This is a genomic window from Spirillospora sp. NPDC052269, assembly GCF_040679435.1.
Taxonomy (GTDB): domain Bacteria; phylum Actinomycetota; class Actinomycetes; order Streptosporangiales; family Streptosporangiaceae; genus Spirillospora.
The window spans coordinates 53,469-108,802 of record NZ_JBFAUU010000025.1; the positions used below are offsets into that span (position 1 = coordinate 53,469).

The window sequence follows — 55,334 nt, forward strand, 5'->3', positions numbered from 1 at the left end:
CTTTGCCCAACCACGTCGCGCCCTTCCGGCTGGAACGCAAGGCATCCCGGCTGAAGCCGCGGACCAAGTACGAGCGGCGGCGCAAGGGCATCCGTGCGATCGAGCACGTCGGCCGGAAACCGGTCCAGTGCATCTCGGTCGCCCACCCGGACCACCAGTACGTGACCGATGGTTGGACGGCCACACACAACACGATTGTCGCTTTGCGGGCGATGTTGCAGGTGGTGGACAACGGAGGCCAGGCGGCTCTGCTCGCGCCCACGGAGGTGCTGGCTCAGCAGCACTACCGGTCGATCACGAAGATGCTGGGGGAGCTCGGGCAGGCCGGGCGGATCGGCGGGGCCGACGACGCGACGCGGGTGACGCTGGTCACCGGGTCGCAGGGGGCCAAGGTCCGGCGCGCGTCGCTGCTGGAGGCGGCGTCCGGGGACGCGGGGATCGTGGTCGGGACGCACGCGCTGCTCGAGGACCACGTCCAGTTCGCCGATCTCGGGCTCGTGGTCGTGGACGAGCAGCACCGGTTCGGCGTCGAGCAGCGGGACGCGCTGCGCGAGAAGGTGTCCGGCGGACGGCCGCACGTGCTGGTCATGACGGCGACGCCGATCCCGCGGACGGTCGCGATGACGGTGTTCGGCGATCTGGAGACGTCCGTGCTGGGGCAGCTCCCGGCCGGACGGTCGACGATCGGCACGCACGTCGTGCCGCCGGAGAAGCCGGCGTTCCTGGCCCGCACCTGGGAGCGGATCAGGGAGGAGGCCGGGAAGGGGCGGCAGGTCTACATCGTCTGCCCGCGCATCGGCGAGCAGGAGGGCGACGAGGGGGACGTGCCCGCGCCCGACGAGGAGGGCCGCCGGTCCCCGCTCGGGATCATGGAACTGCTGCCGATGCTGGAGGGCGAGCTGCTCGCCGGGCTGCGGATCGGCGTCCTGCACGGCAAGCTCCACCCGGACGAGAAGGACGCGGTCATGCGCCGGTTCACGGCGGGGGAGCTGGACGTCCTGCTCGCCACCACCGTGATCGAGGTCGGCGTGGACGTGCCGAACGCGACCGGCATGGTGATCATGGACGCGGACCGGTTCGGGGTCTCCCAGCTGCACCAGCTTCGCGGGCGGGTCGGGCGCGGCACGCTGCCCGGGCTGTGCCTGCTGGTCACCGACGCCGAGCCGGGGTCCAAGGCGCGCGAGCGGCTGGACGCGGTGGCCTCGACGACCGACGGGTTCGCGCTGTCCCGGCTGGACCTGGAGCAGCGCCGGGAGGGCGACGTGCTCGGCGCGGCGCAGGCCGGACGGGCGTCCAGCCTGCGGCTGCTGACGCTCCAGCGGGACGAGGACGTGATCCGCCTCGCCCGCGAGGAGGCGACCGCCCTGGTCGAGGACGACCCGGAGCTGGAGCGGCATCCCGGGCTGGCGACGGAACTGGCGTCCCTGCTCGACGAGGAGCGCGCGGAGTACCTCGAGAAGACCTGATCAGAGGCTTGTCCGGCGGGCTCGGCCCCCCGGCTCGGCCCGCCCTTCGACCCCCGGCCCGCGGTGACGCGGACCGGGGGTCGTCGCATGTGTGACCCAGGTCATGATTCATACCCCCTGGGGGTGTGTTAGGTTTCTCCGCGTCGGACCAAGTAATACCCCTACCCCCTAGCTGTATCGGAGCCGGAAATGTCCAAGCATCACTCGAGGCGGTGGTGGGCCCTCCTGGTGCTCGCCACGGCCCAGTTCATGGTCATCATGGACACCTCGATCATCGGGGTCGCGCTGCCCGACATGCAGCACGACCTCGGGTTCTCTCCCGGCAGCCTGCAGTGGGTGTTCAACGCCTACGTGGTCGTGTTCGGCGGCCTGCTGCTCCTCGGCGGACGGCTCGCCGACCTGCTCGGCGCCCGCCGGGTCTTCTCGGCCGGATGGGTCGTCCTGATCGGCGGCTCGGTGGTTGCCGCGGCGGCCCAGACCGCCTGGGTCGAGCTGCTCGGCCGCGGCATCCAGGGGGTCGGCGGCGCGCTGATCACCCCGGCCGCGATGGCGCTGCTCATGGCCAGCTTCGGCCACAGCCCGCGTGAGCTGGGCAAGGCGATGGCGCTGTACGGCGCGGCGGCCCCCGCGGGCGGCACCGCCGGCGTGTTCCTCGGCGGCGTGCTCACCCAGTGGCTGAGCTGGCCGTGGGTGTTCGTGATCTACATCCCGATCGGTCTGGCGACCCTCGCCGCGATCCCGGCCGTCCTGCCCTCCATCCGCGGCCACCGCGGCTCGGTGGACGTGCTCGGCGCGATCTCGGTCACCGGTGGTCTCGCCCTCGCCGTGCTGGCGGTCGTCCGCGGGCCGGAGCAGGGCTGGGGCTCGGCCTCGACGCTGCTGGAGTTCGCCGGCGCCGTCGTCCTGCTGGTCCTGTTCGCGATCATCCAGAAGGTCGTCAAGGCCCCGCTGGCCCCGCCGTCCATCTGGAAGGTGCCCGGCCTCGCCGCGGCCAACATCGCCTTCGCGCTGCTCGGCGCGGCCTGGATCCCGGCCTGGTACTTCCTGAACCTCTACCTGCAGCAGGTGCTCGGCTTCGGCGCCTTCGCCAGCGGCGCGGCGCTGCTGCCGATGACCGTCACGATCATGATCCTGATGGTCGGCGTCACCGGCAGGCTCATGGCCCGCTTCGGGATGAAGCCGCTCGCGGTCACCGGTCTGCTGGTGCTGGCCCTCGGCCTGGCCGGGATGACCTTCGTCCGCCCCGACGGCAGCTTCGCCGCCGACGTGCTCGCCGCGTCCCTGGTGGCGGCGCTCGGGATGTCGCTCGCCTTCATCCCGACCATGATGTCCGCCCTCGTCGGCGCCCCGCAGGAGCAGGCGGGCCTCGCGTCCGGCATCGTCAACACGTCCTACCAGGTCGGTTCGGCCCTGGGGCTGGCCGGCGCCACCGCCTTCGCGGCCTCGCACGGCGCCGATGCCCTCGGCGACGTCGTCCGGCTCACCGACGGGTTCCGGGCGGCCTTCACGGTCGCGGCGGTGCTCGCCGCGGTCGGCGGGGTGGCCGCCCTGGTCCTGCTGCGCAAGCCGCGTCCCGCCGGGACGGAGGCTGCCGCGGCTCCGGACCTGGAGAAGGTCGCATGACCGACTGTACGAAGAGGGGACGCGCACCCTGGCGCGTCCCCTCTTCCCCGCCGCAATTCCCTACTTTTCATGTTGACTATAGGGAAAATCTGGGTCACGATGGTCCCGTGACCGAACGAACCTCCTTCGTCGCACGCCGCCACGTCGATCTGAGACGCCAGGCGAGCGCGCTGTGTAACTGCCGCTGATCCGCATCCCGGGACGCGCCGCGCCCTGGACGATCCGCAAGGCATCACGGAGGCATGTCATGTCCCTCACATCAACACCATCCGCGACACCCTCGACGACACCCGGAAAGCCCTCGTCGACATCCGGACGGCCCTCGTCGACCGGACGGATCGGGCGCGTTCTCGAGCTCCAGCGGCTTGACCGCCCGACGTTCGCCGACCTCGATCCCTACCTGCGCGACCCCGAGCCGGCGGTTCGGGAGGCGGCCGTCCACGTGCTCGGACGGCTGCTGCACACCGGTGACGGTTCGCGTGGGGCCGCCGACACCCTCGCCTGGACGCTCGCCGACCCCGACGTCCGCGTCCGGGAGGCCGCCGCCCGCGCCCTGGACGACCTGCCCGAGGCCGTCGTCGGCACGGACGGCGTGGAGGCGCTGCTGCTCGCCGCCGCGCCGGGCCGCGACGTCCGCGTCCGGAGCACCGCGACCGCGCTGCTGGACGCCCTCGTCCGCGCCGCGACCGAGCTGTACGCGCAGGGCCTGCAGGAGGACGAGCCGCACCTCCGGGTCCAGGCCGTGCTCGGCCTGGTCACCCTGCGCGCGGCGGCCGAGGTCGCCGAGGCGGCCGACGACCCGGCCCGCGAGGTCCGCGTCGCCGTCGCCGGGGGACTGGCCCGGCTCGCCGGGGACCCCGCGCCGCTCGACCCGGTGCTCCCCGAGCCCGCGCCGTCCGCGCTGGATCATCTGCTCGGCGACCACGACCCGGTCGTCCGGATGGCGGCCATCGACGCGGTCGGCGAGCTCGGGGCGCCCGAACCCCTCGTCGGACGCGTCGTCACCGCCACCGCCCACGCGAGCTGGCAGGTCCGCCGCCGCGCGGCCCTCACGCTCGCCTTCGCGGACCCGGACGTCGCCGTCCAGCCCCTCCTGCGCGCGCTCCGCGACCGCATCGTGGACGTCCGCCGCGCCGCCGTCCAGTCCCTCGAGCAGTGGGCCCCGACACATCCCGAGGTCCTGACCGCGCTCACCGAGGCCCTTTCGGATTCCGACCCCGGAGTCCGGACCCAGGCCCGCTGGGCGTTGTCCGACTAGAAACCGGTCCAGGCGCGCCGTCCGTGGGTCGCGGTACGGGCGGGGAATCTCGGGGTGGGGATTCCCTGTCCGTTCCGCGACCCACGGACGGTCATACTTTGTGCCGTGAGCAGGGTTATCGCGGGGAGTGCGGGCGGACGGCGGTTGGCGGTTCCGGCGGGACGGGACACGCGGCCCACCAGCGACCGGGCACGGGAGGGGCTGTTCTCGACCGTCCAGGCGCTGCTGGGGCCGCTGGACGGGCTGCGGGTGGCCGACCTGTTCGCCGGGTCGGGGGCGGTCGGGCTGGAGGCGCTGTCGCGGGGGGCCGCGCACGCGCTGCTGGTGGAGTCGCACCCGCGCGCGGTGAAGGTCGTCCGGCAGAACGTCGAGTCGCTGGGGCTGCCCGGCGCGCAGGTGGTCGCCGACAAGGTGGAGCGCGTCGTGAAGCGCCCGCCGGACGGGCCGTACGACCTGGTCTTCGCCGATCCGCCGTACGCGCTCGCGGACGAGGCCGTCACCGAGCTGCTCGAATCCCTCCGCGACAACGGGTGGCTGGCCGAGGACGCGCTGATCGCCTTCGAACGATCCGTCCGATCGCCTGCTTTGTCGTGGCCTACGGGGTATATGCCCGAACGTGACCGTCGTTACGGCGAGGCCGTGTTCTGGTACGGGCGCGCCACCGGCTGACCGCCGGAGCGGCGACTACTCTGAGTGATCGGGTGATCTCGAGGGGCGGGGGTTCGCGTGAGTTCCGGCGGCACGAACAAGGCGCTGCGCTGGACCTGGGTGATCACCCTGGTCATGGTCCTGGCGCTGATGGTGAACGTCACCTACGTCCAGGGCTTCCAGGCGCAGTCGCTGCGCGACGACCCGCTGAACACGCGCCAGTACACCGACCGCGACGCGATCGACCGGGGGCCGATCGTCGCGGGCGGTGAGCGGATCGCCTGGTCCGACGCCGTCGCCAAGGGCCGCTTCCAGCGCCACTACAAGGACAGCGTGACCTTCTCGCCGATCACCGGCTACTTCTCGAAGTTCTCGCAGACGCAGCTCGAGGGCTCCGAGAACCACATCCTGGACGGCACCGACCCGCGCCTGAGGACCACCAGCCTCATCGACCGCATCCTCGGCCGGAAGGTCCCGGGCGGGACGGTCGAGACCACGATCAACCCGGCCGCGCAGCGGGCCGCCTACCAGGCGCTCGCCGCCAGCGGGGCTCGCCGGGCCGCCGCCGTCGCTCTCGACCCGAAGACGGGCGCGATCCTGACGCTGGCGTCCTACCCGTCCTACGACGCGAACCAGGTCGCCGTCCCGGACGCCCAGAAGGCCCAGACCGTGTTCGACCGGCTCAACAGGGACCCGCTGAAGCCGCTGCTCAGCAAGGCCACCGGCGAGCTGTTCCCGCCCGGCTCGACGTTCAAGACCGTCGTCGCGTCGGCCGAACTCGCCGGCGGGTCGAGCAAGGACACCGCCGTCCGCGCCGGACGCAGCTACCAGGCGCGCGGCGCCGGGCAGCCGATCAACAATGACGCCGGGGACATCGGAGGCGCGTGCGACAACGCGTCCATCCCGCTGATCACGGCGTACGCGCAGTCCTGCAACACCACGTTCGCGTTCATGGGGGCCGAGTCGCCGGGCAACGCCGGAGTGTCCGACGAGGCCGCGAAGTACGGCTTCTACAAGAAGATCGAGTACGACAAGGGCCTGTCCAGCGCGGCGAGCTCGTTCCCCAAGACCGACCAGCCGTCGCTGAGCGCCCTCGGTTCGATCGGGCAGGGCAGCACGGTCGCGACGCCGCTGCAGATGGCCATGGTCGCCGCCGCGGTCGTCAACGGCGGCAAGGTCATGCGCCCCCACCTGGTGAACCGGCTGCGCGGCGCGGACGGATCGGTCGTCCAGGGCGCGACCCACCAGTCGCTCGGCCAGGCCCTGTCCGGCGACCAGGCGGGTGAGATGCGCGACATGATGCGGGAGGTCGTGCGGTCCGGCACGGGCAAGACCCTCCAGGGGACGTCGGTGGGCGGCGGCAAGACCGGCACCGCCGACATCGCGGGCGTCTCCTACAACGACCGCTGGTTCATCGGCTTCGGTCCGGGGACGAGCGCCAAGTACGCCGTCGCGGTCATGACCGAGGCGCCCGGCTACGGCATCGAGTCCGGTCCGATCGCCGCCAAGATCCTCGACGCGCTGGGCGGCTGACCCGTCGCCCCGGACGCCGGGTCCGACGGCCCGGACGTCGGGTCCGGCGGCCCGGGCGGTGAGCCCGAGCCCCGGTCGCGGGCGTGTTACGGGCGGTTTGGTACCGTCGCGCCGCAGGTCGTCCCCGCCCGAAGGATGGATCCGTCTCATGCGCCGTGTCGTCTGCCCCGGCTCGTTCGATCCCGTGACCAACGGCCATCTCGACATCATCAGCCGCGCGTCCCGCCTCTTCGACGAGGTGGTGGTCGCCGTCCTGATCAACAAGACCAAGCAGGGCCTGTTCGCCGTGGACGAGCGGATGGAGCTGCTCCGCGAGGTCACCGAGGAGTACGGCAACGTCCGGGTGGACTCCTGGCACGGGCTGCTCGTCGACTTCTGCAAGGTCAACGACATCCCGGTGATCGTCAAGGGCCTGCGCGCGGTCAGCGACTACGAGTACGAGCTCCAGATGGCCCAGATGAACCACCGGATGGCGGGCGTGGAGACCATGTTCATGTCCACCAACCCGCTCTACTCCTACCTGTCGTCCTCCCTCATGAAGGAGGTCGTCAAGTTCGGCGGGGACATCTCGGGCCTGGTGCCCGAGCTCGTCCACGACCGCCTCGCCGAGCGGCTCCGCTCCTCCTCCTGAGGACGGTTCCGGAGGGTGCGGGGGCGTCCCACCACGCCTTATGCACCCTCCGAGTTGGGTGATCGCCTCGGGTCGGATACCCTAGGACATCGGCCAGGAACGATGGTCGCGATTCGCCATGCCTCACGAAAGCAGGAAAACCCTGTCCCGCAACGAACCCGTGCAAGGCCCGCTCGTGCTCGACACCCGAGCCCTCAGCCGGCAGCCGGGGTCCGAGCGGCGGGAGCACCTCACCGTGCCGGCTCCGGAGAATTTCGGCATCGAGATGGTGCGAGTGCCCGAGGGCGCGCCGATGGAGCTGGACATCCGGCTCGAGGCGGTGCTCGAAGGCGTGCTCGTCACCGGAACGGCGCGGGTTCCCCTTGAAGGGGAGTGCGCGCGCTGCCTGGACCCGATCGCCTTGGAGTTCGAGGCGAACTTCCAGGAGCTCTTCGTTTATCCTGACACCCGCTCCGGTGGGAACGCAGGCGACGACGAGCTCCGCCTCGAGGACGACCTGCTCGACCTCGAGCCGGTGCTCCGGGACGCGGTGGTCCTCCAACTGCCGCTGTCGCCGCTGTGCCAGGACGACTGTCCTGGCCTGTGTCCGGAGTGCGGTGTAAGGCTGGCGGACGCCGGGCCCGACCACCACCACGACGCCGCCGACCCCCGGTGGGCGGCGCTCGGATCCATCGACCTACAACGAGGAAAGCAGGAGGGCTGAAGTGGCCGTCCCGAAGCGGAAGAAGTCGCGCAGCAACACGCGGCACCGTCGTTCGCAGTGGAAGACCGCTGCCCCGACCCTGGTCGAGTGCCCGACCTGCCGTGACACCAAGCTGCCGCACACCGCGTGCCAGACGTGCGGCACCTACGACCGGCGTCAGGTCATCGCGCCGTCGGCCTGACGACTGATCTCGTCGTAACCGGGGGGTGGTCGCGTGCTGCACGCGACCACCCCTCGCGGCTCTCCGGAGTCCGCGGCGGCGCCCGCCGCCGCGGCCCGGGGACCGGCCACCCGGCGCGCCGCGCCAGCGTGGTGACCGGCCGAGGCCAGCGCCCGGAGCCGTGGTGCACGCCGGGAACATTCCCACCGGCGCGCACCTCGCTTTCGCGGACACACCTCCGCCGCCCCATCGCCGCCGCACGCGCCGTCCACAGGCAGCCTCAGGAGGCTGCCACGCCAGGCGAGGAGGGCCTGTGAGCGGCAAGAAGGACCGTCCCATCCCGGACAGCGCCGAGTTGGTCTCGGCACTACAGGTCGAGGTCACGCCCGACCTGCTGGAGCGGGCGCTGACGCACCGTTCCTACGCCTACGAGAACGGCGGCCTGCCGACCAACGAGCGCCTGGAGTTCCTGGGCGACTCCGTGCTCGGCCTGGTCGTCACCGACACCCTGTTCCGCGGCCACCCGGACCTGCCCGAGGGGCAGCTCGCCAAACTCCGCGCCGCCGTGGTGAACATGCGCGCCCTCGCGGGCGTCGCGCGCGAGCTGGGCGTCGGCCGGCACATCCGGCTCGGCCGGGGCGAGGAGGGCACCGGCGGGCGGGACAAGTCGTCCATCCTCGCCGACACCCTGGAGGCGCTGATCGGCGCGGTCTACCTCGACCGCGGCCTGGACGAGGCGTCCGCGCTGGTGCACCGGCTGTTCGACGCGCTGATCACCCGCTCCGCGGGCCTCGGCGCGGGCCTGGACTGGAAGACCTCGCTCCAGGAGCTCACCGCCGTCGAGGAGCTCGGCGTCCCCGAGTACCACGTGGCCGAGTCCGGCCCCGACCACCAGAAGACGTTCCGCGCCTCGGTGCGGGTCGGCGGCACGGCCTACGGCTCCGGTGAGGGCCGCTCCAAGAAGGAGGCCGAGCAGCACGCCGCCGAGGCCGCCTGGCACGCCATCCGCGAGACGGTCGTCCAGCGCGAGGGCGGCGACGCCGCCAAGGGCGACGGCAAGGGCGACGCGGGCACGGGCTCGAAGGGCGGCTCCGGCAAGGGCCGGGACGGCGAGGACAAGGGCGGCGCCGCGGCGGCGGTCGCCGGTGCCTGAGCTTCCCGAGGTCGAGGTCGTCCGGCGCGGCCTGGACCGCTGGGTCACCGGGCGGACGGTCGCGTCCGCCGAGGTGCTGCACCCCCGTGCCGTCCGGCGGCACGAGGAGGGCCCGGCCGACTTCGCCGGACGCCTGGCCGGACGCGTCGTCACACAGCCGAAGCGACGCGGCAAGTACCTGTGGCTGCCCCTGCTCGCGGACGGCACGACGGACGAGCCGGGCGCCGAGCCCACCGAGGCGCTGCTCGCCCACCTGGGCATGAGCGGCCAGCTGCTGGTGGGGGAGCAGGACCGTGAGCGCCACAAGCACCTGCGCGTCCGGGTGACGTTCACCGACGACGGCTCCGACCTGCGGTTCGTCGACCAGCGCACCTTCGGGCACCTGCTGGTCGCCGATCTCGTCCAGGGAAGGGTGGGCGACCCGGTGCCCGAGCCGGTCGCGCACATCGCCCCGGACCCGCTGGAGGACGCCTTCGACGAGGAGGCGTTCGTCACGGCGCTGCGCCGCCGGCGCACCGGCGTCAAGCGGGCGCTGCTCGACCAGTCGCTGATCAGCGGCGTCGGCAACATCTACGCCGACGAGGCGCTGTGGCGGTCGCGGCTGCACTGGGCGCGTCCCACCGAGACCATGACCCGCGCGGAGGCCCTCCGGGTGCTGGAGGCCGCGCGCGAGGTGATGAGCGAGGCGCTCGCGGTCGGCGGGACGTCCTTCGACGCGCTGTACGTCGACGTCAACGGCGACAGCGGCTACTTCGAGCGGTCCCTGGACGCCTACGGCCGCCGGGACGAGCCGTGCCGCCGCTGCGGAACCCCGATCCGCCGCGACGAGTTCATGAACCGCTCGTCCTTCAGCTGCCCGAAGTGCCAGCCGCGCCCCCGCCGGGCGCGCTACTGACGGCCGCGCCGCCGAACCACCGGAGCCCGGTCGCGCGGACCGGGACCGAGACCGAGGACACGGGGGAGACGAGGATGTCGGACGAACCGGACGTGCGGCTGACCGCGTGGGTGCGCGGTCACGTGCAGGGGGTCGGGTTCCGCTGGTGGGTGCGGGCACGCGCGTTGGAGCTGGGGCTCGTGGGAAGCGCGTCGAACCTCCGGGACGGCCGCGTCGAGGTGAACGCGGAAGGATCGCGCACCGCCTGTGATCGGCTGCTGGCGCTGCTGCACCCCGAGGCCGGGCCCGAAAACGGGATTCCCGCGCGTCCGGGGCGCGTGACCGGCCTGGTGGAGCGCTGGAGCGAGCCGCGCGGCGGGGTCTCCGGTTTCGAGGAACGCTGACCGGGTAGGGAAATCCGGTTTGATCCTGCTAAACTAGGGACGACAGGTTGTTACCGGCCTGTGATGTCCGTCTTGACCAGGACTCGTGCCGGTGCGACTCTAGATGATACGCGCACCGAGTCCAGTTGCTTCCCGTGCGCGATTCCTGCTGGTTACTCAGCGTGGAGGACCCTTAGTCATGGCGAAGGCTCTACTCGGCCACGTCGGCGGTCCCGACCCCCGGATGGTCGCGGAGATGCGGCGCCTGCAGCAGCGTGTACGTGACCTGGAGGCCGAGCTCGTTCGGCTCCAGGAGGAGAACGACGCGCTCGCGACGGCGACCGATGGCGACATGGTGTCGCTCGGAGTAAAGGATCGCGAACCGGCGCTGACCTGATCGGCGCCGCTTTTTCACGTCAACGGAGGCAGGGACGCCGTTTCCCATGGCGTCCCTTGTTTCTTTCCCACCGCGCCGCCGACCTCCGCCCGGTCCGCTTGACCCGGTGTTGGTGATGCGTCCGCGGCTCTGACGGTTTCGTCGGCGAGTGCTTGAGCGTCCCTGACGGCTCGTTGGCGCTGCTCGCATTCGTGGGGCGTTATGCGGCCGATCGCGGCACATTGACGGAGAACGGCCGCGTGGATGCGGGGTCCCGGCGTCCTCTGCCGGTATCGTTCGACAGGCTCGCGGGCGTCCGCCCGGCGGGCCACGGGGGTGAGCGAGCCCGCCCGGCGCCGTCGGTGACGGCGTGCGACGGCGAGCCGCGCGCCGCCGGGCGCCTCGGCACGGTCCCGGGGCGACGGCCCGACGCGCGCACCGGCGCCGCTCCCCGACCGCGAACCCGGAGGAGGACGGCGAGCGCGTGTACCTGAAGACCCTGACGCTGCGCGGGTTCAAGTCGTTCGCGTCGTCCACCACGCTGAAGTTCGAGCCCGGGATCACCGCCGTCGTCGGCCCGAACGGGTCCGGCAAGTCCAACGTCGTGGACGCGCTCGCCTGGGTGATGGGCGAGCAGGGGGCCAAGTCGCTGCGCGGCGGCAAGATGGAGGACGTGATCTTCGCGGGCACCGCGAACCGTCCGCCGCTGGGCCGCGCCGAGGTCGTGCTGACCATCGACAACACCGACGGCGCCCTGCCGATCGACTACACCGAGGTCACGATCAGCCGGCTGATGTTCCGGTCCGGCCAGTCGGAGTACGCGATCAACGGCGACTCCTGCCGGCTGCTGGACATCCAGGAGCTGCTGTCGGACTCCGGCATCGGCCGCGAGATGCACGTGATCATCGGGCAGGGCCAGCTGGACCGGGTGCTGCACGCCGGGGCCGAGGGCCGCCGCGCGGTGATCGAGGAGGCGTCGGGCGTCCTGAAGCACCGCAAGCGCAAGGAGAAGGCGCTGCGGAAGCTGGACGCGATGCAGGCCAACCTCACCCGTGTCGAGGACCTGGTCGGCGAGCTGCGCCGCCAGTTGAAGCCGCTGGGACGGCAGGCCGAGATCGCCCGCCGCGCGGCCACGATCCAGGCCGACCTGCGCGACGCCCGGCTGCGGCTGCTGGCCGACGACCTGGTCACGCTGCGGACGAGGCTGGAGCGCGAGGCCGCCGACGAGGCGCAGATCCGCGAGCGGCGCGTCGAGACCGAGCGGGCCCTCGCCGAGGCGCAGGAGCGCGAGAGCGTGCTGGAGGCGGAGGAGGCCGAGCAGGCTCCGAAGCTCGCGCTCGTCCAGGACACCTGGTACCAGCTGTCGTCGCTGAAGGAGCGGCTGCGCGGCGTCGCCGACCTGGCCGCCGAGCGGCACCGGAACGCGGCGGAGGCGCGCGACGAGGAGCGCCGGGGCCGCGACCCCGAGGACATGGAGCGCGAGGCCGCCGAGATCCGCGAGCAGGAGGAGATGCTGCGCGAGGTTCTGGACCAGGCGCAGGACGGGCTGGACACGGCCGTTCAGGAGCGTTCCGCCGCCGAGGAGGGGTTGAACGCCGAGGAGCGCCGCCTGCAGTCCGCCGCGCGCGCCGCCGCCGACCGCCGCGAGGAACTGGCCCGGCTGCGCGGACGCGTCGAGGCGCTGCGGAGCAAGGCGCAGGCGGGGCAGTCGGAGATCGGCCGGCTGTCGGCCGCGCGCGACGACGCCGAGCAGCGCGCGGCGACCGCGCAGACCGAGTTCGAGGCGTTCGAGGCCGAGGTCGTGGAGGACCCGGTGCTCGCCGCCGAGCACGAGGCCGCCCAGGAACTGCTGGCCGCCGCGAAGGAGACCGCCGAGAGCGTGCGCGCCGGCGTGGACCTCCCGCGGCAGGAGCTGAAGGACGCGCGTGCCGCGGTGTCCGCCGCGCGGTCGGCGGACCAGGCGGCGCAGAAGCGCGTGACCGCGCTCCAGGCCCGTATCGAGGCGCTGAACCTGACGCTCGCGTCGGCCGCGGACGGCGGCGAGGCGCTGCTGGCGTCCGGGCTGGACGGCGTGCTCGGCACCGTCGCGTCGCTGCTGACCGTCCGTCCGGGGTACGAGACGGCCGTCGCCGCGGCGCTCGGCGACGTGACCCAGGCGATCGCGGTCGGCTCGCTCGACACCGCCGAGGCCGCGCTGACGCTGCTGCGCGCGAAGGACGCCGGACGCGCCGGGCTGCTGATCGGCGGCGCCGAAGCGGGCGGCGCGGTCGAGCGGATCCCGGGCGTCGACTACGCGATCGACGCGGTGACCGTCCCGGCCGGGGTGCGTCCCGCGATGGAGTTCCTGCTCAGGGACGTCGCGGTCGCCGACGACGTGACGTCCGCGGCCAAGCTCGTCCGGACGCATCCGTCGCTGCGCGTCGTCTCGAGTGACGGCGACCTCGTGGGCGCGCACTGGGCGCAGGGCGGCGGCGCGGGCGGCGGGCAGTCGATCCTGCAGATGCGCGCCACCCTGGACGAGGCGACCGCCGATCTCGAAGCCGCCGAGACCGCGGCCGAGCGTAGCGCGACCGATCTCACAGAGGCGACCGAGGCCGAGCAGGAGGCGCAGGTCTCCCTGGACGCGTCGCAGGCCGCCGTCGGGGAGGCCCAGGTCGGAGTCAACGCGGCTCAGGCCGAACTCGACCGCATCCGCGCGCGTGTGCGCGAGGTGGAGTCACAGGCAGCGCAGGAGGCCAAGCGCGCCGCGCGGCTGGAGGCGGACGTCCGGGCCGCGCGCGGCGAGGTCGAGCGGCTGGGCAAGTCGCTCGAGGCGGTGGCCGAGTCCCGCGAGGCCGACCTTCAGGCGGCCGACGAGCTGGCGATGCGGCTGGAGGAGGCCGAGGAGGCCGCCAACGTCGCCGACGAGGTCGGCGAGGACACCTCCGCCCGCGACGAGCTGTACGCGCAGGTCCAGGAGCTCCGCACGGGCGAGATGGAGGCGCGGCTGTCGGTCCGCACGGCCGAGGAGCGCGTCCAGGCCATCTCCGGACGCGCCGACGCCCTCGAACGCGGAGCCCGCCGCGAGCGCGAGGAGCGCGCCCGCGCCGCCCGCCGCCGCGCCCGCCGCGAGCAGCAGGCGAAGATCGCCGAGGCCGTGCACAAGGGCTCACTGGCCGCGCTGGCGCATATCGAGCACTCGCTCGCCGCGGCCGTCACGCAGCGCGAGGCGGCCGAGGAGGCGCGCGCCGCCCGCGAGTCCGAGCTGCGGGTGATCCGCACGCAGGTGCGCGAGCTGTCGTCCATGCTGGAGCGGCTGGTCAACGTCGTGCACGGCAACGAGGTCGCGCGCGCGGAGCAGCGCCTGCGGCTGGAGCAGCTGGAGCAGCGCGCGCTGGAGGAGTTCGGCCTGGAGGTCGACGCGCTGGTCGGCGAGTACGGGCCTGACCAGCCCGTTCCGCCCGGGCCGGAGGCGCCCGAGGACGCTCGGCCTGTTCCGTACGACCGTCCGACACAGGAGAAGCGGGCGAAGAAGGGCGAGCGCGAGCTGAACCAGCTCGGCAAGGTCAACCCGCTCGCGCTGGAGGAGTTCGCGGCGCTGGAGGAGCGGCACGCGTTCCTGACCTCGCAGCTGGAGGACCTCAAGAAGACCCGCCGTGACCTGCTGCTGGTCGTCAAGGAGGTGGACGACCGGGTGCAGCAGGTGTTCGCGTCCGCTTACGCCGACACCGAGCGCGAGTTCGAGAGGATCTTCGCACGGCTGTTCCCCGGCGGTGAGGGCAGCCTGTCGCTCACCGAACCCGACGACATGCTCACCACCGGCGTCGAGGTCTCGGCGCGTCCGCCGGGCAAGAAGGTCAAGCGGCTGTCGCTGCTGTCCGGCGGCGAGCGGTCACTCGTCGCAATCGCGTTCCTGGTCGCGGTCTTCAAGGCGCGCCCGTCCCCGTTCTACGTCCTGGACGAGGTGGAGGCGGCGCTCGACGACACCAACACGCAGCGGCTCATCAAGGTTTTCGAGGAGCTGCGCGAGTCGTCCCAGCTGATCGTCATCACCCACCAGAAGCGGACGATGGAGGGCGCGGACGCGCTCTACGGCGTGTCGATGCGCGGTGACGGCGTGACCCAGGTGGTCAGCCAGCGCATCGTCCGGGACGAGCCGGAACCCGCCGCCGCGTCCGTTTAGTTCCGCTCGTTCAGGTTGAAGAGGGTTGGGCGATCCGGTAAACATGTCCGCCGGTGTGCTCGTGCTCCCCCGCCTGGAGCGTCCCGCCCGGCGGCTCGGGCGCGCCCGAGAAAGGCGGACGACCCATGGACGTAGCACGCCTGAAAGAGAACTTCGCCCTGGTCGCAGGGCATGGACAGGACGTCGCGGAGTACTTCTACGCGGACCTGTTCGACCGTGACGCGCAGCTGCGCAAGCTGTTCTCCGGCTCCATGGCCAAGCAGCACGAGAAGCTGCTGGAGGCGCTCGCGCACATCGTCGCCCACGTCGACGACACCGACACGCTCGTCCCGTTCCTGCGCGACCTCGGCGTCCGGCACAACGGCTTCGGCGTCGCGGCGGAGTACTACCCGCAGGTCGGCGCGAGCCTGATCGCGACCCTGAAGTACTTCAGCGGCCCGGCCTGGTCGCCGGAGCTGGAGGCCGACTGGGCCGCCGCCTACGGCGTCGTCGCGCAGGTGATGACCGAGGCCGCGGAGGGTGAGCGGGCGAACGCGTGAGACCGGGAGCCCCCGACCACGGCCGCTACCTGGAGAACGAGTGGACGCCCAACGACTGAAGGAGAACTTCGCCCAGGTCGCCCAGCACGGCGACGGCGTGGCGCTGTTCTTCTACTCCGACCTGTTCCTGCGGAACCCGCACCTGCGGGACATGTTCCCGATCGGGATGAGCGGGCAGCGCGACAAGCTGCTGCGCGCCCTCGGGCACGTCGTCTCCAACGTCGACGACCTCGGCGAGCTGGTGCCGTTCCTGCAGGGACTCGGCCGGGACCACCGCAAGTTCGGGATCATCGCCGAGCACTACCCGCACGTCGGGGCGAGCCTGATCGCGACGCTGCGGCACTACTCCGGCGCGTCCTGGACGCCCGAGCTGGAAGCCGACTGGGCCGCCGCCTACGACGTGGTCTCGCACGTCATGCTGGAGGCGGCGGACCAGGACGGGATGTCCGCGCCCGCGTGGTGGAGCGGTGAGGTCGTCGCGGTGGAACGCCGCCGCTTCGACCTCGTCGTGCTGCGGGTGCGGCCCGACCAGGCGCTCCCGTACGCCCCGGGCCAGTCGGTCGCGGTGGAGCTGCCGCAGCGGCTGCGGCAGTGGCGGTACCTGTCGATGGCGAACGCCCCGCGCCCGGACAACACGCTGGACTTCCACGTCCGGCTGGTGGACGGCGGGGCGGTCAGCCCGGTGCTGGTCCGGGCCGTCCAGGCCGGGGACCGGCTGCGGATGGGCGCGCCCGTCGGCACGCTCGTGCTGGACGAGTCGTCCCACCGGGACGTGCTGATGGTCGCGGGCAGCACCGGCCTCGCGCCGCTCAAGGCGATCCTGGAGCAGCTGGCGCTGCGGCAGACGCCGCCGCGCACCACGCTGTTCTTCGGGGCGCGCACCCGCGACGCCCTGTACGACCTGCCGCACCTGGCCGAGCTCGCCGCCAGGAACCCCTGGCTGACGGTGGTGGCGGCCGTGTCGGACGAACCGGGCGGAAGCGGTTTCGGGATGTCGTTCGGCTCGCCGTTCGGCGCTCCGGAGGGCTTCGGCCCGCCCGCGGGGTTCGGCGCGCCGGTGTCCTTCGGGGCGTCCAGCTGGTTCGGCGGACAGCCTCCAGGCCAGGCGCCGGGTCCGCCTCCCGGCCAGGCGCCGGGTCAGGCACCCGGGCAGGCGGCCGCCGGAGACGCGGCGTCCGGGCACGCCGCCTTCGGCGACACGTTCGGATCCGCCGCCGCGCACGCGCCGTCCGCCGGTCCGCGGATCGAGCACGGCACGCTCGCGGAGGTGGTGGGGCGGTACGGCTCATGGCACGGCCACGACATCTACGTGTGCGGGCCGGACGCCATGGTCGAGAGCACGGCGGACCGGCTGCTCCGGGACGGCGTGCCCCGCGACCGCATCCGGCTGGAATCCTTCGCACAGAGGTGATCTCGTGAACCCAGCACACCAGCCCCTCGCCTCGGGCGGCCCCGGCTGACCCCGGGCGAGGTCCAGGCGTCGGCCTTCGCACGGGCGGCGCTCGGCCGCCGCGGGCTCGACGAGGACCAGGTCCGCGAGTTCCTCCAGCGGGTCGAGCACGAGCTGGTCCAGCTCCTGAACGAGCGCGCGGCGCTCGCCCAGGAGGTGGACCGCCTGCGCGCGGCGCCCCGGGAGGGCGGGCCCGACGACGCCAAGCCGGACGACGCGCACTTCCAGGCCGTCCGGATCCTGTCGCAGGCGCAGCAGACCGCCGACCTGTACGTCGCCGACGCCGAGCGGTACACCCGCGAGATGGCCCAGGAGGCGCGGCAGCATCGGGACGCGATCCTGACCGACGCGCAATCGCGGGCCGAGCGGATGATGGAGGAGGCGCACCACCGAGCCGCCACCATGGCCGACCAGGCCGCACGCTCGGCCGGAGCCCCGCCCGAGGCGTCCGCGGCCCCGGCGGACGCGTCCGCCGGAGTCTCCGATGGAGATGACCCGGGTGGACGGCGCGTCGCTCGACGGCGACGAGCGGCGCCGCATGGAGCGTGAGATCGCCTATCTGCGCACCTACAGCGACGTCTACCGGACGCACCTGCGCGCGTACCTCGAAGCGCTGCTGAGGAACGTGGACGAGTGGGAGAAGTCGGAGAAGGAGAAGCCGGATAATCCTCACTAAACGGTTCAAAAAGCCCAGTGATCTGGGCGGACTTTGCCTGCGGATGGCTTCCTTTCCCGAAAACGGAGGCATCGGGGGAGGTGCGATCTAAGCCGGTTTCCGTAGCGTCCGTAGGGTGTCCACGCGGCTCCGATCGCTGATCATCGCCGTCATCGTTTCGGCCGCGCTCCTCGCGCTGGCCGGAATGGTGCTCAACGGGACCACGCTCCGGGATGTCCGGGACGTGGCCGAGCGGCTCACGCTGCGCGACATGCGGCTCTTCCCGCTTCGGCCCGCAAGGCGCCATCACCCGCAGTGGGTTGCGGGCGGCGATCGTGTCCGCAGAGCGGAAAAAAGCCGTCCGGACGGCTCGTCCCCGTCCCTGGGAAAGGGGGCGAGCCGTTCGATGGGTGGGCAATCGCAGGGGAATTCGCGTCCGCCGCACGGCGCTCCGGCCACCGCCGCCAGGCGCTTTCGCTGGGGAAAGCCGATCGCATCCGAGGATTTCCGCTCGGAACACCTCGACCGTCGCGCCTGGGAGGTCTACGACGGCCCGGGCCAGGCCGGCAAGGGACGCCGCAGCCCGCGCGCGGTCAGCGTCCGGAAGGGCGTCCTCACGATCACCGGACGGCCCGACGGCACGACCGGCGGCGTGGCCTGGAGACGCGGTTCGCAGCGAACCGGCCGCTGGGAGGCACGCGTCCGGATGTCCCGCGCCAGCGCCTCGTACCACCCCGTCCTGCTGCTGTGGCCGACCCGCGGCGGCGGTGGAGTCGCCCCCCGAGGCGGCGGCGGTGAGGTGGACTGGCTGGAGGTCGCCGACGACGGCACCCGCCAGAACGCCGAGTTCTTCCTGCACTACGGGCCCACGCGCCGGGACGACCGGCTGGCCGGACACGTCCACGTCGACATGACCCGCTGGCACGCGTTCGCCGTCGAATGGACGTCCACCTGGGTCAGCGGCTTCGTGGACGGCAGGCGCTGGTTCCACACCACCCGCCGCGAGGCCCTGCCGCGCGAGCGGATGGGGCAGACCATCCAGCTCGACTGGTTCCCGGGAGACGCCCGCCACACCGCGCGCGGGATCAACGGAAACACACCGGCGACGCTCCAGGTCGACTGGATCCGCATGTATCGGCGCTGACGGGGCTGGAACGCGTTCCATCCGGCTCTGGGGTACAGGGCATCGGCGGCCGTCTGGAAAACTGGACCCGCTATGGAATACGTGATCCTCATCGCCGGGCTGGCCGTCCTCGCGTTGATCGTGGGCGGCGTGATGTTCTTGCGGCCCGGCCGCCGCAAGCCCCAAGCTCCCGTCGAACCAGCGGAGCGGCCCGACATCCAGGCAGGCGCGACCACCACCGCGCCGCCGGAGGAGGATCAGGCCACCCCGACGGTGGAACGGGCCCCACCCACTCCCGCCGCGCCGCCCAAGCCGGAGATCGAGGTCCCGCCGCCGTCGGCGGGGCGCCTGGTCCGGCTGCGCGCCCGGCTCGCCCGGTCCCAGAACACCTTCGGCAAGACCCTGCTCGGCCTGCTGTCCCGCGACCACCTCGACGACGACGCGTGGGACGAGATCGAGGACACCCTGATCGGCGCCGACATCGGCGTCTCGGTGGCCCGCCAGATCACCGACGACCTGCGCACCCGCGTCCAGGTGCTCGGCAGCCGCACGCCCACCGAGGTCCGCGCCCTGCTGCACGAGGAGCTGGTCAAGCAGATCGGCACGGACCTGGACCGGTCGCTCCACACCCAGCGGCACGGCGACAAGCCCGCCATCCTGATGGTCGTCGGCGTCAACGGCACCGGCAAGACCACCACGACCGGCAAGCTCGCCCGCGTCCTGGTCGGGGACGGCAAGACCGTCGTCCTCGGCGCGGCCGACACCTTCCGCGCCGCCGCCGCCGACCAGCTGCAGACCTGGGGCGAGCGGGTCGGCGCGCAGGTCGTCCGCAAGGACGAGGGCGCCGACCCGGCGTCCGTCGCGTTCGACGCGGTCAAGCAGGGCATCGACAGCAAGGTCGACACGGTGATCATCGACACCGCGGGCCGGCTGCACACCAAGACCGGCCTGATGGACGAGCTCGGCAAGGTCAAGCGGGTCGTGGAGAAGCAGGCCGCGGTCGACGAGGTCCTGCTCGTCCTGGACGCCACCACCGGTCAGAACGGCATGCAGCAGGCACGCGTGTTCGCCGAGGTCGTCAACATCACCGGCGTCGTCCTGACCAAGCTGGACGGCACCGCCAAGGGCGGCATCGTCGTCCAGGTGCAGCGCGAGCTGGGCGTCCCGGTCAAGCTCGTCGGCCTCGGCGAGGGCCCGGACGACCTGGCCCCGTTCGAGCCCGACGCGTTCGTGGACGCCATCCTCGGCGACTGATCACCCACCGATCACCGACTGATCGAAAGGCCCCGCCGGTCACCCGACCGGCGGGGCCTTTCCTATGGGAAGACCTCACCGAAATGCCCGGAACACCTGTCCGGGCGGGCAGGTGGTGAGGGTTCCGAAACAACCGCGCAACACGCGGTGACGGGGTTTCACACCGTCGAAACACGGGAGCCGAACAGGCGAAACGGCCGCGCCGGAATCTTTTGCCCAGTCCACGTTCCCGGCCGAGGAGGGGCATCCCCCGAGATGAAGATCGACACAGGCGCGACGGCCTGGATGCTGGCCGCCACGGCGATGGTGCTGTTCATGACCCCCGGGCTGGCGTTCTTCTACGGCGGCATGACGCGCGCGAAGAGCGTGCTGAACATGATGATGATGTCGTTCGGCAGCATCGTCACCGTGACGGTCCTGTGGGTCCTCTTCGGCCACTCCGTCGCCTTCACCGACAACGGCAGCTCGTTTCTCAACAAGTTCCTCGGCGGGTTCGGCGCGGTCGGGCTGAAAGGGACGGTCACCGCGATCCAGCAGGGCGCCACTCCCGACCACAACATCCCGCTGCTGGTCTACTCGGCCTTCCAGCTCACCTTCGCGATCATCACGGTGGCGCTGATCAGCGGGGCGATCGCCGATCGCGCGAAGTTCGGCGCCTGGATGGCCTTCACGGTGGTGTGGGCGTCGCTGGTGTACTTCCCGGTCGCGCACTGGGTGTGGGGGACCGGCTGGCTGAACGCCCTCGGCATCGAGGACTTCGCCGGCGGGACGGTCGTCCACGTCAACGCCGGTTCGGCGGGGCTCGCGCTGGCGATCGTCCTGGGCCGGCGGCGCGGCTGGCCGAAGGAGCCGATGCGTCCGCACAACCTGCCGTTCGTCCTGCTCGGGGTGGCGATCCTGTGGTTCGGCTGGTTCGGGTTCAACGCGGGCTCGGAGATCGGCGTCGACACCACCACGGGCCTCGCGTTCATGAACACCCAGATCGCGACCGCCGTGGCGGCCGGGGCCTGGATGGTCGTGGAGAAGCTCCGGGACGGCCACGCCACCACGCTCGGCGCGGCGTCCGGCGCGGTCGCCGGCCTCGTCGCGATCACCCCCGCGTGCGGGTTCGTCGACCCGTGGGCGGCGATCGTCCTCGGCCTGGTCGCGGGCGCGGTCTGCGCCTACGCGATCGGCCTGAAGTACCGGCTCGGCTACGACGACTCGTTGGACGTCGTCGGCGTGCACCTGGTCGGCGGCGCGGTCGGCGCGGTCTCGCTGGGCTTCCTGGCGGCGTACCCGGCGCTGTCCTCGCAGCACAAGGGCCTGTTCTACGGCGGCGGCCTCCACCAGCTCGGCCTGCAGGTCCTCGGCCCGGTCGTGATCGGCCTCTACTCGTTCGCGATGGCGTGGATCATCGCCAAGGTGATCGACAAGACGATGGGATTCCGGATCGACGAGGAGGACGAGGCGACCGGCGTGGACCTCACCGCGCACGCCGAGACCGCCTACGACCTCGCCCCGGCGGGCGCCGGCTCGGTCCGCACCGGCCACGCGACCGCCGTGCCCGGCCCCGCGGCCCCCGACCCTGTGCCGACCGGCCCTGTGACGACCGGCGGCACAGCCGCCGAGAAGAAGGTGGAGGCGTGACCGTGAAGCTCATCACCGCGGTGATCAAGCCGTTCAAGCTCGACGAGGTCAGGGCCGCGCTGGAGGCCTTCGGGATCCGGGGCCTCACCGTCAGCGAGGCCAGCGGCTTCGGCCGCCAGAAAGGCCACACCGAGGTCTACCGGGGCGCCGAGTACAAGGTCGACCTGGTGCCGAAGCTCCGCGTCGAGGTCCTGGTGGACGACGAGGACGCGCACGACGTCATCGACGTCATCGTCAAGGCCGCCCGCACCGACAAGATCGGCGACGGCAAGGTCTGGGCCGTTCCGGTGGACACGGTCGTGCGCGTCCGCACCGGCGAGACCGGCCCGGACGCCCTGTAGGAGGCCGCGTGGCCCCCGCCCGGGGAACGCCCGGATCCACGGAACACGGCGGGGCCGGAGCCCTCGACTCCGGCCCCGCCGCCTCCGCGCCACGGGCCCGCGCGGCCATCGCCGCGGCCCGCGCCGCCCGCACGACCGACCTCGACCGTCGTCTCACGGCGCTCTTCACCGCCGCGATCGCCCCGCAGCCCGAAGACGAGGTCCGAGGCCGCGCGGCGAACCCCGCGAGCGCCGAGCATCCAGCGGGCACGGCGGGCACGGCGGGTGCGGCAGACGCAGCGGGCAGGGCGGGTGCAGAGGGGCAGGCAGGCGCGACGGACGTGGCGTTGGTCGCGGTCGGGAGCCACGCGCGGCGTGAGCTGACGCCCGGCGGCGACCTCGACCTGGTGCTCCTGCATCGAGGACGCGACGACGTGAAGGGGATCGCCGATCGGCTCTGGTACCCGATCTGGGACGCGGGGCTGCGGCTCGACCACTCCGTCCGGACCGTCCAGGAGGCGCGGACGGTCGCCCGCGACGACATGAAGGCCGCGCTCGGCCTGCTCGCGCCACGCCACATCGCCGGGGACCGCACGCTCCTGGACGAGGCGCGCGCGGCCGTCCTGGCCGACTGGCGGGCGGACGCGCGGCACCGGCTCACCGAGCTCCGCGCCCTGTGCCGGGAGCGCTGGGACGCCCAGGGTGAACTCGCGTTCCTGCTGGAGGGCGACCTGAAGGAGGCGCGCGGCGGGCTCCGCGACGTGGAGGTGATGAACGCCGTCGCCTCGTCCTGGGTGGCCCCCGCGCCGGACGGCCGGGTCCGCGAGGCCCGAGACCTGCTGCTGGACGTCCGGCACGCGCTCCAGACGATCACCGGACGACCGTCCGACCGGCTCGTCCTGCAGGAGCAGGAGGCCGTCGCCACGGCGCTCGGCATGCTCGACGCGGACGTCCTCCTGAGGGCGGTCGCCACGGCAGCCCGGACGATCACCCACGCCGACGACCAGGTCTGGCGGCGTGTCGACAGGTTCGCCCGTCCCCGCGACGGACGCGGCGGGCCACGGCGCCGACCCGTCGGGGACGGTGCCGTCGAGCAGGACGGCGAGGTCGTGCTCGCCCGCAACGCCGACCTGAAGGACCCGGCGCTGTCGCTCCGCGTCGCCGCGTCCGCCGCGCAGAACGGCCTGCCCCTGGCCCCGGCGACCGTGGACACGCTCGCCGGGAGAGCCGTCCTGCCCGGTGCGCCGTGGCCACCGGAGGCCCGCGACGCCCTGGTCTCGCTCCTCGGCGCGGGGCCCGCCGCGATCGGCGTCTGGGAGGCCCTCGACCAGGCCGGGCTGATCGTCCGGCTGCTGCCCGACTGGGAACGTGTCCGGAACCGGCCGCAGCGCAACCCCGTGCACCGCTTCACCGTGGACCGCCACCTCGTCGAGACCGCCGCCGGAGCCGCCGCGCTGACCCGCGAGGTCGCCCGCCCCGACCTGCTGCTCGTCGGCGCGTTGCTGCACGACGTCGGCAAGGGCCTGCCAGGTGATCATTCGGTCCGCGGAGCGGTCGTGGCATGCGACGCCGCCGCCCGGATGGGCTTTCCGGCCGACGACGTGAAGGTGCTGGAAACCGTCGTCCGGCACCACCTGTTGCTGCCCGAGACCGCCACCCGCCGCGACATCGACGATCCGAAGACGATCGAGAGCGTCCTGACCGCCGTCGCCGAGGCCCCGGGGCGCGAACGCGACGTCCTCGAACTGCTCGCCGCCCTCGCGGTCGCGGACGGTCAGGCCACCGGCCCCGCCGCCTGGGGCTCCTGGAAGGCCCGCCTGGTGGCGGAACTGGCCCGCCGCGCGCTGATGTCGCTCGCGGGCGGGACGCTGCCGCCCGCGCCGTCCCTCGGACCGGACACCCTGGCGCTGGCCAGGCACGACGGCGCGGCCGTCCGGGTCCAGGGCGCACGGATCATGATCGCCGCGCCGGACCGCCCGGGGCTGCTGTGGCGCGCGGCGGGCGTCCTGGCCCTGCACCGCCTGGCCGTCCGCACGGCCAGGATCGTCTCCGAAACCGTCCCGAAGGCCGAAACGCCCGGTGCCGCGACCGCTGTGCTCGATTTCACGGCCGTCCCCGAGTTCGGCGAACCGCCCGACCCGGCCGCGCTGGAATCCGACCTGCGCCGCATGCTGGCCGGACGGCTCGATGTCGCGGACCGGCTCGAACGCCGGGCGCGGGCCGTCCGGATCCGGCCCGGAGCCGCCGTCCCGCCGCCGCGCGTCACGATCGTCCCGGACGCCTCGGAGAGCGCGACCGTCGTCGAGGTCCGCGCCCACGACCGCCCCGGCCTGCTGTGGCGGGTCGGCCAGGTGCTCGGCGAGTGCGGCCTCCAGGTGATCGCCGCCCGCGTGGACACCCTGGGCGCGGAGGCCGTCGACGCCTTCTACGTCGTGGACGGCGAGGGCCGTCCGCTGGGGGAGTCCGCCGCGTCCGTCCGCGACCATGTCCTGGGGTCTCTGGGCTGATTCCACGACAAGCCGAACAAGACGGAAACCGGACGGGGCGGGACCCGGCGCATGACCCGATAGTCTGATAGGCGATCCCACGAAGCTTTCCAAGGACGGGTCCACACGTGTTCGAGACGCTCTCCGACCGGTTGACGACGGTTTTCTCGTCGCTGCGCAGCAAGGGCCGGCTCTCCGAGGCCGACATCAACGCGACGGCCCGCGAGATCCGCGTCGCGCTGCTGGAAGCCGACGTCGCGCTGCCCGTGGTGAAGGACTTCATCGCGCGGATCAAGGAACGGGCCGGGGGCGCGGAGGTCTCCCAGGCGCTCAACCCGGCGCAGCAGGTCGTCAAGATCGTCAACGAGGAGCTCATCGGCATCCTCGGCGGCGAGACCCGCCGGATGAACCTGGCCAAGAACCCGCCGACCGTGATCATGCTCGCGGGCCTCCAGGGCGCCGGCAAGACCACCCTCGCGGGCAAGCTCGCCCGGCACCTGAAGAAGGAGGGGCACGCGCCGCTGCTGGTCGCGGCCGACCTCCAGCGCCCCAACGCCGTCCAGCAGCTGCAGGTCGTCGGCGAGCGCGCCGGGGTCCAGGTCTTCGCCCCCGAGCCCGGCTCCGGCGTCGGCGACCCGGTGGACGTGGCGCGCCGCTCCATCGAGCAGGCCCGGCACGCCCAGCACGACATGGTCATCATCGACACCGCGGGCCGCCTCGGCGTCGACGCGGAGATGATGCAGCAGGCCATCGACATCCGCGACGCGGTCAAGCCGGACGAGATCCTCTTCGTCGTCGACGCCATGGTCGGCCAGGACGCGGTGAACACCGCGCAGGCGTTCATGGACGGCGTCGGCTTCGACGGCGTCGTCCTCACCAAGCTCGACGGCGACGCCCGCGGTGGCGCGGCCCTGTCGGTGCGGCACATCACCGGCCGGCCGATCATGTTCGCGTCCACCGGCGAGAAGCTGGACGACTTCAGCGTCTTCCACCCCGACCGGATGGCCGGGCGCATCCTCGACATGGGTGACATCCTCACCCTGATCGAGCAGGCCGAGCAGGCGTTCGACGCCCAGCAGGCCGAGAAGATGACCACCAAGTTCGCGTCCGGCGAGGACTTCACGCTCGAGGACTTCCTCGAGCAGATGATGATGATCCGCAAGCTCGGGCCGATCGGCAACCTGCTCGGCATGATGCCGGGCATGGGCCAGGTCCGGGACCAGATCTCCCAGATCGACGACAAGGACCTGGACCGGGTCGCCGCGATCATCCGCTCCATGACGCCGGAGGAGCGCTCCAACCCGAAGATCATCAACGGCTCCCGCCGGGCCCGTATCGCCAAGGGCTCCGGCGTCCAGGTCGGCGAGGTGTCCAGCCTGGTCACCCGGTTCTTCGACGCGCAGAAGATGGTCCGCGCGATGGCCGGCAACATGGGCTTCCCCGGCATGCCGGGCCGCCGCCGCGCCAAGCAGGCGCAGAAGGCCGCGAAGAAGAAGGGCAAGCAGCGCAGCGGCGACCCGCGCAAGCGCTCCGTCGGCAAGCAGCCCGCCGACCAGCCCGCCGCCGACGCCATGCCGCAGGGACTGCCGCCGGGCCTCGGCGGCCAGCTCCCGCCCGGCCTGGCCAAGCAGCTCCCGCCCGGCTTCCAGATGCCCGACCTGGGTGACCTGGGCGGCGGCAAGAAGAAGTGACCCGCAAGAAGTAACCCGACTCACAACGAACGCCGCGTTCCGCTTCCCGCGGGCCGCGGCGTTCGTCGTGCCCGGGTCCGGCGGACGTGTGGGCGGTTCGTGGTCACGGGTGTCCGTGCGCGCCGATTCTCCTTGTTTTCCGGCCTGTTGGACGGTCCGGGACCGGCGCTTCGGACGTTCGTTCTCAGTGCAACGTTCGCCCAGGTCAGGCGGGCTTTGCCGATCGAGTGGCCGCGTGTCATCGTCCGATTGCGCTTTTTCCGCGAACGTCTGGCAGAATGGCGAGCTGGAAACCCCGGAATCGCGCTGGCGCCCTCTCTCGTCTCGCGCGTCCGGAGTCCACAGAGCTGGCCGGTCGCCGGTGTCCCCACCTGGTGCGGCCAAGCTCACCTGTACCAAGTCTGGAGAACACCACACCCGTGGCAGTCAAGATCAAGCTCAAGCGTCTGGGGAAGATCCGGAACCCGCAGTACCGGATCGTCGTCGCCGACTCCCGCACCAAGCGGGACGGTCGCGCCATCGAGGAGATCGGCCTCTACCAGCCCAAGCAGGAGCCGTCGCTCATCGAGATCGACTCCGAGCGCGCGCAGTACTGGCTGGGCGTCGGCGCGCAGCCGACCGAGCCGGTGCTGAGCCTGCTCAAGGTCACCGGCGACTGGCAGAAGTTCAAGGGCGAGCCGGGCGCCGAGGGCACCCTGCGCAAGGCCGAGCCGAAGCCGGACAAGAAGGCCGTCTTCGAGGCCGCCGTCAAGGAGTCGATGGGCGACGTCGAGGCCGCCGCCCCGGCCGCCAAGCCGAAGAAGAAGGCCGAGGCCAAGAAGGCCGACGCCGACTCCGCCGAGACCGAAGTCAAGAGCGAGGACTGACGTGCTCGAAGAAGCGCTCGAGCACCTGGTGCGAGGGATCGTGGAGAACCCGGACGACGTCCGGGTCCGCGCCCGCCGCATCAGGGGCGGCCGGGTTCTGGAGGTGCGTGTGCACCCCGACGACCTCGGCAAGGTCATCGGCCGAAGCGGTCGCACCGCCAAGGCCCTGCGCACGGTCGTCAGCGCCCTCTCCGGAGGCCGCTACGTGCGTGTCGACCTGCTCGACGTCAACGAGGTCCGCTGACCCCGTTGTGCTCGGGCGCAGGGCTCCCCGGCGCGGACGGTCCGTCCGTCCGCACGTAGGGAAGCGCTGAGGCCACGCTTTGGCGCGCCCTTCTCGGGAGCTCACTTCGCCGCCGTCCAAGTGACGGCGGAACCCACCCCACATCGGGGAGGACGTCACAACGGACCCGCTCGCGGGCCCGACAACGATCCGAGCCGCCACGTCGTCCAACGACGCGGCGGCTCGGATCGCGTTTTACCCCAGACCCATCACAAACCCCCGTCTCCCGCGCAGCGCCGCCGCGGCCGTCGCCGTCCAGCGGTGATCGCACCGGCGGTGGGGGTGCGGTTGTCCCGGGCATGGGGATCCGGCTGGCAGGCTTGAGGCCGGGACGTGATCGCCGCCGGAGCGGCGGCGGCGCGGGTTCTCCTACATTGATCATTCGCTGGAAGGGACGGCTCGTGGCCGAACGGATCGTGATCGGCCGGATCGGGCGTCCGCACGGCGTCCGTGGCGACAGCACGGTGGACGTGCGGACCGACGACCCGGAGCTGCGGTTCGCGCCGGGCACCGAGATCGCCACCGACCCCGCGGGGAACGGCCCGCTGGTCGTCGAGCAGGCCCGCTGGCACTCCGGGCGCCTGGTCGTCCGGTTCGCGGGCGCCGCCGACCGGAACGCCGCCGAGGCCCTGCGCGGCACCTGGCTCGTCGTGGACGCGGACGACATCCCCGAATCGGACGACCCCGACGACTTCCACGACGCGCAGCTGGTCGGCCTGGCCGTCCGCACCGTGGACGGCGCCGATGTGGGCGAGGTCACCGAGATCCGCCACCACGGCCAGGACCTGCTGGTCATCCGCCGCACCGGCGGCGGCGAGCTGCTGGTGCCGTTCGTCGCCGCGATCGTCCCCGAGGTGGACGTGGCGGGCGGCAGGCTCGTCATCGACCCGCCCGCCGGCCTCCTGGACGAGGACTGACCCGCGCGATGCGACTCGACATCATCAGCATCTTCCCCGAGTACTTCGCCCCCCTCGACGTCTCGCTGATCGGCAAGGCCCGGCGCACCGGGCTGCTCGACGTCCACGTCCACGACCTGCGGTCCTGGACGCACGACCGGCACCGCACCGTGGACGACACCCCCTACGGCGGCGGCCCCGGCATGGTCATGAAGCCCGAGCCGTGGGGCGAGGCGCTGGACGCCGTCGCCCCGCCGGACGGCCCGGCCCCGCGGCTGGTGGTCCCGACCCCGTCCGGACGTCCGTTCACCCAGGCCATGGCCGCCGAGATGGCCGCCGAGGACCACCTCCTGTTCGCCTGCGGACGCTACGAGGGCATCGACTCCCGCGTCGTCGCGGAGGCCGCCACCCGCATGCCGGTGTCCGAGGTCAGCCTCGGCGACTTCGTGCTGGCGGGCGGCGAGGTCGCCGTCCTGGTGATGGTCGAGGCGATCGGACGGCTCATCCCCGGCGTCCTCGGGAACGCCGAGTCCGTCGCCGACGACTCGTTCGCGCCCGGAGCGATGGAATCGCTGCTGGAGGGGCCCGTCTACACCAAGCCCCCGGTCTGGCGGGAGCGTGCGGTCCCGGAGATCCTGCTGTCGGGCAACCACGGCGCGATCGCCCGCTGGCGGCGTGACCAGGCGATCCGCCGCACCGCCGAGAACCGCCCCGAGCTGCTCGGACGCCTCGCCCCCGAAAAGCTTGACAAGCATGATCGGAAGATCCTCGCCGAGGCCGGCTTTCCGGAGCACGGCGAAGATATGGCAAACTAGAGCGTCGCCGTGTGCTCGTCACGCACGGCGCGCAGACTTCCAAGAAGATCCATTCCGCGCGGAGCGACGCCCCCATGCAGAACAGGTCGGGGCCTCTCGACGTCCGCGTTCGACACGACTGAGGTACAGCTGCCATGCACGCTTTGATCCAGGAGATCGAGAAGGCCGCCCTGCGGTCCGACGTCCCGGACTTCCGCCCCGGCGACACCGTGCGCGTCCACGCGCGCATCACCGAGGGCAAGGTCACCCGTGTCCAGGTCTTCGAGGGCGTCGTGATCCGCCGTCAGGGCGGCGGCTCGCGCGAGACCTTCACCGTCCGCAAGATCAGCAAGGGTGGCTACGGCGTCGAGCGCACCTGGCCGATCAACAGCCCGCACATCGAGAAGCTCGAGGTCGCGATCCGCGGTGACGTCCGCCGCGCCAAGCTGTACTACCTGCGCAACCTGCGCGGCAAGGCGGCTCGCATCAAGGAGAAGCGCGACTTCTGATCGCTCTCGCCTCGCGAAGCGTCCGGCGCCCCGGGATCCCGACCACGGATCCCGGGGCGCCGCCCGTTTTGGGGGAAAGTGCACGTCATAGGGGGTCGGCACGTGGGCGCGACACGGCCATGCACGAGATTCGGCGGCCCTCCCGCCGCTAGTCTGGCGCTCTGATGACTTACGAGGACGATCGGAGAGACGTGCGTTCCGAAGCCGAGGGCGCGGTGCCCGAAGAGAAGCAGACCGTGACCTCCGAGCGAGAGCCGTCCCCCGAACGCGAACCGTCCGAGCCCGCCGACGAGGCCGCGCCCGAGCAGCCCGCCGCGTCGCCGGACGAGGCGGAGGACGCGGAACCCACCGGGAAGAAGCGCAGGAAGCCGGGCTCGTTCCTGAAGGAACTGCCCGTCCTGATCGGCGTCGCCCTCGTCCTCGCCCTGGTGATCAAGGCGTTCGTCGTGCAGGCGTTCTACATCCCGTCCGGCTCGATGGAGAACACCCTCCAGATCGGCGACCGCGTCCTGGTCAACAAGGTCGTCTACCACACCCGGGACGTCTCCCGCGGCGACGTCGTCGTCTTCAACGGCCTCGACTCCTGGGACCCGGAGGTCCAGGTCAGCAGCCCGAGCAACCCCGTCAGCAAGGTCCTGCACGCCATCGGCGGCGCGTTCGGCGTCGCGCCGAACGAGAAGGACTACATCAAGCGCGTCATCGGCCTCCCCGGTGACCACGTGAAGTGCTGCGACGCCCAGGGCCGCGTCACGGTCAACGGCGTCCCGCTGAGCGAGAGCGCCTACCTGTTCACCGACCCGTCGACGCACGTGCAGAACAAGCCGTCCATCGACCCCTTCGACGCCACCGTCGGCCCCGGGCAGCTCTGGGTCATGGGCGACCACCGCGAAGCCTCGTCCGACTCCCGCTGGCACCGCGGCGACCGTGGCGGCGGCACCATCCCCATCGACCACGTCATCGGCCGCGCCTTCGTCATCGTCTGGCCCCTGAGCCGCATCGACACCCTTCCCATCCCGTCCACCTTCAAGCAGCCGACCCTCAAGGCCGCCGCCGCCCTGGCCCCGGCCGCCCCACTGACCCTGGGCTTCCTGGGCGCCATCCCCATCACCTACCTGACCCGCCGCCTACGCCTACGCCGCCACTAGACAACCGCTCCTGCCGACAAGCCAAGCCACCGCCGCTCCCACCTCGGCAGGAACCGATCAACCACCACACCCGCAGGCCAAACAACAACCACCACCCCTGCAAGCCCTGCCCCTGAGCTGCCCCAGCGAGCCACCCCACACCCGGCACCCACAAGGCACCCCACGCAAGGCACCCCACGCGAGGCACCCCACACGTGGCACCCCACACGTGGCGGCTCACGCGAGGCGGCCCACACGTGGCGGCCCACGCGAGGCACCCCACACGTGGCGGCTCACGCGAGGCACCCCACACGTGGCGGCTCACGCGAGGCGGCCCACACGTGGCGGCCCACGCGAGGCACCCCACACGTGGCGGCCCACGCGAGGCACCCCACACGTGGCGGCCCACGCGAGGCGGCCCACACGAGAGCGGCGCACGCTCGATGCATCAGCGAGGCAGCTCACGCCAGGCGGCCCATGTGAGCGGCTCGCGCGAGGGCGGCCCACGCGAGGGGGGTGCACGCTCGGCGCCCCAGCGAGCCAGCCCCGCGCGAGCCAGCCCGCGCGGGGTGGCCCATGCGAGGGCGGTCCGCTCCCAACCCCCCGCGTGGTGCGGGGGAATCCGACCGCCGGGCCTCTCATGCTGGCGCCACATCCCACCCACGCGAGCCTTCGCGTACGCAGCGCCCTCACCGTGCGCAGCGCTTTCCTGCCCGCGCGCAGGGCGTTCACCGTCCGCGGGGCCTCGCTGCCCGTGCGCGGGGCCTTCGCGTCCGCAGTACCTTCACTGCCCGACGCCCGCACGCAGGGCCTTCACCGTCCGCAGGGCCTCCCTGCCCGTGCGCGGGGCCGTCACCGTCCGCAGGGCCTCCTCGCCCGCCCGCAGTGCCTTCACTGGCCGCGGGGCCTCGCTGCCCGTGCGCGGGGCCTTCGAGTCCGCAGCACTTTCACCGTCCGACGGCCGCGCGCAGCGCTTCCCCGTCCGCAGCGCTTCCCGCCCGCAGGGGCTTTACCGTCCGCAGGGCCTTCCCGCCCGTGCGCAGTGCCTTCGAGTGCGGCAGCGCCTTCCCGCCCGCAGGGCCCCCGTGTGCATGCCCTGCCGGAGCTGGCCCGCTGGGGTTCCGCCCTGGGCCTAGCCAGGGTTGACGCGGACATGAACTGCGGCTTCGTGGTGATCAACCGCTCTGGGGAGCGGTGAAGCGCCAAAACGGGGTTTTCCGGCTTTCCAGGGACGTACGCTGCGAGTATGAAGGGTCGTCCACTGCGGTTCACGCCAAGGCGTGACGCGGGGCTGTACGGCTTCGAGCGTGCCCTCGGACACGGGGGATTCAGCCCCGTGGCCGGGGTGGACGAGGCGGGCCGCGGAGCCTGCGCCGGGCCATTGGTGATCGGTGCCGCGATCTTGGCGGATGGCAAACGAGGCCGGATCGAGGGCCTCAGCGACTCCAAACTGCTCACCCCGGCTCGCCGAGAGGCGCTCTACGAGGAGATCACCGAGCGCGCGGCGAGTTGGAGCGTGATCATCGTCCCCCGGGACGAGGTGGACCGCCTCGGCGTGCATCGTTGCAACATCACCGGTATGCGCCGAGCCGTGGCTGCGCTCGGCCAGCGCCCCGAGTACGTCCTGAGCGACGGTTTCTCGGTCCCCGGCCTGGTGGCTCCCAGCCTCGGCGTGATCAAGGGTGATCAGGTGGTGGCCTGCATCGCCGCCGCCTCGATCGTGGCGAAGGTCACCCGAGACCGGATCATGGTTGACCTGCACGAGCGATTCCCCCTGTACGGCTTCGACGTGCACAAGGGATACGCGACCAAGGCGCACACCGCGGCCCTCGCCGAACACGGTCCCTGCGAGGAACACCGCCTCTCCTTCGTCAATGTGGGCCGGGTGGTGCGTAAGAATGGGGAGGTGGTCACGGGGGAGCAGGCCGGGGAGGACCACAGGACCCGGACGGAAGGGACACGGGTGTGAGCGCCGAGGATCTCGAGAAGTACGAAACCGAGATGGAGCTTCAGCTCTATCGCGAGTACCGCGACGTCGTCGGCCTCTTCAGCTACGTCGTGGAGACCGAGCGCCGCTTCTACCTGACCAACTCGGTCGACCTCCAGGTCCGAGGTGCCGACAACGGTGAGGTCTACTTCGAGGTCACCATGCAGGACGCCTGGGTCTGGGACATGTACCGCCCCGCCAGGTTCGTCAAGAACGTCCGCGTGGTCACCTTCAAGGACGTCAACGTCGAAGAACTCGCAAAGAGCGACTTCGAACTTCCCGCGGAGCAATAAGTCCCACTCCGCCCCAGCCAATTTCCCATTATTCCCTTGGTTGGCGGCGTTGACCGTCCCCAAACGGTTGGAAGGTCCATCCCAACGCGCTGCCTCTCGTTCTGTCCTCCTGTGCTGCCTCCTCCCGAGTGGGGGCGACCGGCTTAACGTCGTGTCCATGCGCGTGGCCCCCCCGACGCGCTGGCTTCCGTCCGCCCGTCGGCAGCCCCGCCTTGGCAGAGCCACCCGCTCCACTTCGGACTCGGCGCTTTTAGGGCAGTTCGCTCCTCCAGGGAGTTCCGTCTCAACCAACAAATCCGTTTCCACCACAGATTTCGCCCCAGCAAGGCGAACGGCATCGTCGGACGTGAAGGTGTGTTACTGACGGGGAACGGACCGTCGCCGAAGGACGGCGAGTGGTCGTTCAAGGGTCTCAAATCGCACTATCCGCGCTCCCCACGCCGTGCTCCCCACGCCGTGCTCCCCACGCCGTGCTCCCCACGCCGTGCTCCCCACGCCGTGCTCCCCACGCCGTGCTCCCCACGCCGTGCTCCCCACCGGCTGATATATCACTGGCCCCGTCACCCATGGCGAACAATCAGCCCACCGGCTGGCGGGGCACTAGTCCTCGCCTTGGGGACTGTCCGCTAGTTCGTCCCCGGCGTCCCCGGCGTCCCCGGCGTCCCCGGCGTTCTGGCGCTCCTGGCCTGGGCGGGCGCGTGTGGGGCCGTCGTGCCCCGGTCGTTCGCCATCGAGGGGCGGACGGCCGAGTCGTGTGCCGTCGGGGAGCGTGACCGTGGGACATGTGGGGAGCTGACCGGGGTCTCTGAGGACGCCTGCGGGGGTTCTGCGACCCTGATCAAGCGTTCGGCGCGATTGCGGCGGCGGGTCGGGGCCTTCTGGCCGGACGTTGCCTGCTGGGAGGTCATGGTGATTTGGCTTTCTGGGTCAGGCGCCAGCCGCCGGGGGCGCGTTCTACGAAACCTCCGGCGGAGAGCAGGCCGAGTTTGGCGTTGGCGGTGGGGAGGTCCATGCCCGCCTTCACGGCTATCTGGGCCGGGCCCGCAGCCGCACGGGCGGGGAGGGCTTCCAGGACGGTCTGGGCGACCGGATCCAACAGATCGCGAGACAGGACGGGGCTGGTGGGGATCGGAGCCAGGTCTGTGCCGAGTTCGCCCACGGCTTCGATCACCTCCTCGCTTCGAGTGACGAGGAGGGCGGGCGGCGGGTCGCGTAGGAGCGCATGGCAGCCGACGGAGGACGCCGAGGTCACCGGGCCGGGGACGGCCATGACCACACGACTCAGTTTCCGGGCCCAGTGGGCGGTGCTCAGTGCTCCACTGCGGCGCCCCGCCTCGACGACGACCGTGCCTCTGGAGAGGGCGGCGATCACACGGTTGCGCACGAGGAACCGCTGACGTCTCGGTGTCGTGCCGGGTGGTGATTCGCTGACGAGCAGCTCACGGCGGGCGAGTTCGGCGAACATGCCGTCGTTGCAGGCCGGGTAGGGGACGTCCACTCCGTTGGCGAGGACCGCGACGGTCGGGCCACCGGCGGCGAGAGAGCCTCGGTGTGCCGCGGCGTCGATGCCCATGGCTCCGCCCGAGACGACCGTCCACCCGCGGTCGCCCAGCTCGGAAGCCATCTCCGACGCGATGCGCAGACCGTAGGAGGACGCGGCACGGGCCCCGACGAGCGCGACGGAGCGAAGGCAGCCGTGGCGCAGGTCGCTTGGACCCCGCAGCCACAGGGCATAGGGGCGGTGCGAACCGAGGTCGTCCAGGGTGGTGGGCCATTCGGGATCACCTGGGCACACCAGTCTGACGCCGAGCCGCTCGGCCACCAGCAGGTCACTTGCGGGCTCGGCGGCCGACAACCGGATCCGCCAGTGGGCCAGGCGCTCGGTCATCCGGGCGACCTCGGAGCCGTTGGCGATGCTCACTGCCAACTCGTCCGGTAACCGGCCAGAGCGGATGGCATCGAGCGCTGTGGGTGCCCCGGCGCGGTCGATGATCTGGTTGAGCACGGGATCTCCCGGCTCGGCCAAGGCCGTGAGTGTCGCGCGTGCGGTCTGGTCATCGGTCATGTTCGCCTCCTTGGTTCATTTCCATGTCTTGGGGGAGCGCGTCGGCGCAGGCCGGACACGCGTTCATGTCCAGCGGCCGTTCCACAAGGCCAGCGCTCCGCCGATGTCGTCGTCACCCGGTCCGTCGCGATCGGCCAGGTCGGCGATGGTCCAGGCGACGCGGAGGACGCGGTCCAGGCCGCGAGCGCTGAGGGTCCCCCTCTGGAGCGCTTCGTCGGCGGCGCACATCGCTTCTCGGGACGGAGTGAAGTGGCGGCGGAGTTCCGGGCCGGGGATCTCGGAGTTCGTTCGCCAGGGGGTGCCGGACAAGCGCTTCACCGCGCGTTCGCGGGCGTTGAGGACGCGCTCGGCCACGACATCGCTGGATTCGGCGAATTCCAGGTCGTATCTGAGTTCGGCGCGGCTCGCCGGGGTGAGCTCCAGCTTCAGGTCGACGCGATCGAGCAGGGGCCCCGAGACACGCGAGGTGTACTTGCGGCGGACGCCCGGAGCGCAGGAGCAGTCCATCTGCTTGGCGGCGGCGCACGGGCACGGGTTCGCCGCCAGGACCAACGTGAAACGTGCCGGGAACCGTGCGGTGCCCTCCACCCTGGACAGCCTGACCTCCCCTTCTTCGAGTGGCTGCCGAAGAGCGTCCAGGACTCCGCCCTGGAATTCGGGCGCCTCGTCCAGGAAGAGAATGCCTCTGTGGGCAAGGGACACCGCTCCCGGTTGCAGGACGCGCCCTGAGCCGCCGCCCACGATCGCCGCCCTCGTCGCGGTGTGGTGGGGCGCGTGGAACGGCGGTTTGGTGATCATCGGCTGGTCGGGCGGGAGTGTGCCCGCGACGGAGTGGATCGCCGTGACCTCCAGGGCCGCATCTGGTTCCAGGGGCGGCATCAGGGTGGGGAGACGTTCGGCCAACATCGTCTTCCCGCAGCCTGGAGGGCCTGAGAAGAAGAGGTGATGGCCGCCGGCCGCGCTGATCTCCAGGGCCCGGCGGGCCTCGGCCTGGCCTCGGACGTCCGTCAGATCGAGGTCCGTGCGCCGGTCGGGGCAGCGCGGAGCGAGACCGTCCCTTCCGTACTGGGGGGACGGCTCGGACTGCTCCTCCTCGGCCGGCGGCGGCTCGTCGCGGAGCAGGCAGAGCAGTTCGCGCAGGCTGGCGACCGGAACGACCTCGATGCCCGGGACGAGACGGGCCTCGGCCGCGTTCGCCCGAGGCACGACCACCGTCTGGCAGCCCGCGTTGGCGGACGCGAGAACCGCGGGGAGCACACCGGGGATGGCTCGCATCCGCCCGTCAAGCCCGAGCTCCCCGACCAGGGTCAAACCCGCGCAAGAGAACGGGGAGATCGCCTCGGCGGCGGCGAGCAGAGCCACGGCTATCGCGATGTCGAAGGTCGAGCCCTTCTTCGGCAGGCTCGCCGGGAAGAGCGAGACCGTGACGTGCCTGTTGGGCCAATCCTCACCGGAGTTGTAGATCGCCGCGCGGACTCGGTCACGAGCCTCGTTCAGAGCGGCGTCGGGAAGCCCGACCAGATGGAGCCCGGGGACACCGCTCGTGATGGCCGCCTCGACGTCCACCACGAACCCGTCCACTCCCACGAGCGAGACGGAGCGCGTCTTGGCGAGCGTCATTCAGCACACCTCCCGCAGGTGCTCGAGGGCGAAGCCATCGCCCTGGCAGACCAGGGCGATGACGTCCACCCGGATCCGCGCGCCCGGGACGCGGTTCGCCGCCGCCCAGTGCAGCGCCAACTTCCGCAACCGTGCCGCCTTGCGTTCGTTGATTGCCTCGAGCGGATGACCGAAGGCCTTCGACCTGCGGGTCTTCACCTCGCAGGCGACATGCCGGCGACCGTCGTAGGCGACGATGTCGAGCTCTCCCTCCGAGCACCGCCAGTTCCGATCCAGCACGTTCCATCCGAGATGCTCCAGGTACGCGGCCGCCGCGTCCTCGCCTCGCCGTCCGAGCGCTTGATTGCCGTTCATCGGCCTCACCTCCGGCTTCCGAAGATGCCGCCCGGCCATCCCGAGCAGTAACCGAATGGCGTTCTGTGGATAAGTCGGAAGTATGCGTGCACTGCCATACGCACGCCTGAACATCGGAGTGCTCGGCCGCTCCGCTGTGGAGGCTCACCCAAGCGACGAGTTGGCGCCTGGTTCGTTCCCTGCGGCCAGGGGGTCAGGGGGTAGGGGGAGGCTGCCTGAGGGGGCTGCGTGTGAGGCCGAGGTGGACGGGGGTTCTGGCGGATGCCGACCTTGGCTTCGCCATTCTCACTGCCTGTTGCGAGGCCCATGGGGTGTTCGTGAGCACGTCCCGCGTGCTCACGAAGGGTGGCTTCTCGGCCGTCTGGTTGCAGGCAGGGATGGGAGCACCCGCGCGCGCTCGCGCGGCGTGGGGTCACCTTTCAATGCGTTCCGGTGTGATCAGGGACGTGCCGGTCCTTGATTTCGGTGGTTGTGCGTCGCAACGTGGCGGATGTGAGCACTGAGGAGCGTGACGAAGATCGGGGCGAGGACGAGGGAACCGGCCCCGGCGTGCTGGACGAGGTGCTCCCCGAGTTCGCGACGTTCCTGAAGGCGGAGCGGGACGTATCGGAGCACACGCTGCGCGCCTACCTGGGGGATCTTCGGGATCTGTCGCGTTACGGCGCCGCCGTCGGGCTGTCCGGGCCCGCCGATCTGGACGTGAACGTCCTGCGCGCATGGCTCGCTCGTCAGTACGCGATGGGCCTGTCGAGGGCCACCCTCGCAAGACGGACCGCCGCGGCGAGGACCTTCACCCGATGGCTGTATCGGCGTGGCGCCCTGGCGAGCGATCCAGGGCCGCTTCTGGGCACGCCGAAGTGGACGCGCGACCTGCCGACCGTGCTCGCCCAGGACGATGCGGGACGCCTCCTGGACGAGATGGACGTCACCGGGCCGATCGGCCTACGGGATCTCGCGATCCTGGAAGTCCTGTACGGCACGGGCATGCGCGTCAGCGAGCTGTGCGGACTCGATGTCGACGACATCGACACGAGTCGCAGGACAGTGCGCGTCTTCGGCAAGGGGGCCAAGGAACGCACGGTGCCGCTGGGGGAGCCGGCGCTCCGGGCTCTGGGGGACTGGCTCCGGGCAGGACGTCCACACGTCGCGACGGAGGCCAGCGGTCCTGCGCTCTTCCTGGGCGTGCGGGGAGGACGCCTGCACTCCACCAGCGCCCGGCGAGTCGTCCACACGCGCATCGCGGAGGTCGGAGGGATGCCGGATCTGGCGCCTCACGGCCTACGCCATTCCGCGGCGACCCACCTCCTCGAAGGCGGGGCTGATCTGCGCAGTGTCCAAGAAATCCTTGGTCACGCCTCCCTTCAGACCACGCAGCTCTACACCCACGTCTCGGTCGAGCGCCTCAAGCAGGTCCACCGCCAGGCCCACCCCCGCGGGGTCGTGGACTGACCGTGGCCTTCTCGCCCGCAGGAGCGCTGCCTAACGATGATGTTGTGGCGCCGGGGGACGGCGGAGACGGCGTTCGTGAGCCAGATCGATCACATTCGGCGGAGGCTGGGGGCATCGCTGTGACGCGCGAGGGCGGGAGCGAGAGCGCGCCCGGGCCCGGTGCCGCACCAAGGCCAGTAAGAGGGCGAGGATCAGGCAGGTCAGAGTGCCCGCTGTGGCTGTCGAAGCTCCTCGCAGGGCAGGATTCAGCGGACGATCGTCCTTCAGTGACTGATCCTTCTCGGCTGTTGGCCCGTCATCATGCGCGGACGGTCGTCCGTCCAGGGCCTGCGGCGACTGCTCGCCCCGCGAAAGTCGCCGGTCAGGTAGGGGGCGCGGGCCGGACGAGAGGAACTGCTCCGGCGGGCCAGAGGAGCCAAGAAGATCAGGCGCGGGACTCGGCTGCCAGAAGGGGAGCAGGCGGACGACCGGCCGGACGAGAGCCAGCGGATCAAGGTAGGTGGTGCCCCGCAGCAGCCCCCAGTGCAGGCACGCCTGAGAGCAGTGGGGCGGCGGTCGCCCGGCCTCAACGGTTCCGATACGAGCGCCGGTCGTGACGTCGCGTCCCACGGGGACGGCAGGACGAACCGGCAGGTAGGTGGTTCGCAGCTCCCCATTGGTGATCGCCACGACGTCCCGTCCGGCCAGGACGCCCGCGTACGAGACGCGTCCAGGTCCGGCAGCGTAGACCGGATCGCCCGGGGACGTCGCGAGATCGACGCCCCGGTGACCGGGGAGCCACGGGGACGTCGGTGGACTGAAATCGCGCACCACCACGGGGACTGGCGGGCCCAGTGGCCACCGCCACGAGGTCGCACGCGGGGCCTCCCCGGCGCCATCAGCCATGATCGCCACATCTGCGAGGCCAGGAAGCCCCCCAACTGCGGCTTCACCGTCAGACCTGGTCATCCCAGGCAAGGCGATACCGCCCGTCCGGGAGGGCTTGACGCTGACGGATCCGGATGGAGGTGGATGAACCAAAGCGCCCCCGCCAGACGGCCTGAAGGCCGCCGGGACCGGGCCGGATACGGTCAGTACACAGAAGATCAGCGCTGTGAGCAGGGTCATGGACCGAGAGTGCCCAGCCCAGGCGCGATGCCGCCAGTGGACGCCGGTTCTGTGGATAACCTCGGTCGCGACGGGCCGTGATGGCCGGTTGGTTCCTCGGCAGGTCCCGTCATCCCGTAGACTTGGGAAACGGTCGCACGGTGGTCACCACCGGGCGGCCGAATTCACGCGCCCGCCAGCCACCTGGTGTGGGGCATCAGCCTCTCGGTCCGTCGTCTGCGGCGGTGGGGCAGTGTCCGGGCGCAGGTACCAACCGAGACGTGGCCCCGCCTCACAAGGCCGGGCCGGACAGGAGAACACGGGCTATGGCTCCCGTCGTCACCATGCGGCAGCTCCTCGAGAGCGGCGTCCACTTCGGCCACCAGACTCGTCGCTGGAACCCGAAGATGAAGCGCTTCATTCTCACCGAGCGCAACGGCATCTACATCATCGACCTGCAGCAGTCGCTGTCCTACATCGACCGCGCCTTCGAGTTCGTCAAGGCCACGGTCGCCCACGGCGGCACCATCCTGTTCGTCGGCACCAAGAAGCAGGGCCAGGAGGCCATCGCCGAGCAGGCCACCCGCGTTGGGATGCCCTACGTCAACCAGCGCTGGCTGGGCGGCATGCTCACCAACTTCTCCACCGTCCACAAGCGGCTCACCCGGCTCAAGGAGCTGGAGGAGATCAACTACGACGACGTGGCTGGCTCCGGAATGACCAAGAAGGAGCTGCTCGGCCTGCGTCGCGAGAAGGACAAGCTCGAGCGCACCCTCGGCGGTATCCGCGACATGGCGAAGGTCCCCTCCGCCATCTGGATCGTGGACACCAAGAAGGAGCACATCGCCGTCAACGAGGCGAAGAAGCTCGGCATCCCGGTCGTGGCCATCCTGGACACCAACTGCGACCCGGACGAGGTCGACTACCCGATCCCGGGCAACGACGACGCCATCCGCTCCGTCGCGATGCTGACCCGCGTGGTCGCCGACGCCGTCGCCGACGGTCTGATCGCCCGCGCGGGCGCCGCCCAGGGCGGCGACGAGAAGCCGGCCGAGGGTGGCGCCGCCGCCGAGCCGCTGGCCGAGTGGGAGCGGGACCTGCTCGAGGGCAAGCCCGCCGAGGAGGTCAAGGCCGAGGCTAGCGCCGAGGAGGGTGGCGCCACCGAGGTCCAGAGCGGCGCCGAGACCGAGCGCGTCGTCGAGGCCGAGGCCACCGAGAAGCCGGCCGAGTCCGAGGCCGCCGAGGCGCCGGCCGAGTCCGAGGCCGCCGCCGAGGCGCCGGGCGAGTCCGACCAGTCCTGAGTCCCCGATCCCCGGTGTGCCGCCCACCTGAGGCGGCCGCCGGGGATCGCCATGGGCACCACGACCACTGACGAGAGAAGCGAAGAGGGATGGCCAACTTCACCGCCGCGGACGTCAAGCGCCTCCGCGAGCTCACCGGCTCGGGCATGATGGCCTGCAAGAACGCCCTGACCGAGGCCGACGGCGACTTCGAGAAGGCCGTTGAGATCCTGCGCCTCAAGGGTGCCAAGGACGTCGGCAAGCGCGCCGAGCGCACGGCCGCCAACGGCCTGGTCGTCGAGCACTTCGACGGTTCCGGTGACGGCGCGATGCTCGAGATCAAGTGCGAGACCGACTTCGTCGCCAAGAACGCCGAGTTCATCCAGCTGGCGCAGCGGATCGTCGACTTCGCCGCCGGCACCGACGCCGCCGACGCCGCGGCCCTGGCCGCCGCCGAGATCGAGCCGGGCAAGACCGTCCAGGCTCTGGTCGAGGAGAACAGCGCCAAGATCGGCGAGAAGCTGGAGCTCGGCCGGTACGCCCACTTCAAGGGCGCCTTCGTGGCCAGCTACCTGCACAAGTCCGACCCGTCCCTGCCGCCGAGCACCGGCGTCCTGGTCGAGCTGGACAAGGAGAACGCCGAGGTCGCCAAGGACGTCGCGCAGCAGATCGCCGCGATGGCGCCGAAGTACCTCACCTTCGAGGAGATCCCCGCCGAGGTGCTCGTGAAGGAGCGCGCGCTCGCCGAGACCAAGACCCGCGAGGAGGGCAAGCCCGAGGCCGCGATCGCCAAGATCGTCGAGGGCCGGGTCAACGCCTACCTGCGCGACTTCGTCCTCCTCGAGCAGCAGTTCGTCAAGGACACCAAGAAGACGATCGCCAAGCTGGTCGACGAGAACGGCGTCAAGGTCGTTCGCTTCGCCCGCTTCAAGGTCGGCCAGTCCTGACGCACCCTGGAAACAGGACGAGAATTCGCAGACCATGATCGAGGGGGCCGCCGACGTGCCGGACAACAACAAGACTGACACGACGGCGGCCTCGTCGTCTGCGAAGGGCGCGCCGCCCGCCGATGACGCGCGCGACCGGGAGTCGCACGCGCCGCGGGCGGGCTGGAAGCGCGTCCTGCTGAAGCTCTCCGGCGAGGCGTTCGCCGGGGGCGACCCCATGGGCATCGACCCGGAGGTCGTCCAGCACGTCGCCGAGGCGATCGCCGAGGCCGTCCAGGACGGCGTCCAGGTCGCGGTCGTGTGCGGCGGCGGCAACATGTTCCGCGGCGCGGCGCTGGCCGAGCGGGGCATGGACCGGGGCCGCAGCGACTACATGGGCATGATCGGCACCGTGATCAACTGCCTGGCGCTGCAGGACTTCCTGGAGAAGCTCGGGGTCGACACCCGGGTCCAGACGGCCATCACGATGAGCCAGGTCGCCGAGCCCTACATCCCGCGCCGCGCCATGCGGCACCTGGAGAAGGGCCGCGTGGTCATCTTCGGCGCCGGCCTCGGCCAGCCGTTCTTCTCCACCGACACCACCGCCGCCCAGCGCGCGCTGGAGATCGGCGCGGAGGCGGTCCTCAAGGCGACGCAGGTGGACGGCGTGTACGACGCCGACCCCCGCAAGAATCCGGATGCGGTCAAGTTCGACCGTTTGGAATACGGTGAGGTTCTACAGCGGGGACTGAAGGTCATGGACGCCACGGCCATCAGCCTCTGCATGGACAACGCGCTCCCCATCGTGGTCTTCGACCTCATGGGGCAGGGCAACATCGTCCGGGCCGTCCGCGGTGAGAAGATCGGCACGCTGGTCAGCCCGGCCGAGCAGTGACGGCACGGACCATCGGATGACATGGGAGTCGAAGTGATCGACGAGACCCTCCTCGAGGCCGAGGAGAAGATGGAGAAGGCGGTCGCGGTCGCCAAGGAGGACTTCCAGGCCATCCGCACCGGTCGGGTCACGCCTTCGATGTTCAACAAGATCACCGCGGAGTACTACGGGACTCCCACGCCGATCAACCAGCTCGCGTCGTTCACGCTTCCCGAGCCGCGCATGGTGATCGTGCAGGTGTTCGACAAGTCGTCCATGTCGGCGGTCGAGCGCGCGATCCGCGACAGCGACCTCGGCGTGAACCCGACCAACGACGGCAACGTACTCCGGGTGGTGTTCCCCGACCTGTCGGAGGAGCGCCGCAGGGAGTTCATCAAGGTCGCCGGCGGCAAGGCCGAGGACGCCAGGGTTTCGGTGCGCAACGTCCGGCGCCGCGCCAAGGACACCCTCGACAAGCTCGCCAAGGACGGCGAGGCCGGTGAGGACGACGTCCGGCGTGCGGAGAAGGAGCTCGACGACGCCACGCACCGGTATGTGGCGCAGATCGACGAGCTGCTCGAGCACAAGAAGGCCGAACTGCTCGAGGTTTGATGGAACTGGACAACGCCGGGGAGCCTGGTCGCTCCCCGGACGAGCCGGTCACCCCCGGTCCTGCGGACCCGCCCGGCGAGGCGGGTCCCGCGGACCGTCCGGTGACCGAGTCCGCAGAGGCGGACGCGGGCGGCGCTCAGGCCGAACCGGGGAAGACCCCGGCGGAGGCGAGCGCCGCTTCAGGCATGCGGAGCGAATCCTCCGGGGCGCGAGCTGAGGGCGAGTCCGCCTCCGCGGACACGGCCGCCTTCGCGGCTTCTGCGGACGATGGCGATCCCGCGAATGATCACGCGAGCGACGGTGGCGCTTCGGAGCCGCCGGCCAAGCGGAAGAAGTCGGGGCGGAACCTGCCCATCGCCGTCGGTGTGGGCGGCACGCTCGGCGCGCTCGTCCTGCTCTCGCTCTACACCTACAAGCAGATCTTCCTCGTCGTCATGGTGGGGTTCCTGCTGCTGGGCCTGCGCGAGCTGGCCGACGCGTTCCGCACGCGCGAGATCGAGGTCCCGTTCATCCCGCTGGCGGCCGGCATGGTCGCCGCGCCGGTGGTCGCCTACGTGTGGGGTACCAACGGGCTCGTCGCGGTGGTCGCACTGACCACGCTCGCGGTCATGGTCACGCGCATGGTGGACGGCGCGGAGGGCTACGTCCGGGACGTCTCGGCGGGCGTTTTCGCGGTCGGATACCTGGTGCTCATGGGCGGCATCGTCGCGCTGCTCATGAAGCCGGACGACGGGGACCACCGGATCGTCATCTTCATCGCGGTGACGGTGGCCAGCGACATCGGGGGCTTCTTCGCGGGGTCGTTCCTGGGCAAGCACAAGCTCGCGCCCACGATCAGCCCCAAGAAGACCTGGGAAGGCGTCACCGGATCGGCCATCACCTGCATGGCGGTGGGCGGCGTCCTCGTGGCCACGCTCCTGGACGACGGCCAGTGGTGGCAGGGTGTCGTCATCGGCCTGGCGGCCGTGGTCACCGCGACGGTGGGCGACCTCATCGAGTCCATGCTGAAGCGCGACCTCGGCATCAAGGACATGGGGACGCTCCTGCCGGAGCACGGCGGCGTCATGGACCGTCTGGACTCCCTGGTCGCCACGGCCCCGATCGTGTGGCTTTTGCTGGAGCTTTTCGTTCCCGCATAGACAGCCCGGCGTGCGCGTTCAGGAGAGGGGTGCTCGGAGGAGCACCGGAAGCGTCGGTGTGAAGACAGGCCCCGGGAGTGACTCCCGGGGCCTTCGTGTTGGGTCCTGCTCTTGGTCACGGTTCGGCAACGGGTTCTCTGGGAAGTAGTGCGTGACATTGCACTGCCACATGCTTCTGTCGGGCCGGGAGGCCCCGCGGGGCCTTCCCTCGTCTCGGTTCCGCGCAGTGGAGGAGACAGACGCATGAGGAGATCCATCGCGCTGGCGATGACCGCCGCTGCGGCATCGTCCGCCCTGATCGCCGCGACCATGCCCGCTCAGGCCGCACCGGGCCGCGCGCCCTCGGGGGCCGCCGGGTACCGTCCGCACCTGGACTGGAAGTCCTGCGGAGACGCCGATAACCCGCGGCTGCTGTGCGCCAAGCTCGAGGTTCCGCTCGACCATGCCCGGCCGGACGGCCCGAAGATCAAGATCGCGGTGAACCGGCTTCCCGCGACCGCCCCGGCCGACAAGCGGCAGGGACCGATTCTGCTCAATCCGGGAGGTCCCGGAATCAGCGGCCTGTGGATGGCGCCGTGGGTTCCCTCGAAACTGCCCGCGGACGTAGCCGCGTCCTATGACTGGATCGGATTCGACCTGCGCGGTACACAGGGCAGCGAACCGCACATGGCATGCGACCCGAAGTACTTCGACGGTCCCCGTCCCGACTATCAGCCCAGCGCCGGTACGGAACGGACCTGGCTGCGGAAGGCCGCAGGATATGCGGCCGACTGTGCCTCCAAGTACGCCGACCTCCTGCCGCACCTCCGCACGGTCGACATCGTCCGCGATATGGACGACATCAGGCAGGCCCTAGGGGCCAGGAGGATCAGCTTCTTCGGCTGGTCTTATGGGACGACCCTGGGGTCCACCTACGGCGCGATGTTCCCGAGCCGGGTGAAGCGCCTCGTCCTGGACAGCATCGTGGGCCCGCACATCACCTGGTACGAGCAGAACGTCCGGCAGGACCTCCAGCACGAGAAGCGCTTCAAGGCGTTCACCGAATGGGTCGCCAAGGCCGACGCCGTCTACCACCTGGGTGCGGACGCCTCTGGCGTCGAGAGTAGGTGGTACGCCATGCGCGCGTCCCTGGGGAAGAACCCGGTGGACGCCAAGATCGGCGCGGACGAATGGGACGACACCCAGCTCGCCGGCGGATATGACCCGGCCAAGTGGCCGCGCCTTGCGACCGCCCTCGCTGCCTTCGCCAACAGCAAAGACGCCGGTCCGCTGCGCGTCGCCTACGACAGGTATGCCGCGCCCGATCCCAACGACGACTCCTTCGACCTCTACAACGCGGTCCAGTGCACCGACAGCGCGTGGCCGCGGGACTGGGCCTTCTGGCGTAGGGACCAGGCCCGGATCGACAAGAAGGCGCACTTCTACACGTATTCGAACCAGTGGTACAACGCCGCGTGCGTCTTCTGGGCCGGTGAGGGTGGAGAGCGTCCGCGCATCACCGGCAAGGGGCTGCCTACCGCGTTGTTGTTCCAGGCCACCGAGGACGCTGCGACCGTCTATCAGGGCGGTCTGGAGATGGCCGCGGCCATGCCGAACTCACGCCTCGTCGTTGAGCAGGGCGGCGGGCGCCATGCCATCACGCTCGCGGGTAACGCCTGTCTGGATGAACCCCTGATCGAATACCTGCGCGACGGTACGCTACCCAAGGAGCGAGGTCTGGTGGACCTTCGGTGCGCCAAGTCGCCCGACCCCACGCCCACGTGGGTCGGTGTGGCCAAGGCCGACGCAAAGCCGGGCAAGTCGGTTCGTCCACTGGACGACTACCGGATCCGCTGACCTGCGTGAGGGTGGGGGCCTCGATGACGTGACCCCCGCCTCGCGCGCGCATGAGCCGAGGGGCCGAGCCTTGGCTCTGCCCACGAACTCCGGGCCTCACCCACGGCCCGGCCCCATGAGGAACGGCCTCCCCGAGAACCGGGGAGGCCGTTCACTTGGGCACGCTCAGAGTCTCGCTCGGGCGAGCTCACATGAGGTCTGCCATCCAGCTTTCGATGTCGTCCGGGTGGCGGGGGAGGTCGGACGACAGCAGTCGCGAGCCGTTTTCGGTGACGACCAGGTCGTCCTCGATGCGAATGCCGATCCCGCGCAGTTCGTCGGGCAGGGTCAGGTCGTCTGGCTGAAGGTAAAGGCCGGGCTCCACCGTGAGGACGTGGCCGGGCTCGAGAACGCCGTCCAGGTAGGTCTCCGCCCGTGCCTTGGCGCAGTCGTGGACGTCCATGCCGAGCATGTGACCGCTGCTGCAGAGCGTGTAGCGGCGGTAGATGCCGGATTCGGGGTCCAGGGCGGCCTCGGCGTCCGGGATGACGCCCCAGTCCTCGAGCCCCTCCGCGATGACCCGCATGGCGGCGAGGTGGAAGTCGCGGAAACGGGCCCCCGGCTTCACGGCCGCGATGCCCGCCTCCTGCGCGCGATAGACGAGCTCGTACACGCGCCGCTGCTCCGAGGTGAACTTCCCGGTGATCGGCAGGGTGCGGGTGATGTCGGCGGTGTAGAGCGTGTCGGTCTCGACGCCCGCGTCCAGCAGGAGCAGCTCGCCGGGACGCAGCGGGCCGTCGTTGCGGATCCAGTGCAGGACGCACGCGTGCGAGCCGGCGGCCGCGATCGTCTCGTAGCCGACGCCATTGCCTTCGAGACGCGCGCGCATGTTGAACTGGCCCTCGACCCAACGCTCACCACGCCGGTGCTTGAGCGCCTTGGGCAGCGCGGTCACAACATCCCGGAATCCGAGGGTCGTATAGTCGACGGCCGCGGCGAGCTGCGCCACCTCCCAGTCGTCCTTGACGAGCCGGAGTTCGGAGACGAAAGAGGCCAGTTCGTGGTCGGCCGCCGGGTTGGAGTGGGCGGGGGCAAAGCGGTCCACCTCGGCGTCGATTCCGCGCATGACGCGAGTCGGCACCTCGCGCCCGCGCAGTGCCTCCGCCAGCTTTTCCCTGGGCGCACCCTCGATTTGCAGCGTGGCCTGAAGCTCCGCAAGGGTGCGGCGTCGGCCGACCCAGAATTCGCCGTGGCGACGGTCCCGGTAGAACTCGCCGGTGTCGCGAGGCGAACGCGGGTGCGTGAAGAGCGTGGCCTCATGGCCGTTGCCGATGGGCTCCAGGACCAGAACCGAATCCGGCACTGCCCCAACACCAGTGTCGCCCGTGAGGTGGACGAACGCCGAATGCGGCCGGAAAGCGTAGTCGCTGTCGTTGCTGCGGACTTTCAGCCCTCCGGCGGGGATGACGAGGCGTTCACCCGGGAAACGGTTCGAAAGCGCGGCCCGGCGCTTTTCCGCGTACGGCGCGGAGTCCAGAGGCGCGGGCGTGTGCGAGGTGTCGGCCCACGAATGGCTGAAGTACTCGGCCAGCGCGGGGGAGACGGGCAGGTCGTGGCTGCCGGTGGCGAAACGGTCGGTTTCGGTGTCGGGCATGCCGGTTTCGGACATGGGGGTCCCTTCGGGCGACCTGGGTGAAGGCCAGGTGAGGGGTGGTGGCCGCACTGTAACATTTCACATTGTATGGCTCGGCCGTGTTGTGACGGTGCGTCACAATGTGACACGCTACCTGCCAGGGAAAGAAGGAGCGTCCGTGACCGAAACGCCGAACCTGCCTGCGCTCGGGACCCGTCCGAACGTCCGGGAAGAGGTCGCCGAGGCACTGCGCGCCGCCCTGGTCGCGGGGGAGATGCGACCGGGCGTTGTCTACTCCGCGCCGGTACTGGCCGAGCGGTTCGGTGTCTCCGCAACGCCCGTGCGCGAGGCGATGCTCGACCTCGCCAAGGAGGGGCTCGTCACGGCCGTCCGCAACAAGGGCTTCCGCGTGACCGAGCTGACCGCGCGCGACCTGGACGAGATCACGGCCGTTCGGACCCTGATCGAGGTGCCCACAGTCGGCAAGGTGGCCGAATCTGTTTCGGCGGAGCGGATCGCCGCCCTGCGCCCTATGGCCGAGGCCATTGTGGAGGCGGCGGAGCGTGGCGACACGATCGCCTATATCGAGGCTGATCACGCGTTCCATCTGGAGCTGCTGGCCTTGGCCGGCAACCGCCACCTGATCGAGGTGGTGGAGCGGCTCCGCTACCGCTCCCGCCTCTACGGTGTGCCTAAGCTCGCACGGAGCCAGGAACTCGGCTTCTATGCGCGCGAGCATCTGGAGCTGCTGGACACGATCGCCTCAGGCGACCCTGACGCCGCGTCCGCCGCCATGGACCACCACCTGCGGCATGTCCGCAACGCCTGGGCGGACGACTCGACTCCGTAGGTCCTGGCGGCGTTGGCGGGCAGGGGGCCGGCCCTGGAGCGGATCTTTGGAGTGGCCGAGGCATAGGCCGGGGTTTGCGACACTGGAAGCACCATGTCTGCCACCGCCGAACCGGCCGCCACCGCTAAGAAGACCCCGCCGAAGCTCGTCTTCGCCGCTCCGCGCCGGGGCAAGCCGCCGCGCCACCTCGCGGACCTGACCTCCGCCGAGCGGCGCGAGGCCGTCGCCGAGCTCGGCGAGAAGCCGTTCCGGGCCGATCAGCTGTCCCGGCACTACTTCGCGCGGCTGGAAGACGACCCGGAGCAGATGACCGACCTGCCCGCCCCCCTCCGGGAGCGGCTGGTCGGCGCGCTGCTGCCCAAACTCCTCGATCCGGTCCGTGAGCTCGCGTGCGACGACGGCAGGACGCTGAAGACCGTCTGGAAGGCGTTCGACGGGGTCCTGTTCGAGTCGGTACTCATGCGCTACCCCGACCGGGCCACGATGTGCGTGTCGTCACAGGCCGGATGTGGCATGAACTGTCCGTTCTGCGCCACTGGGCAGGCGGGCCTCACCCGGAACCTGTCGACCGCCGAGATCGTGGAGCAGGTGGCCGCGGGCGCACGAGCGCTGGCCCGTGGACGCGTCGCCGGCGGCCCCGGGCGCGTCTCCAACATCGTCTTCATGGGCATGGGCGAGCCTCTGGCCAACTACAAGTCCGTGATCGGCGCCGTCCGCCGGATGACGGACCCGGCCCCCGGGGGACTCGGCATCTCCCAGCGTTCGGTCACGGTCTCCACGGTCGGCCTCGTGCCCGCGATCGAGAAGCTCGCCGCCGAGGACATGTCGGTGCGGCTCGCGGTCTCCCTGCACGCTCCTGACGACGAGCTGCGCGACGACCTGGTCCCCATCAACAACCGCTGGAAGGTCTCGGAGGTCCTGGACGCCGCGTGGGCCTACGCGGAGCGGTCCGGACGCCGCGTCTCCATCGAGTACGCGCTGATCAAGGACGTGAACGACCAGGCGTGGCGGGCCGATCTCCTCGGCCGCCTCTTGCGCGGACACCTCGTGCACGTCAATCTGATCCCCTTGAACCCCACGCCGGGGTCCAAGTGGACCGCCTCCAGGCCCGAGGACGAGCGCGAGTTCGTCCGCAAGCTGGAGGCCCACGGGGTCCCGGTCACGGTCCGCGACACGCGCGGGCGCGAGATCGACGGCGCCTGCGGCCAGCTCGCCGCGTCCACCAAGGACTGAGCCCCGGCCGCGAGGACCGGGCCCCGGCTGCGCGCCCCGGAAGGAGAACACCGGTGACGGCGACAGCCGAGGGCTTTCCCGTGGCCATGCGCGGATACCACCGTGCCCAGGTGGACGCGCTGGTCGGCCGCGTCCGCGCCGCCTTGGACGGGAGCGGGCCGCGGCTGACCGCGGATGAAGTCCGCGACGCCCGCTTCGACGTGGTCGCGCGCGGCTACGACCGCAAGGCGGTTGACGCGATGCTGCAGGAATGCATCCTGAGGCTCCGCGCCATGTCGACGTCTTCGGGCAGTCGACAGCGGCGTCCGCGCGTCCAGACCGAATGGCTGGTCTCCTGGGTGCAGAACGCGCGTTTTCCCAGGTCCGTGGCCCGTGGGGGCTATGTCATGACGGACGTGGACGCCTTCCTGGACCGGGTCATCGCGGGCCTGCGCGGCAATCAGCCTCCGGTCACGGCCCGCGACGTGTGCGAGGTGACCTTCCGGACGGCCCGCTTCAACCTCGCCTATGGCGAGCGGGAGGTGGACCAGTTCCTGGAACAGCTGGCCGGGGCCCTCGAGCCACGCTGACCGACGAGTTATCCACAGATCGCAGGACGAGTGGCGATGGCCGCCGGTGGCCCGTCACGCTGGGTCACATGAACGCCGAACTGTTCCGCCGACTCCACCCGCTCTTCAGCGCCTTCCTGACGCCGGAGACCGCCGGGATCCTGCTCTCCCTCGCCCGTCCGGCCCTGCGCCTGGTCGCCGGCGGGTCAGCCGCCGTGCACCTGGGCTGCCGTCCGTTACTTCCGTCGGGCGAACCCTGGCCGACCACGGCGGGCCGTCCGATGGACCATCTCGGCACGATCGACTTCGCCGGGATCCCGCCCCTGGACGGTCTGCCGACGCTGGGGCACGCGTCGTTCTACCACTCGGGCATCACGCCGAGCCCGTGGGACGACGCGTCCGGCCCGAGGGAGGCGTGGCGCGTGTACGCCCACGATCTGAAGCCGACCGGGCCGCCCGTCCCCACGTCCATGCCCACTTCTCAGTCCTGGGGAGTGGCCTCGTTCTGGTCGCTGCCGAGCCCGCTGGAGCCAGCCCTCGAGCTTTTGGAACAGGTCCGGCCCGGCACGGTCGGCCCCTACGGGGCCCTGTACGGCAGCTGGCTCGATCAGGTCTGGCCGGACGACGGCCCGCGCCACCAGATCGGGGGGTGGCCCGTGCTGCTCGAAACCGACCGTCCCGTGGGGCCGAAGAAACCCTGCACGCCTCCTGCCGACGTTCCGACGGCACCGCCGTATCCCGGCGCGGGGACGGCGTCCAAACCGATACCTGAGCCCAGGCGCGATGAGGTCGTCCGCCTGGCCGACCATCGGCGCACCGCCGAGAAGAGAAGGCGTCGCCACACCGCGCCGAGTCTCCGAGATCCGCTCCAGGCACGTTTCGGGAAGATCGAGCCTCGGTACGTCACCTCGACCGCGCTTGTGTCGCCACCGGCCATCACTGCTGTCCGTTCCGGCGGGAGGCCCGTCGGGCAGCCCACCGCCTGCCACCCCTCCGAGGGGGCGGAAGGTGACCGCTCTGCCCTGAAACCCGTCTCGTCCGAGCTGGATCGCGGATACTTCGGGGGCGGTGGCGATCCAGCATTCCTGTATCCACGAACCCCGCGGCGGTCGGTCTCCGTCCTCCCGGCGAACGTGGACTCGATCCGCCTGGAGGAGGTCAGAGCCGCCATAGCAGCGGCGAGGACGAGGTGGTCCGAGAGCCAGGACGCCCTCGACCTGGAGGCGAAGAGGGCCTCTGACGCTCGGAAGGCCGACACGAGGAGGCTCGCTGATCGACTCCGCGACCGCCTCGACCGCAGACGGCTGATCCTGCAGTTGGACGCGGATCCGCGCATGGGTTGGTTCTGGGGCGATCCGGGGTGCCTGTTGTTCACGGTCGAGCCGGACGCACCCCTGGAGAGCGCCTGGCTCAACCGCCACGCACTCTGAGTCGCGCCGCTCTCCAAGAGGTTCACCCGCGCCTGTCGCGTTCACTGGATCGTGCCGGTGAAAGGGCCGTCTTGTTTGGTTCACCCACGCGCGTGCTGCGTCCGCCGGAGCTTTTGGCGCCGTGGGTCAAGTGGGGGTGCCGCGGCGGTGAAGGGTAACCAGGTAACCGGTCGCTACCACTCCGCACCAGAGCACGAGGTGCAACAGGACTGAGGGGAGTGCGGCCTGCAGCTTGGACGGGCCGTCGTGGGCCGCCTTGATCCAGTCCAGGTACGGGATGCCCAGGAAGCTCAGTCGGCCGAGGCCGAGCAGGAGCGTCGCCGTCAGCGCGGAGAGCAGCACAAGAAGGGAGGTGCCGGAACCCGGAATGATCGCGCGGCTGGTCCAGGCGCCGATGAAGCTGCCGGCGGCGGAGGCGAGAGCGGCCAAGAGCACGGCGGCCACTGTGGTCTGTGCGGGGACCCCGACCGTCAGTGCCTGCAGGAAGGGCGCGGCGAACAGGAGGAGGCTGAGTGCGGAGCTGGCGATGAAGGCTGCGAACAGTCCCGCGAGAGCGGAGCGGCGGACGGCCAGCAGGCTGAGCCAACGCTGCACGGTGGGTTGGGTGTCGAGCAGAGAGCGGGTCGTCCAGGCCGAGAGGGGAACCATGAACGCGGCGGCGTCCCCGTAGGTGCCCGTGGCGAGCTTGACCGGGTCGGGCCCGGTCGGCCATTGGCTGAACACCAGCATCACCAGCAGCAGAGTGACGATCAACGAGGGGAGGAACCTCATCGAACGGAGATATCCGGCGAGCTGGAAGCGGATGAGCGCGATCATGGGCGACTGACCCTCCGAACGGTCCGTCCGGCGGCACGCAGCCCACGCTCGACGTCGTCGGCCTCGTCCGCCCGAACGATCACCTCTAGCACCGTCCATCCCTCGGATACCTCGACCGACTGCGTGGAGGGCATGGCTCCTTCGGCAGGAGTTGAGAGCCCCTGGATTGGGTTCACGTCTCCTACGGCGAATGGCTGATGGCCTCCGGTGGGGATCCGAGCCCCTTCAGGAGGAGGTTCGGTTCGCTCTGCTGAAGCGTCGGATTGTGTTCCGAAGGGCTCAGACCAGCCTGTGGGGGATGGCTCAGAGATGGACGGAACCACCGTGACCGCGGTCGTGGAGTCACCAGTCAGCACAGGCGCGTCGGCGAGCGGCGGGGCTGGTCCATCCGCCAGCCGGGGAAGCCCGTTGGCCTGGGGCGGGGGAGATGCATCCGCCAGAGATGGCGTGGGCCCGTTGGCCTCGGGTGCGGCCGTTGCCTCGGCCAGCACCGAGGCAGGCGGCGCGGCCTGGCGTGGCGAAGGTGCGGTGGCTTGGGACGTGTCAGCTGCGTCTCCCACCAACTCCCGAGAGGGCGTGTTGGCCTGGGGTGGGTGGGGTGCGCTTCCGGCCAGTGTTGGGGTTGGTGTGGTGGCCTCGGCTCGGCCAAGTGTGTTTCCTGCTGGCTCCGGCGAGGGCGTGTTGGCCTGGGGTGGGTGAGGCGCGCACCCGGCCGGTGTTGGGGTTGGCCTGATGGCCTCGGGCTGGCCAGGTGTGTTTCCTGCTGGCTCCAGGGAGGGCGTGGCGGTCTGGGTTCGGCCAGGTGTGTTTCCTGCTGGCTCCAGGGAGGGGGTGATGGTCTGGGCTCGGCCGGATGGGTTCCCCACTGGCTCCGAGGAAGGTGTGGCGGGCTTCGGTGGGGCAGGTGCGTTCAGTGTCGATGGGGGAGGTTTGCCCGCTGCCGTTGGGGCTGGCATGGCTGCTGTGACGGGGGGTTGCGTGGCTGCGGTGGAGGAGGTTGATGTTCGCGCTGCTGCGAGCGTCGGCGCTGGGGTGGGGGTGATTTCGGTCAGGGCGGTGTCGGACAGGTGGAGGCGCCTGATGGCTGGGAGATGAGTGATGGCCTCGGGTTGGTGAAGGACACGTTGGTGGTCGCTGAGGACGATCGTCGCGCCTTCGGCCGCGAGGGTGGCCAGGAGTTCGGGGAGGAGGGCCAGGGTCGTGGCGTCCAGGCCGGAGAAGGGCTCGTCCAGGAGGAGAAGTTCGGGGGTGGGGAGAAGGGCCTGGATGAGGCCGACTTTCTGGGCGCTGCCCTTGGAGAGTTCGGGGAGTGGGGTGCCCAGCAGGTGTTCGACGTTGAGGAGATGTGTCCAGCGGGCTGGAGCATCGGAGGGGAGGCCGTGCAGTGCGGACATGTGCGCCAGGTAGGCGGTCACCGTGAACGGCTGGTCGGTGGGGAAGCGCTCCGGCGCGTAACCGACTGATGTAGGACGTTCGGTGATGGCACCACCGCGTGGCCTGTGAAGTCCGGCGAGCAGGCGTAGCAGGGTCGATTTCCCGGCGCCGTTCGGCCCAGTGAGTTCGACGATGTCACCGGGCTGGAGGGCGAGCGAGACGTTGCGGAGCACCCAAGCTCCGCGCCGTCCGTAGCGGAAGGCGACACTGTCGAGACGCATAGGCTGCGCACGTTAGTGGTCGCGGGTTAAAGGCGGCGTGAGCCGTGGGGAGGACAGGGCCGATGGCGGACAAGCCGTGTGTGTTCTGCGAGATCATCCGGGGCGAGCATCCGGCGCACGTGGTGCTGGACGCGCCGGAGGCGATGGCGTTCCTGGACACCCGGCCGCTCTTCAAGGGACACACGCTGCTGGTTCCGCGTGAGCATCACGAGACGCTCGTCGACCTCCCGGAGGAACAGGTCGGGCCGCTGTTCGCTCAAGCCCGGCGGCTGGCGGGGGCGATGGAGACCGAACTCGGGGCGGCGGGGTCGTTTGTCGCGGCCAACAACCGCATCAGCCAGAGCGTCCCTCACCTGCACGTTCATGTCGTCCCTCGAAACCGGAAGGACGGACTGAAGGGCTTCTTCTGGCCCCGCCACAAGTACGAGTCCGACGAGGAGGCTGCGAAGTTCGCCGCCCGCCTACGCGCGGCCCTCGACTGATTGCCACCCACCCACTCACTCGTCCTTCCTCCCTGCCATCCTCAGACGCCGCTTTCAAGACCACCGGTCGTCGAATGAGGGGCGCCGGTCTCGGCCGGGCCGCGCCAGCGGGCCTTGACGTCGGCGAACTTGCCACCACCGGTCGTTGAATGATGGCGGCTGGGCCGCGCGCCAGCGGGGCTCGGCGTCGGCGAACTCGCCGCCACCGGTCGAATGATGGGTGCTGGTCTCGGCCGGGCCGCGCCAGCGGGCCTCGGCGTCGGCGGGCTTTCTGCCACCGGTTCGGATGGGTGGGTGCTGGTTCCGGCTGGGCCGCGTGCCGGTGGGTTTCGGCGTCGGCGGGCTTGCTGCCGCCGGGTCGGATGGTGGGGGCTGGTCTCGGCCGGAGCACGTGCCGGTGGGTTTCGGCGTCGATGGACTCGCCCTCGACCCGGCGTCGCGCGGCGCAGTCGTGACAGCGCGTTGCTTCGCCTTATCTTGCGGCGGGCGACCGGGGAGGTGTCTCTAGTGCGCTGACCACATACGTTTGCCTGGTTTGTTCATGCGGCTTTGGGGTGTGGGCGTCCCCAGCGTTGCTGGCGTTGGCTGCGGATGCGGG

Annotated in this window: 50 protein-coding genes and 1 pseudogene; 44 read left to right on the forward strand and 7 right to left on the reverse strand. The window is 71.0% G+C overall.

What is annotated here, in order from left to right; all coding sequences use genetic code 11:
• Positions 1–107: 107 nt before the first annotated feature.
• The 32 genes and pseudogenes from AB0L06_RS38720 to AB0L06_RS38875 all read left to right on the forward strand — a co-directional run.
• Positions 108–1,466: pseudogene (locus tag AB0L06_RS38720) on the forward strand (ATP-dependent DNA helicase RecG); the annotation flags it as partial.
• Between the two features lie 189 nt (positions 1,467–1,655).
• Positions 1,656–3,089, forward strand: coding sequence for an MFS transporter (locus AB0L06_RS38725; RefSeq protein ID WP_500236196.1), 1,434 nt, complete (start codon positions 1,656–1,658; stop codon positions 3,087–3,089).
• The gene (locus AB0L06_RS38730; RefSeq protein ID WP_500236197.1) at positions 3,086–3,277 is read left to right on the forward strand and encodes a putative leader peptide; all 192 of its coding nucleotides are present in this window, start codon (positions 3,086–3,088) and stop codon (positions 3,275–3,277) included. Before AB0L06_RS38725 ends, AB0L06_RS38730 begins: the two co-directional genes overlap by 4 nt.
• Positions 3,278–3,336: 59 nt before the next feature.
• On the forward strand, positions 3,337–4,347 hold the full coding sequence (locus tag AB0L06_RS38735) for a HEAT repeat domain-containing protein (protein WP_500236198.1): 1,011 nt from the start codon (positions 3,337–3,339) through the stop codon (positions 4,345–4,347).
• Positions 4,348–4,452: 105 nt separating this feature from the next.
• Positions 4,453–5,016, forward strand: coding sequence for a 16S rRNA (guanine(966)-N(2))-methyltransferase RsmD (gene rsmD / locus AB0L06_RS38740; RefSeq protein WP_500236199.1), 564 nt, complete (start codon positions 4,453–4,455; stop codon positions 5,014–5,016).
• Positions 5,017–5,073: 57 nt separating this feature from the next.
• Positions 5,074–6,528, forward strand: a complete 1,455-nt coding sequence (locus tag AB0L06_RS38745; RefSeq protein WP_500236200.1) for a penicillin-binding transpeptidase domain-containing protein — start codon at positions 5,074–5,076, stop codon at positions 6,526–6,528.
• A gap of 148 nt (positions 6,529–6,676) precedes the next feature.
• Positions 6,677–7,159, forward strand: a complete 483-nt coding sequence (coaD, locus tag AB0L06_RS38750) for a pantetheine-phosphate adenylyltransferase (RefSeq protein ID WP_500236201.1) — start codon at positions 6,677–6,679, stop codon at positions 7,157–7,159.
• Between the two features lie 175 nt (positions 7,160–7,334).
• A complete protein-coding gene (locus AB0L06_RS38755; protein WP_500236202.1) occupies positions 7,335–7,862 on the forward strand; it encodes a YceD family protein in 528 nt (175 codons plus the stop codon).
• A 1-nt stretch (position 7,863) separates the two neighbouring features.
• Positions 7,864–8,043 carry a 50S ribosomal protein L32 gene (gene rpmF / locus AB0L06_RS38760; RefSeq protein ID WP_026414645.1) on the forward strand — a complete coding sequence of 60 codons (180 nt, stop codon included), beginning with the start codon at positions 7,864–7,866 and terminating at the stop codon, positions 8,041–8,043.
• A 316-nt stretch (positions 8,044–8,359) separates the two neighbouring features.
• A complete protein-coding gene (gene rnc / locus AB0L06_RS38765; RefSeq protein ID WP_500236253.1) occupies positions 8,360–9,175 on the forward strand; it encodes a ribonuclease III in 816 nt (271 codons plus the stop codon).
• Positions 9,168–10,070: a bifunctional DNA-formamidopyrimidine glycosylase/DNA-(apurinic or apyrimidinic site) lyase gene (mutM, locus tag AB0L06_RS38770; protein ID WP_500236203.1), complete on the forward strand. Its 903-nt coding sequence runs from the start codon at positions 9,168–9,170 to the stop codon at positions 10,068–10,070. Before rnc ends, mutM begins: the two co-directional genes overlap by 8 nt.
• A gap of 74 nt (positions 10,071–10,144) precedes the next feature.
• The gene (locus AB0L06_RS38775; RefSeq protein WP_500236204.1) at positions 10,145–10,453 is read left to right on the forward strand and encodes an acylphosphatase; all 309 of its coding nucleotides are present in this window, start codon (positions 10,145–10,147) and stop codon (positions 10,451–10,453) included.
• A 178-nt stretch (positions 10,454–10,631) separates the two neighbouring features.
• Complete coding sequence (locus AB0L06_RS38780; RefSeq protein WP_500236206.1) at positions 10,632–10,829, forward strand: hypothetical protein; 198 nt, start codon at positions 10,632–10,634, stop codon at positions 10,827–10,829.
• A gap of 463 nt (positions 10,830–11,292) precedes the next feature.
• Positions 11,293–14,970, forward strand: coding sequence for a chromosome segregation protein SMC (smc, locus tag AB0L06_RS38785; protein ID WP_500236255.1), 3,678 nt, complete (start codon positions 11,293–11,295; stop codon positions 14,968–14,970).
• A gap of 125 nt (positions 14,971–15,095) precedes the next feature.
• Entirely contained in the window at positions 15,096–15,509 is a 414-nt protein-coding gene (locus AB0L06_RS38790; protein WP_500236207.1) for a globin domain-containing protein, read from the forward strand.
• A 40-nt stretch (positions 15,510–15,549) separates the two neighbouring features.
• Positions 15,550–16,920, forward strand: coding sequence for a globin domain-containing protein (locus AB0L06_RS38795; RefSeq protein ID WP_500236208.1), 1,371 nt, complete (start codon positions 15,550–15,552; stop codon positions 16,918–16,920).
• Positions 16,921–16,965: 45 nt separating this feature from the next.
• A complete protein-coding gene (locus AB0L06_RS38800; protein ID WP_500236257.1) occupies positions 16,966–17,508 on the forward strand; it encodes a DivIVA domain-containing protein in 543 nt (180 codons plus the stop codon).
• The gene (locus AB0L06_RS38805; protein WP_500236209.1) at positions 17,498–17,635 is read left to right on the forward strand and encodes a hypothetical protein; all 138 of its coding nucleotides are present in this window, start codon (positions 17,498–17,500) and stop codon (positions 17,633–17,635) included. The genes AB0L06_RS38800 and AB0L06_RS38805 overlap by 11 nt, the downstream gene beginning before the upstream one ends.
• Positions 17,636–17,750: 115 nt before the next feature.
• The gene (locus AB0L06_RS38810) at positions 17,751–18,758 is read left to right on the forward strand and encodes a glycoside hydrolase family 16 protein (RefSeq protein WP_500236210.1); all 1,008 of its coding nucleotides are present in this window, start codon (positions 17,751–17,753) and stop codon (positions 18,756–18,758) included.
• A 72-nt stretch (positions 18,759–18,830) separates the two neighbouring features.
• Entirely contained in the window at positions 18,831–19,991 is a 1,161-nt protein-coding gene (gene ftsY, locus AB0L06_RS38815) for a signal recognition particle-docking protein FtsY (RefSeq protein WP_500236211.1), read from the forward strand.
• A 255-nt stretch (positions 19,992–20,246) separates the two neighbouring features.
• Positions 20,247–21,620, forward strand: coding sequence for an ammonium transporter (locus tag AB0L06_RS38820; protein ID WP_500236213.1), 1,374 nt, complete (start codon positions 20,247–20,249; stop codon positions 21,618–21,620).
• Positions 21,617–21,961, forward strand: a complete 345-nt coding sequence (locus AB0L06_RS38825) for a P-II family nitrogen regulator (protein WP_500236215.1) — start codon at positions 21,617–21,619, stop codon at positions 21,959–21,961. The genes AB0L06_RS38820 and AB0L06_RS38825 overlap by 4 nt, the downstream gene beginning before the upstream one ends.
• 8 nt (positions 21,962–21,969) lie before the next feature.
• Complete coding sequence (locus AB0L06_RS38830; RefSeq protein WP_500236216.1) at positions 21,970–24,447, forward strand: [protein-PII] uridylyltransferase; 2,478 nt, start codon at positions 21,970–21,972, stop codon at positions 24,445–24,447.
• A gap of 107 nt (positions 24,448–24,554) precedes the next feature.
• Positions 24,555–26,117 carry a signal recognition particle protein gene (ffh, locus tag AB0L06_RS38835; protein ID WP_500236217.1) on the forward strand — a complete coding sequence of 521 codons (1,563 nt, stop codon included), beginning with the start codon at positions 24,555–24,557 and terminating at the stop codon, positions 26,115–26,117.
• A 419-nt stretch (positions 26,118–26,536) separates the two neighbouring features.
• A complete protein-coding gene (rpsP, locus tag AB0L06_RS38840) occupies positions 26,537–26,983 on the forward strand; it encodes a 30S ribosomal protein S16 (RefSeq protein ID WP_500236218.1) in 447 nt (148 codons plus the stop codon).
• A 1-nt stretch (position 26,984) separates the two neighbouring features.
• Positions 26,985–27,227, forward strand: coding sequence for an RNA-binding protein (locus tag AB0L06_RS38845; RefSeq protein ID WP_122193291.1), 243 nt, complete (start codon positions 26,985–26,987; stop codon positions 27,225–27,227).
• Between the two features lie 440 nt (positions 27,228–27,667).
• Positions 27,668–28,183, forward strand: coding sequence for a ribosome maturation factor RimM (gene rimM, locus AB0L06_RS38850; protein ID WP_500236220.1), 516 nt, complete (start codon positions 27,668–27,670; stop codon positions 28,181–28,183).
• Between the two features lie 8 nt (positions 28,184–28,191).
• On the forward strand, positions 28,192–28,977 hold the full coding sequence (gene trmD, locus AB0L06_RS38855; RefSeq protein WP_500236221.1) for a tRNA (guanosine(37)-N1)-methyltransferase TrmD: 786 nt from the start codon (positions 28,192–28,194) through the stop codon (positions 28,975–28,977).
• Positions 28,978–29,111: 134 nt separating this feature from the next.
• Entirely contained in the window at positions 29,112–29,465 is a 354-nt protein-coding gene (gene rplS, locus AB0L06_RS38860; RefSeq protein ID WP_026414629.1) for a 50S ribosomal protein L19, read from the forward strand.
• Between the two features lie 191 nt (positions 29,466–29,656).
• Positions 29,657–30,610 carry a signal peptidase I gene (lepB, locus tag AB0L06_RS38865; protein ID WP_500236223.1) on the forward strand — a complete coding sequence of 318 codons (954 nt, stop codon included), beginning with the start codon at positions 29,657–29,659 and terminating at the stop codon, positions 30,608–30,610.
• A gap of 1,225 nt (positions 30,611–31,835) precedes the next feature.
• Complete coding sequence (locus AB0L06_RS38870) at positions 31,836–32,558, forward strand: ribonuclease HII (RefSeq protein WP_500236224.1); 723 nt, start codon at positions 31,836–31,838, stop codon at positions 32,556–32,558.
• On the forward strand, positions 32,555–32,869 hold the full coding sequence (locus AB0L06_RS38875; RefSeq protein ID WP_500236226.1) for a DUF2469 domain-containing protein: 315 nt from the start codon (positions 32,555–32,557) through the stop codon (positions 32,867–32,869). Before AB0L06_RS38870 ends, AB0L06_RS38875 begins: the two co-directional genes overlap by 4 nt.
• Before the next feature lie 904 nt (positions 32,870–33,773).
• On the opposite strand, the gene dprA is transcribed toward AB0L06_RS38875, so the two are convergent.
• The 3 genes from dprA to AB0L06_RS38890 form a co-directional block, all read right to left on the reverse strand.
• Positions 33,774–34,934, reverse strand: coding sequence for a DNA-processing protein DprA (gene dprA / locus AB0L06_RS38880; RefSeq protein ID WP_500236228.1), 1,161 nt, complete (start codon positions 34,932–34,934; stop codon positions 33,774–33,776).
• A gap of 63 nt (positions 34,935–34,997) precedes the next feature.
• Positions 34,998–36,554: a YifB family Mg chelatase-like AAA ATPase gene (locus tag AB0L06_RS38885; RefSeq protein ID WP_500236230.1), complete on the reverse strand. Its 1,557-nt coding sequence runs from the start codon at positions 36,552–36,554 to the stop codon at positions 34,998–35,000.
• The gene (locus AB0L06_RS38890; protein ID WP_500236231.1) at positions 36,555–36,908 is read right to left on the reverse strand and encodes a YraN family protein; all 354 of its coding nucleotides are present in this window, start codon (positions 36,906–36,908) and stop codon (positions 36,555–36,557) included. It lies immediately after the preceding gene.
• 492 nt (positions 36,909–37,400) lie between these two features.
• Between AB0L06_RS38890 and AB0L06_RS38895 the strand changes: the two genes are divergently transcribed.
• Positions 37,401–38,357: a tyrosine recombinase XerC gene (locus tag AB0L06_RS38895; protein WP_500236232.1), complete on the forward strand. Its 957-nt coding sequence runs from the start codon at positions 37,401–37,403 to the stop codon at positions 38,355–38,357.
• Positions 38,358–38,387: 30 nt separating this feature from the next.
• Here AB0L06_RS38895 and AB0L06_RS38900 read toward each other — a convergent pair whose 3' ends face one another.
• Positions 38,388–39,464 (reverse strand): M23 family metallopeptidase, encoded by a 1,077-nt coding sequence (locus AB0L06_RS38900; protein WP_500236234.1) that lies wholly within the window; start codon positions 39,462–39,464, stop codon positions 38,388–38,390.
• 305 nt (positions 39,465–39,769) lie between these two features.
• Here AB0L06_RS38900 and rpsB point away from each other — a divergent pair, with 305 nt between their 5' ends.
• The 6 genes from rpsB (at position 39,770) to AB0L06_RS38930 (ending at position 46,110) form a co-directional block, all read left to right on the forward strand.
• Positions 39,770–40,744 carry a 30S ribosomal protein S2 gene (gene rpsB / locus AB0L06_RS38905; protein ID WP_500236235.1) on the forward strand — a complete coding sequence of 325 codons (975 nt, stop codon included), beginning with the start codon at positions 39,770–39,772 and terminating at the stop codon, positions 40,742–40,744.
• A gap of 89 nt (positions 40,745–40,833) precedes the next feature.
• Positions 40,834–41,670, forward strand: coding sequence for a translation elongation factor Ts (gene tsf / locus AB0L06_RS38910; RefSeq protein ID WP_500236236.1), 837 nt, complete (start codon positions 40,834–40,836; stop codon positions 41,668–41,670).
• 34 nt (positions 41,671–41,704) lie between these two features.
• A complete protein-coding gene (gene pyrH, locus AB0L06_RS38915) occupies positions 41,705–42,544 on the forward strand; it encodes a UMP kinase (protein WP_500236238.1) in 840 nt (279 codons plus the stop codon).
• Between the two features lie 33 nt (positions 42,545–42,577).
• On the forward strand, positions 42,578–43,135 hold the full coding sequence (frr, locus tag AB0L06_RS38920; RefSeq protein WP_500236258.1) for a ribosome recycling factor: 558 nt from the start codon (positions 42,578–42,580) through the stop codon (positions 43,133–43,135).
• A 347-nt stretch (positions 43,136–43,482) separates the two neighbouring features.
• Entirely contained in the window at positions 43,483–44,274 is a 792-nt protein-coding gene (locus AB0L06_RS38925; protein ID WP_500236260.1) for a phosphatidate cytidylyltransferase, read from the forward strand.
• Positions 44,275–44,517: 243 nt separating this feature from the next.
• On the forward strand, positions 44,518–46,110 hold the full coding sequence (locus AB0L06_RS38930; RefSeq protein ID WP_500236239.1) for an alpha/beta hydrolase: 1,593 nt from the start codon (positions 44,518–44,520) through the stop codon (positions 46,108–46,110).
• Between the two features lie 187 nt (positions 46,111–46,297).
• Here AB0L06_RS38930 and AB0L06_RS38935 read toward each other — a convergent pair whose 3' ends face one another.
• A complete protein-coding gene (locus tag AB0L06_RS38935) occupies positions 46,298–47,758 on the reverse strand; it encodes an aminopeptidase P family protein (RefSeq protein ID WP_500236241.1) in 1,461 nt (486 codons plus the stop codon).
• Positions 47,759–47,900: 142 nt separating this feature from the next.
• Here AB0L06_RS38935 and AB0L06_RS38940 point away from each other — a divergent pair, with 142 nt between their 5' ends.
• The 4 genes from AB0L06_RS38940 (at position 47,901) to AB0L06_RS38955 (ending at position 51,783) form a co-directional block, all read left to right on the forward strand.
• A complete protein-coding gene (locus AB0L06_RS38940) occupies positions 47,901–48,572 on the forward strand; it encodes a GntR family transcriptional regulator (protein WP_500236243.1) in 672 nt (223 codons plus the stop codon).
• A 93-nt stretch (positions 48,573–48,665) separates the two neighbouring features.
• Positions 48,666–49,805: a dual-specificity RNA methyltransferase RlmN gene (gene rlmN, locus AB0L06_RS38945; RefSeq protein WP_500236244.1), complete on the forward strand. Its 1,140-nt coding sequence runs from the start codon at positions 48,666–48,668 to the stop codon at positions 49,803–49,805.
• An 80-nt stretch (positions 49,806–49,885) separates the two neighbouring features.
• Complete coding sequence (locus AB0L06_RS38950) at positions 49,886–50,374, forward strand: DivIVA domain-containing protein (RefSeq protein ID WP_500236262.1); 489 nt, start codon at positions 49,886–49,888, stop codon at positions 50,372–50,374.
• A gap of 68 nt (positions 50,375–50,442) precedes the next feature.
• Positions 50,443–51,783, forward strand: coding sequence for a DUF1963 domain-containing protein (locus AB0L06_RS38955; RefSeq protein WP_500236245.1), 1,341 nt, complete (start codon positions 50,443–50,445; stop codon positions 51,781–51,783).
• Positions 51,784–51,909: 126 nt separating this feature from the next.
• Here the strand turns inward: AB0L06_RS38955 and AB0L06_RS38960 are convergent, their stop codons facing one another.
• Both AB0L06_RS38960 and AB0L06_RS38965 read right to left on the reverse strand, forming a co-directional pair.
• Positions 51,910–52,599, reverse strand: a complete 690-nt coding sequence (locus tag AB0L06_RS38960; protein WP_500236247.1) for a hypothetical protein — start codon at positions 52,597–52,599, stop codon at positions 51,910–51,912.
• Positions 52,596–54,254, reverse strand: a complete 1,659-nt coding sequence (locus AB0L06_RS38965) for an ABC transporter ATP-binding protein (RefSeq protein WP_500236248.1) — start codon at positions 54,252–54,254, stop codon at positions 52,596–52,598. Before AB0L06_RS38965 ends, AB0L06_RS38960 begins: the two co-directional genes overlap by 4 nt.
• A 62-nt stretch (positions 54,255–54,316) precedes the next feature.
• Between AB0L06_RS38965 and AB0L06_RS38970 the strand changes: the two genes are divergently transcribed.
• The gene (locus AB0L06_RS38970) at positions 54,317–54,736 is read left to right on the forward strand and encodes an HIT family protein (RefSeq protein WP_500236250.1); all 420 of its coding nucleotides are present in this window, start codon (positions 54,317–54,319) and stop codon (positions 54,734–54,736) included.
• Positions 54,737–55,334: the final 598 nt, after the last annotated feature.

Excerpts from the sequence above, each read along its gene's own strand:
- AB0L06_RS38725 (WP_500236196.1), top strand. The coding sequence starts at position 1,656 with ATGTCCAAGCATCACTCGAGGCGGTGGTGGGCCCTCCTGGTGCTCGCC.
- AB0L06_RS38730 (WP_500236197.1), top strand. The coding sequence starts at position 3,086 with ATGACCGACTGTACGAAGAGGGGACGCGCACCCTGGCGCGTCCCCTCT.
- AB0L06_RS38735 (WP_500236198.1), top strand. The coding sequence starts at position 3,337 with ATGTCCCTCACATCAACACCATCCGCGACACCCTCGACGACACCCGGA.
- coaD (WP_500236201.1), top strand. The coding sequence starts at position 6,677 with ATGCGCCGTGTCGTCTGCCCCGGCTCGTTCGATCCCGTGACCAACGGC.
- AB0L06_RS38775 (WP_500236204.1), top strand. The coding sequence starts at position 10,145 with ATGTCGGACGAACCGGACGTGCGGCTGACCGCGTGGGTGCGCGGTCAC.
- AB0L06_RS38780 (WP_500236206.1), top strand. The coding sequence starts at position 10,632 with ATGGCGAAGGCTCTACTCGGCCACGTCGGCGGTCCCGACCCCCGGATG.
- AB0L06_RS38790 (WP_500236207.1), top strand. The coding sequence starts at position 15,096 with ATGGACGTAGCACGCCTGAAAGAGAACTTCGCCCTGGTCGCAGGGCAT.
- AB0L06_RS38805 (WP_500236209.1), top strand. The coding sequence starts at position 17,498 with ATGGAGCGTGAGATCGCCTATCTGCGCACCTACAGCGACGTCTACCGG.
- ftsY (WP_500236211.1), top strand. The coding sequence starts at position 18,831 with ATGGAATACGTGATCCTCATCGCCGGGCTGGCCGTCCTCGCGTTGATC.
- AB0L06_RS38820 (WP_500236213.1), top strand. The coding sequence starts at position 20,247 with ATGAAGATCGACACAGGCGCGACGGCCTGGATGCTGGCCGCCACGGCG.
- trmD (WP_500236221.1), top strand. The coding sequence starts at position 28,192 with ATGCGACTCGACATCATCAGCATCTTCCCCGAGTACTTCGCCCCCCTC.
- rplS (WP_026414629.1), top strand. The coding sequence starts at position 29,112 with ATGCACGCTTTGATCCAGGAGATCGAGAAGGCCGCCCTGCGGTCCGAC.
- AB0L06_RS38870 (WP_500236224.1), top strand. The coding sequence starts at position 31,836 with ATGAAGGGTCGTCCACTGCGGTTCACGCCAAGGCGTGACGCGGGGCTG.
- dprA (WP_500236228.1), bottom strand. The coding sequence starts at position 34,934 with ATGACCGATGACCAGACCGCACGCGCGACACTCACGGCCTTGGCCGAG.
- AB0L06_RS38885 (WP_500236230.1), bottom strand. The coding sequence starts at position 36,554 with ATGACGCTCGCCAAGACGCGCTCCGTCTCGCTCGTGGGAGTGGACGGG.
- AB0L06_RS38890 (WP_500236231.1), bottom strand. The coding sequence starts at position 36,908 with ATGAACGGCAATCAAGCGCTCGGACGGCGAGGCGAGGACGCGGCGGCC.
- AB0L06_RS38900 (WP_500236234.1), bottom strand. The coding sequence starts at position 39,464 with ATGACCCTGCTCACAGCGCTGATCTTCTGTGTACTGACCGTATCCGGC.
- rpsB (WP_500236235.1), top strand. The coding sequence starts at position 39,770 with ATGGCTCCCGTCGTCACCATGCGGCAGCTCCTCGAGAGCGGCGTCCAC.
- tsf (WP_500236236.1), top strand. The coding sequence starts at position 40,834 with ATGGCCAACTTCACCGCCGCGGACGTCAAGCGCCTCCGCGAGCTCACC.
- pyrH (WP_500236238.1), top strand. The coding sequence starts at position 41,705 with ATGATCGAGGGGGCCGCCGACGTGCCGGACAACAACAAGACTGACACG.
- AB0L06_RS38930 (WP_500236239.1), top strand. The coding sequence starts at position 44,518 with ATGAGGAGATCCATCGCGCTGGCGATGACCGCCGCTGCGGCATCGTCC.
- AB0L06_RS38935 (WP_500236241.1), bottom strand. The coding sequence starts at position 47,758 with ATGTCCGAAACCGGCATGCCCGACACCGAAACCGACCGTTTCGCCACC.
- rlmN (WP_500236244.1), top strand. The coding sequence starts at position 48,666 with ATGTCTGCCACCGCCGAACCGGCCGCCACCGCTAAGAAGACCCCGCCG.
- AB0L06_RS38955 (WP_500236245.1), top strand. The coding sequence starts at position 50,443 with ATGAACGCCGAACTGTTCCGCCGACTCCACCCGCTCTTCAGCGCCTTC.
- AB0L06_RS38960 (WP_500236247.1), bottom strand. The coding sequence starts at position 52,599 with ATGATCGCGCTCATCCGCTTCCAGCTCGCCGGATATCTCCGTTCGATG.
- AB0L06_RS38965 (WP_500236248.1), bottom strand. The coding sequence starts at position 54,254 with ATGCGTCTCGACAGTGTCGCCTTCCGCTACGGACGGCGCGGAGCTTGG.
- AB0L06_RS38970 (WP_500236250.1), top strand. The coding sequence starts at position 54,317 with ATGGCGGACAAGCCGTGTGTGTTCTGCGAGATCATCCGGGGCGAGCAT.